This is a genomic window from Paraburkholderia gardini, assembly GCF_907164545.1.
GTDB classification, from domain to species: Bacteria; Pseudomonadota; Gammaproteobacteria; order Burkholderiales; family Burkholderiaceae; genus Paraburkholderia; species Paraburkholderia gardini.
This window is the reverse complement of sequence record NZ_CAJQZB010000003.1, coordinates 55,535-107,849: the sequence shown is the minus strand read 5'-3', so window position 1 is coordinate 107,849 and position 52,315 is coordinate 55,535. Positions and strand designations below refer to the sequence as shown.

Annotated in this window: 79 protein-coding genes and 1 tRNA gene (1 of these 80 only partly in view); 43 read left to right on the top strand and 37 right to left on the bottom strand. The window is 59.0% G+C overall.

Translation table 11 applies throughout. The annotated features are described in order from the left end of the window. The 3 genes from LPA37_RS04005 to LPA37_RS03995 form a co-directional block, all read left to right on the top strand. On the top strand, positions 1-1,004 hold the 3' portion of the coding sequence (locus tag LPA37_RS04005; RefSeq protein WP_407672480.1) for an MFS transporter. 241 nt of this gene lie to the left of the window's left edge; only the last 1,004 of its 1,245 coding nucleotides appear in the window; the start codon falls outside the window, past its left edge; the stop codon is at positions 1,002-1,004. Between the two features lie 78 nt (positions 1,005-1,082). Continuing rightward, entirely contained in the window at positions 1,083-2,438 is a 1,356-nt protein-coding gene (gene gudD, locus LPA37_RS04000) for a glucarate dehydratase (protein ID WP_229011650.1), read from the top strand. 647 nt (positions 2,439-3,085) lie between these two features. Then, complete coding sequence (locus tag LPA37_RS03995; RefSeq protein WP_229011648.1) at positions 3,086-3,559, top strand: hypothetical protein; 474 nt, start codon at positions 3,086-3,088, stop codon at positions 3,557-3,559. On the opposite strand, the gene LPA37_RS03990 is transcribed toward LPA37_RS03995, so the two are convergent. The 5 genes from LPA37_RS03990 to LPA37_RS03970 all read right to left on the bottom strand — a co-directional run bounded on the left by LPA37_RS03990 (position 3,551) and on the right by LPA37_RS03970 (position 9,882). Further along, complete coding sequence (locus tag LPA37_RS03990) at positions 3,551-4,963, bottom strand: MFS transporter (RefSeq protein WP_229011646.1); 1,413 nt, start codon at positions 4,961-4,963, stop codon at positions 3,551-3,553. The genes LPA37_RS03995 and LPA37_RS03990 overlap by 9 nt on opposite strands. 608 nt (positions 4,964-5,571) lie before the next feature. After that, on the bottom strand, positions 5,572-5,910 hold the full coding sequence (locus tag LPA37_RS03985; RefSeq protein ID WP_228981623.1) for a hypothetical protein: 339 nt from the start codon (positions 5,908-5,910) through the stop codon (positions 5,572-5,574). 155 nt (positions 5,911-6,065) lie between these two features. Beyond that, positions 6,066-6,548 (bottom strand): hypothetical protein, encoded by a 483-nt coding sequence (locus LPA37_RS03980; RefSeq protein ID WP_229011644.1) that lies wholly within the window; start codon positions 6,546-6,548, stop codon positions 6,066-6,068. Between the two features lie 172 nt (positions 6,549-6,720). Beyond that, the gene (locus LPA37_RS03975) at positions 6,721-9,654 is read right to left on the bottom strand and encodes an autotransporter family protein (RefSeq protein ID WP_229011642.1); all 2,934 of its coding nucleotides are present in this window, start codon (positions 9,652-9,654) and stop codon (positions 6,721-6,723) included. Between the two features lie 60 nt (positions 9,655-9,714). Beyond that, positions 9,715-9,882 (bottom strand): recombinase family protein, encoded by a 168-nt coding sequence (locus LPA37_RS03970; RefSeq protein WP_456093785.1) that lies wholly within the window; start codon positions 9,880-9,882, stop codon positions 9,715-9,717. A gap of 331 nt (positions 9,883-10,213) precedes the next feature. Between LPA37_RS03970 and LPA37_RS03965 the strand changes: the two genes are divergently transcribed. The 8 genes from LPA37_RS03965 (at position 10,214) to LPA37_RS03930 (ending at position 16,817) form a co-directional block, all read left to right on the top strand. Then, on the top strand, positions 10,214-10,615 hold the full coding sequence (locus tag LPA37_RS03965) for a DUF3224 domain-containing protein (protein ID WP_229011640.1): 402 nt from the start codon (positions 10,214-10,216) through the stop codon (positions 10,613-10,615). 364 nt (positions 10,616-10,979) lie between these two features. Continuing rightward, complete coding sequence (locus LPA37_RS03960; RefSeq protein WP_228981634.1) at positions 10,980-11,663, top strand: NADPH-dependent FMN reductase; 684 nt, start codon at positions 10,980-10,982, stop codon at positions 11,661-11,663. Positions 11,664-12,021: 358 nt separating this feature from the next. Then, on the top strand, positions 12,022-12,237 hold the full coding sequence (locus LPA37_RS03955) for a transcriptional regulator (protein ID WP_228981635.1): 216 nt from the start codon (positions 12,022-12,024) through the stop codon (positions 12,235-12,237). 105 nt (positions 12,238-12,342) lie between these two features. After that, a complete protein-coding gene (locus LPA37_RS03950) occupies positions 12,343-13,236 on the top strand; it encodes a ferritin-like domain-containing protein (protein ID WP_229011638.1) in 894 nt (297 codons plus the stop codon). A 64-nt stretch (positions 13,237-13,300) separates the two neighbouring features. Next, a complete protein-coding gene (iaaH, locus tag LPA37_RS03945; protein ID WP_229011636.1) occupies positions 13,301-14,755 on the top strand; it encodes an indoleacetamide hydrolase in 1,455 nt (484 codons plus the stop codon). Between the two features lie 130 nt (positions 14,756-14,885). After that, positions 14,886-15,641, top strand: coding sequence for a FadR/GntR family transcriptional regulator (locus LPA37_RS03940; RefSeq protein WP_229011746.1), 756 nt, complete (start codon positions 14,886-14,888; stop codon positions 15,639-15,641). Positions 15,642-15,656: 15 nt separating this feature from the next. Next, positions 15,657-16,406, top strand: a complete 750-nt coding sequence (locus tag LPA37_RS03935) for a CDP-diacylglycerol diphosphatase (RefSeq protein ID WP_229011635.1) — start codon at positions 15,657-15,659, stop codon at positions 16,404-16,406. A gap of 168 nt (positions 16,407-16,574) precedes the next feature. Further along, positions 16,575-16,817 (top strand): hypothetical protein, encoded by a 243-nt coding sequence (locus LPA37_RS03930; protein ID WP_407672475.1) that lies wholly within the window; start codon positions 16,575-16,577, stop codon positions 16,815-16,817. 49 nt (positions 16,818-16,866) lie between these two features. Here LPA37_RS03930 and LPA37_RS03925 read toward each other — a convergent pair whose 3' ends face one another. The 27 genes from LPA37_RS03925 to LPA37_RS03800 all read right to left on the bottom strand — a co-directional run bounded on the left by LPA37_RS03925 (position 16,867) and on the right by LPA37_RS03800 (position 31,584). Next, positions 16,867-17,946: a tyrosine-type recombinase/integrase gene (locus tag LPA37_RS03925; protein WP_267478087.1), complete on the bottom strand. Its 1,080-nt coding sequence runs from the start codon at positions 17,944-17,946 to the stop codon at positions 16,867-16,869. 1 nt (position 17,947) lies between these two features. Then, positions 17,948-18,145, bottom strand: a complete 198-nt coding sequence (locus LPA37_RS03920) for an excisionase (protein ID WP_229011631.1) — start codon at positions 18,143-18,145, stop codon at positions 17,948-17,950. Next, the gene (locus tag LPA37_RS03915; RefSeq protein WP_229011629.1) at positions 18,126-18,428 is read right to left on the bottom strand and encodes a hypothetical protein; all 303 of its coding nucleotides are present in this window, start codon (positions 18,426-18,428) and stop codon (positions 18,126-18,128) included. Before LPA37_RS03915 ends, LPA37_RS03920 begins: the two co-directional genes overlap by 20 nt. Before the next feature lies 1 nt (position 18,429). After that, positions 18,430-18,624, bottom strand: a complete 195-nt coding sequence (locus LPA37_RS03910; protein ID WP_229011627.1) for a DUF551 domain-containing protein — start codon at positions 18,622-18,624, stop codon at positions 18,430-18,432. After that, positions 18,621-18,884, bottom strand: coding sequence for a hypothetical protein (locus LPA37_RS03905; protein WP_229011625.1), 264 nt, complete (start codon positions 18,882-18,884; stop codon positions 18,621-18,623). The genes LPA37_RS03910 and LPA37_RS03905 overlap by 4 nt, the downstream gene beginning before the upstream one ends. Further along, a complete protein-coding gene (locus LPA37_RS03900; RefSeq protein WP_229011624.1) occupies positions 18,881-19,165 on the bottom strand; it encodes a hypothetical protein in 285 nt (94 codons plus the stop codon). Before LPA37_RS03900 ends, LPA37_RS03905 begins: the two co-directional genes overlap by 4 nt. A gap of 154 nt (positions 19,166-19,319) precedes the next feature. Beyond that, positions 19,320-19,805 carry a hypothetical protein gene (locus tag LPA37_RS03895; protein WP_229011622.1) on the bottom strand — a complete coding sequence of 162 codons (486 nt, stop codon included), beginning with the start codon at positions 19,803-19,805 and terminating at the stop codon, positions 19,320-19,322. Beyond that, on the bottom strand, positions 19,802-20,062 hold the full coding sequence (locus tag LPA37_RS03890; protein WP_229011620.1) for a hypothetical protein: 261 nt from the start codon (positions 20,060-20,062) through the stop codon (positions 19,802-19,804). The genes LPA37_RS03895 and LPA37_RS03890 overlap by 4 nt, the downstream gene beginning before the upstream one ends. Continuing rightward, positions 20,062-20,328 (bottom strand): hypothetical protein, encoded by a 267-nt coding sequence (locus tag LPA37_RS03885; protein WP_229011619.1) that lies wholly within the window; start codon positions 20,326-20,328, stop codon positions 20,062-20,064. The genes LPA37_RS03890 and LPA37_RS03885 overlap by 1 nt, the downstream gene beginning before the upstream one ends. Beyond that, entirely contained in the window at positions 20,321-20,653 is a 333-nt protein-coding gene (locus LPA37_RS03880) for a hypothetical protein (protein ID WP_229011617.1), read from the bottom strand. The genes LPA37_RS03885 and LPA37_RS03880 overlap by 8 nt, the downstream gene beginning before the upstream one ends. Continuing rightward, the gene (locus LPA37_RS03875; RefSeq protein ID WP_229011615.1) at positions 20,646-21,752 is read right to left on the bottom strand and encodes a hypothetical protein; all 1,107 of its coding nucleotides are present in this window, start codon (positions 21,750-21,752) and stop codon (positions 20,646-20,648) included. The genes LPA37_RS03880 and LPA37_RS03875 overlap by 8 nt, the downstream gene beginning before the upstream one ends. A gap of 31 nt (positions 21,753-21,783) precedes the next feature. Then, positions 21,784-22,014 carry a hypothetical protein gene (locus tag LPA37_RS03870; protein ID WP_229011613.1) on the bottom strand — a complete coding sequence of 77 codons (231 nt, stop codon included), beginning with the start codon at positions 22,012-22,014 and terminating at the stop codon, positions 21,784-21,786. Further along, positions 22,011-22,619, bottom strand: a complete 609-nt coding sequence (locus LPA37_RS03865) for a hypothetical protein (protein ID WP_229011611.1) — start codon at positions 22,617-22,619, stop codon at positions 22,011-22,013. Before LPA37_RS03865 ends, LPA37_RS03870 begins: the two co-directional genes overlap by 4 nt. A 50-nt stretch (positions 22,620-22,669) precedes the next feature. Then, a complete protein-coding gene (locus tag LPA37_RS03860) occupies positions 22,670-23,419 on the bottom strand; it encodes a hypothetical protein (RefSeq protein ID WP_229011609.1) in 750 nt (249 codons plus the stop codon). A gap of 57 nt (positions 23,420-23,476) precedes the next feature. Then, positions 23,477-24,184 (bottom strand): lambda exonuclease family protein, encoded by a 708-nt coding sequence (locus LPA37_RS03855; RefSeq protein ID WP_229011607.1) that lies wholly within the window; start codon positions 24,182-24,184, stop codon positions 23,477-23,479. Beyond that, the gene (bet, locus tag LPA37_RS27790; RefSeq protein ID WP_456093784.1) at positions 24,177-24,989 is read right to left on the bottom strand and encodes a recombinase family protein; all 813 of its coding nucleotides are present in this window, start codon (positions 24,987-24,989) and stop codon (positions 24,177-24,179) included. The genes LPA37_RS03855 and bet overlap by 8 nt, the downstream gene beginning before the upstream one ends. A gap of 42 nt (positions 24,990-25,031) precedes the next feature. Next, entirely contained in the window at positions 25,032-26,267 is a 1,236-nt protein-coding gene (locus LPA37_RS03845) for a coiled-coil domain-containing protein (RefSeq protein WP_229011605.1), read from the bottom strand. Beyond that, positions 26,264-26,557: a hypothetical protein gene (locus LPA37_RS03840; RefSeq protein ID WP_229011603.1), complete on the bottom strand. Its 294-nt coding sequence runs from the start codon at positions 26,555-26,557 to the stop codon at positions 26,264-26,266. Before LPA37_RS03840 ends, LPA37_RS03845 begins: the two co-directional genes overlap by 4 nt. 184 nt (positions 26,558-26,741) lie before the next feature. After that, positions 26,742-26,960 carry a hypothetical protein gene (locus tag LPA37_RS03835; protein ID WP_229011601.1) on the bottom strand — a complete coding sequence of 73 codons (219 nt, stop codon included), beginning with the start codon at positions 26,958-26,960 and terminating at the stop codon, positions 26,742-26,744. Beyond that, on the bottom strand, positions 26,957-27,175 hold the full coding sequence (locus LPA37_RS03830) for a hypothetical protein (protein WP_229011599.1): 219 nt from the start codon (positions 27,173-27,175) through the stop codon (positions 26,957-26,959). The genes LPA37_RS03835 and LPA37_RS03830 overlap by 4 nt, the downstream gene beginning before the upstream one ends. After that, positions 27,172-27,438, bottom strand: coding sequence for a hypothetical protein (locus tag LPA37_RS03825; protein WP_229011597.1), 267 nt, complete (start codon positions 27,436-27,438; stop codon positions 27,172-27,174). Before LPA37_RS03825 ends, LPA37_RS03830 begins: the two co-directional genes overlap by 4 nt. 253 nt (positions 27,439-27,691) lie before the next feature. Further along, complete coding sequence (acpP, locus tag LPA37_RS03820) at positions 27,692-27,934, bottom strand: acyl carrier protein (RefSeq protein WP_229011596.1); 243 nt, start codon at positions 27,932-27,934, stop codon at positions 27,692-27,694. 114 nt (positions 27,935-28,048) lie between these two features. After that, on the bottom strand, positions 28,049-28,387 hold the full coding sequence (locus LPA37_RS03815) for a hypothetical protein (protein ID WP_229011595.1): 339 nt from the start codon (positions 28,385-28,387) through the stop codon (positions 28,049-28,051). A 9-nt stretch (positions 28,388-28,396) separates the two neighbouring features. Beyond that, complete coding sequence (locus LPA37_RS03810; RefSeq protein ID WP_229011594.1) at positions 28,397-28,612, bottom strand: hypothetical protein; 216 nt, start codon at positions 28,610-28,612, stop codon at positions 28,397-28,399. Positions 28,613-28,617: 5 nt separating this feature from the next. Beyond that, positions 28,618-28,752, bottom strand: a complete 135-nt coding sequence (locus tag LPA37_RS27685; RefSeq protein ID WP_267478086.1) for a hypothetical protein — start codon at positions 28,750-28,752, stop codon at positions 28,618-28,620. A gap of 63 nt (positions 28,753-28,815) precedes the next feature. Continuing rightward, entirely contained in the window at positions 28,816-29,394 is a 579-nt protein-coding gene (locus LPA37_RS03805) for a pentapeptide repeat-containing protein (RefSeq protein WP_229011592.1), read from the bottom strand. 1,953 nt (positions 29,395-31,347) lie between these two features. Continuing rightward, the gene (locus LPA37_RS03800) at positions 31,348-31,584 is read right to left on the bottom strand and encodes a hypothetical protein (RefSeq protein ID WP_229011591.1); all 237 of its coding nucleotides are present in this window, start codon (positions 31,582-31,584) and stop codon (positions 31,348-31,350) included. Between the two features lie 210 nt (positions 31,585-31,794). On the opposite strand from LPA37_RS03800, the gene LPA37_RS03795 reads away from it, so the two are divergent. Continuing rightward, positions 31,795-31,992: a hypothetical protein gene (locus LPA37_RS03795; protein WP_229011589.1), complete on the top strand. Its 198-nt coding sequence runs from the start codon at positions 31,795-31,797 to the stop codon at positions 31,990-31,992. A 100-nt stretch (positions 31,993-32,092) separates the two neighbouring features. Here the strand turns inward: LPA37_RS03795 and LPA37_RS03790 are convergent, their stop codons facing one another. From LPA37_RS03790 to LPA37_RS03775, 4 genes are read right to left on the bottom strand one after another with little or no spacing between them, the layout of a single operon-like run. Then, positions 32,093-32,485, bottom strand: coding sequence for a hypothetical protein (locus LPA37_RS03790; protein WP_229011587.1), 393 nt, complete (start codon positions 32,483-32,485; stop codon positions 32,093-32,095). Next, a complete protein-coding gene (locus LPA37_RS03785) occupies positions 32,478-32,723 on the bottom strand; it encodes a hypothetical protein (RefSeq protein ID WP_229011586.1) in 246 nt (81 codons plus the stop codon). Before LPA37_RS03785 ends, LPA37_RS03790 begins: the two co-directional genes overlap by 8 nt. Positions 32,724-32,751: 28 nt before the next feature. Next, on the bottom strand, positions 32,752-33,084 hold the full coding sequence (locus LPA37_RS03780) for a hypothetical protein (RefSeq protein ID WP_229011584.1): 333 nt from the start codon (positions 33,082-33,084) through the stop codon (positions 32,752-32,754). Further along, on the bottom strand, positions 33,084-33,911 hold the full coding sequence (locus LPA37_RS03775) for a S24 family peptidase (RefSeq protein WP_229011583.1): 828 nt from the start codon (positions 33,909-33,911) through the stop codon (positions 33,084-33,086). The genes LPA37_RS03780 and LPA37_RS03775 overlap by 1 nt, the downstream gene beginning before the upstream one ends. Before the next feature lie 95 nt (positions 33,912-34,006). Here LPA37_RS03775 and LPA37_RS03770 point away from each other — a divergent pair, with 95 nt between their 5' ends. From LPA37_RS03770 to LPA37_RS03635, 28 genes are all read left to right on the top strand, one after another. Beyond that, on the top strand, positions 34,007-34,351 hold the full coding sequence (locus LPA37_RS03770; protein WP_229011581.1) for a transcriptional regulator: 345 nt from the start codon (positions 34,007-34,009) through the stop codon (positions 34,349-34,351). Positions 34,352-34,436: 85 nt separating this feature from the next. Next, positions 34,437-34,946, top strand: a complete 510-nt coding sequence (locus LPA37_RS03765) for an AP2/ERF family transcription factor (protein ID WP_229011579.1) — start codon at positions 34,437-34,439, stop codon at positions 34,944-34,946. Further along, on the top strand, positions 34,913-35,332 hold the full coding sequence (locus LPA37_RS03760; protein ID WP_229011577.1) for a hypothetical protein: 420 nt from the start codon (positions 34,913-34,915) through the stop codon (positions 35,330-35,332). The genes LPA37_RS03765 and LPA37_RS03760 overlap by 34 nt, the downstream gene beginning before the upstream one ends. After that, positions 35,329-35,514 (top strand): hypothetical protein, encoded by a 186-nt coding sequence (locus LPA37_RS03755; protein WP_229011575.1) that lies wholly within the window; start codon positions 35,329-35,331, stop codon positions 35,512-35,514. The genes LPA37_RS03760 and LPA37_RS03755 overlap by 4 nt, the downstream gene beginning before the upstream one ends. 1 nt (position 35,515) lies before the next feature. Next, complete coding sequence (locus tag LPA37_RS03750) at positions 35,516-35,734, top strand: hypothetical protein (RefSeq protein WP_229011574.1); 219 nt, start codon at positions 35,516-35,518, stop codon at positions 35,732-35,734. Then, on the top strand, positions 35,731-35,913 hold the full coding sequence (locus LPA37_RS03745) for a hypothetical protein (protein ID WP_229011572.1): 183 nt from the start codon (positions 35,731-35,733) through the stop codon (positions 35,911-35,913). The genes LPA37_RS03750 and LPA37_RS03745 overlap by 4 nt, the downstream gene beginning before the upstream one ends. A 21-nt stretch (positions 35,914-35,934) precedes the next feature. After that, positions 35,935-36,456, top strand: a complete 522-nt coding sequence (locus LPA37_RS03740; protein WP_229011571.1) for an HNH endonuclease — start codon at positions 35,935-35,937, stop codon at positions 36,454-36,456. Beyond that, positions 36,453-37,280, top strand: coding sequence for an HNH endonuclease (locus LPA37_RS03735; protein WP_229011569.1), 828 nt, complete (start codon positions 36,453-36,455; stop codon positions 37,278-37,280). The genes LPA37_RS03740 and LPA37_RS03735 overlap by 4 nt, the downstream gene beginning before the upstream one ends. Before the next feature lie 9 nt (positions 37,281-37,289). Next, positions 37,290-38,858 (top strand): DEAD/DEAH box helicase, encoded by a 1,569-nt coding sequence (locus tag LPA37_RS03730; protein WP_229011567.1) that lies wholly within the window; start codon positions 37,290-37,292, stop codon positions 38,856-38,858. Further along, entirely contained in the window at positions 38,848-39,744 is an 897-nt protein-coding gene (locus LPA37_RS03725; protein WP_229011565.1) for a DUF7146 domain-containing protein, read from the top strand. The genes LPA37_RS03730 and LPA37_RS03725 overlap by 11 nt, the downstream gene beginning before the upstream one ends. Beyond that, positions 39,741-39,902 (top strand): DUF7696 family protein, encoded by a 162-nt coding sequence (locus LPA37_RS03720; protein WP_229011563.1) that lies wholly within the window; start codon positions 39,741-39,743, stop codon positions 39,900-39,902. The genes LPA37_RS03725 and LPA37_RS03720 overlap by 4 nt, the downstream gene beginning before the upstream one ends. Continuing rightward, entirely contained in the window at positions 39,899-40,255 is a 357-nt protein-coding gene (locus tag LPA37_RS03715; RefSeq protein WP_229011561.1) for a hypothetical protein, read from the top strand. Before LPA37_RS03720 ends, LPA37_RS03715 begins: the two co-directional genes overlap by 4 nt. A 50-nt stretch (positions 40,256-40,305) precedes the next feature. After that, positions 40,306-41,541: a DNA cytosine methyltransferase gene (locus LPA37_RS03710; protein WP_229011560.1), complete on the top strand. Its 1,236-nt coding sequence runs from the start codon at positions 40,306-40,308 to the stop codon at positions 41,539-41,541. Next, a complete protein-coding gene (locus LPA37_RS03705) occupies positions 41,542-41,742 on the top strand; it encodes a hypothetical protein (RefSeq protein WP_229011557.1) in 201 nt (66 codons plus the stop codon). Between the two features lie 289 nt (positions 41,743-42,031). Beyond that, positions 42,032-42,217 (top strand): hypothetical protein, encoded by a 186-nt coding sequence (locus tag LPA37_RS03700; protein ID WP_229011556.1) that lies wholly within the window; start codon positions 42,032-42,034, stop codon positions 42,215-42,217. Continuing rightward, the gene (locus LPA37_RS03695; protein WP_229011553.1) at positions 42,214-42,687 is read left to right on the top strand and encodes a DUF1367 family protein; all 474 of its coding nucleotides are present in this window, start codon (positions 42,214-42,216) and stop codon (positions 42,685-42,687) included. The genes LPA37_RS03700 and LPA37_RS03695 overlap by 4 nt, the downstream gene beginning before the upstream one ends. Next, positions 42,684-43,280, top strand: coding sequence for a recombination protein NinG (locus LPA37_RS03690; RefSeq protein ID WP_229011551.1), 597 nt, complete (start codon positions 42,684-42,686; stop codon positions 43,278-43,280). Before LPA37_RS03695 ends, LPA37_RS03690 begins: the two co-directional genes overlap by 4 nt. After that, positions 43,277-43,525, top strand: a complete 249-nt coding sequence (locus tag LPA37_RS03685) for a hypothetical protein (RefSeq protein ID WP_229011549.1) — start codon at positions 43,277-43,279, stop codon at positions 43,523-43,525. The genes LPA37_RS03690 and LPA37_RS03685 overlap by 4 nt, the downstream gene beginning before the upstream one ends. Beyond that, the gene (locus tag LPA37_RS03680; RefSeq protein ID WP_229011547.1) at positions 43,522-43,803 is read left to right on the top strand and encodes a hypothetical protein; all 282 of its coding nucleotides are present in this window, start codon (positions 43,522-43,524) and stop codon (positions 43,801-43,803) included. Before LPA37_RS03685 ends, LPA37_RS03680 begins: the two co-directional genes overlap by 4 nt. Before the next feature lie 180 nt (positions 43,804-43,983). Then, positions 43,984-44,205: a hypothetical protein gene (locus LPA37_RS03675; protein ID WP_229011545.1), complete on the top strand. Its 222-nt coding sequence runs from the start codon at positions 43,984-43,986 to the stop codon at positions 44,203-44,205. Positions 44,206-44,387: 182 nt separating this feature from the next. Further along, a complete protein-coding gene (locus tag LPA37_RS03670; RefSeq protein ID WP_229011544.1) occupies positions 44,388-44,702 on the top strand; it encodes a hypothetical protein in 315 nt (104 codons plus the stop codon). Positions 44,703-44,925: 223 nt separating this feature from the next. Continuing rightward, positions 44,926-45,123, top strand: a complete 198-nt coding sequence (locus LPA37_RS03665; RefSeq protein ID WP_229011542.1) for a hypothetical protein — start codon at positions 44,926-44,928, stop codon at positions 45,121-45,123. After that, the gene (locus tag LPA37_RS03660) at positions 45,123-45,260 is read left to right on the top strand and encodes a hypothetical protein (protein WP_229011540.1); all 138 of its coding nucleotides are present in this window, start codon (positions 45,123-45,125) and stop codon (positions 45,258-45,260) included. Before LPA37_RS03665 ends, LPA37_RS03660 begins: the two co-directional genes overlap by 1 nt. Positions 45,261-45,787: 527 nt before the next feature. Continuing rightward, positions 45,788-45,863, top strand: a tRNA-Gly gene (locus LPA37_RS03655). A gap of 115 nt (positions 45,864-45,978) precedes the next feature. Continuing rightward, positions 45,979-46,641, top strand: coding sequence for a putative metallopeptidase (locus tag LPA37_RS03650; RefSeq protein ID WP_229011538.1), 663 nt, complete (start codon positions 45,979-45,981; stop codon positions 46,639-46,641). Between the two features lie 30 nt (positions 46,642-46,671). After that, complete coding sequence (locus tag LPA37_RS03645; RefSeq protein ID WP_229011535.1) at positions 46,672-47,178, top strand: DUF2280 domain-containing protein; 507 nt, start codon at positions 46,672-46,674, stop codon at positions 47,176-47,178. Continuing rightward, on the top strand, positions 47,120-48,700 hold the full coding sequence (gene terL, locus LPA37_RS03640) for a phage terminase large subunit (protein WP_229011533.1): 1,581 nt from the start codon (positions 47,120-47,122) through the stop codon (positions 48,698-48,700). The genes LPA37_RS03645 and terL overlap by 59 nt, the downstream gene beginning before the upstream one ends. Then, entirely contained in the window at positions 48,697-50,265 is a 1,569-nt protein-coding gene (locus LPA37_RS03635) for a DUF1073 domain-containing protein (RefSeq protein ID WP_229011532.1), read from the top strand. The genes terL and LPA37_RS03635 overlap by 4 nt, the downstream gene beginning before the upstream one ends. Here LPA37_RS03635 and LPA37_RS03630 read toward each other — a convergent pair. Continuing rightward, a complete protein-coding gene (locus tag LPA37_RS03630; protein WP_229011530.1) occupies positions 50,262-50,510 on the bottom strand; it encodes a hypothetical protein in 249 nt (82 codons plus the stop codon). The genes LPA37_RS03635 and LPA37_RS03630 overlap by 4 nt on opposite strands. A gap of 11 nt (positions 50,511-50,521) precedes the next feature. Between LPA37_RS03630 and LPA37_RS03625 the strand changes: the two genes are divergently transcribed. The 3 genes from LPA37_RS03625 to LPA37_RS03615 are packed head-to-tail and all read left to right on the top strand — an operon-like array spanning position 50,522 to position 52,264. After that, a complete protein-coding gene (locus LPA37_RS03625) occupies positions 50,522-51,367 on the top strand; it encodes a phage head morphogenesis protein (RefSeq protein ID WP_229011528.1) in 846 nt (281 codons plus the stop codon). Then, the gene (locus LPA37_RS03620; protein ID WP_229011527.1) at positions 51,367-51,666 is read left to right on the top strand and encodes a hypothetical protein; all 300 of its coding nucleotides are present in this window, start codon (positions 51,367-51,369) and stop codon (positions 51,664-51,666) included. Before LPA37_RS03625 ends, LPA37_RS03620 begins: the two co-directional genes overlap by 1 nt. 34 nt (positions 51,667-51,700) lie before the next feature. Further along, on the top strand, positions 51,701-52,264 hold the full coding sequence (locus tag LPA37_RS03615; RefSeq protein WP_229011526.1) for an NUDIX hydrolase: 564 nt from the start codon (positions 51,701-51,703) through the stop codon (positions 52,262-52,264). Positions 52,265-52,315 lie beyond the last annotated feature (51 nt).

The window sequence follows — 52,315 nt, the reverse complement described above, 5'->3', positions numbered from 1 at the left end:
ATACGTCGTTCTATGTGCTGCGATTCCTGCTGGGCATCGCCGAGGCCGGGTTCTTCCCCGGCGTCGTTTTCTACTTCACGCAATGGCTGCCGCAAAAAGAGCGCGGCAAGGCCATCGCGGTTTTCCTTTCGGGGTCGGCGATCGCATCCGTGCTTTCCGGCCCGATCACCGGCGCCCTGCTTTCGATCCAGGGTGCCGGGCTTCACGGCTGGCAGTGGATGTTTCTCATCGAAGGCGGCTTTTCGGTCTTGCTGTGCGGCGTGAGCTGGATGCTGCTGAAGTCCCGCATCGGCGACGCCACGTGGCTCACGGCTGACGAACGGAAGATTCTCGCGTCGTCCATCGCCGCCGAGCAGGCCGAGCGCGACGCCCACGGCACCGCCCGTGTGCCGACGATGAAGCTGCTGAAAGATCCGCAGATCCTGCTGTTCTGCTTCCTGTACTTCGCGATTCAACTGACGATCTACGCCGCCACCTTCTGGCTTCCGACGATCATCAGAAAGATGGGCAGCCTCTCGGATTTCCAGGTGGGGCTCTTCAACACCATCCCCTGGCTGATCGCGATGGTCGCGATGTACTGTTTTGCGGTACTTTCTGCAAAATGGCGCTTTCAGCAGGCCTGGCTCGCCACGGCGCTCGTGATTGCCGCATGCGGGCTGTTCGCTTCGACGTCGGGCAATCCGGTCCTGTCGTTTGTCGCCATCTGCTTTTCCGCCATCGGATTCAAGGCCGCTTCGTCGCTTTTCTGGCCGATTCCCCAGGGCTACCTCGATGCCCGTGTGGCGGCTGCCGTGATTGCACTCATCAACTCTGTCGGAAATCTGGGAGGGTTCTTCGCACCTGCCGCGTTTGGTTACCTCCAGCAGCACACCGGCTCGATTTCCGGTGGCCTGTACGGGTTGGGCGTGGCGTCGCTCATCGCGGCGGCAGCCGGCTTTTTTACCCGCAACCGTCTCGCGAATCGCGACGCGCCGGTAGAGGCCGTCCACAGCAAGGCTCACTGACCGCCCGGGGCGGATGTTCAACCCACAGCAACCCGACTCCCGCCAGCCGGCTTCTCAAACATACAAGGTTCAATGCTCATGTCCACTCCTACCCTGCAATCGAACGCCACGCCGAAGGTCACCGAACTGCGCGTCGTGCCCGTCGCCGGCCGCGACAGCATGTTGCTGAACCTGAGCGGCGCGCACGGCCCGTTCTTCACGCGTAACGTGGTCATCCTGCGCGACAGCGCCGGCAATACCGGCGTGGGTGAGGTGCCCGGCGGCGAGAGCATCCGCAAGACCATCGACGATGCACGCGGGCTGGTCGTCGGCCAGTCGATCGGCAATCTTCAGGCCGTGCTCAACAAGGTGCGCACGCAGTTCGCCGATCGCGACGCGGGCGGACGCGGGCTGCAGACGTTCGACCTGCGCACGACCATTCACGCGGTAACGGCGCTCGAAGCCGCGCTGCTCGATCTGCTCGGGCAACATCTGGGCGTGCCCGTCGCCGCACTGCTGGGCGAAGGCCAGCAACGCGACGAAGTCGAAATGCTCGGATATCTGTTCTATATCGGCGACCGCAACAAAACCGACCTGCCGTATGCAGGCGGCGCGGAAGGCCGCGACGACTGGGAGCGCGCGCGCACCGAGGAAGCCATGACGCCCGAAGCCGTGGTGCGTCTGGCCGAAGCCGCGCAGGCGCGCTATGGCTTTAACGACTTCAAGCTGAAAGGCGGCGTGCTTGCCGGCGACGCCGAAATCGAAGCGGTGACCGCTCTGGCGGAGCGCTTTCCGAACGCCCGCGTGACGCTCGATCCGAATGGCGCGTGGTCGCTGGCGGAAGCGATCCGTCTTTGCCGCGACCAGCACGACGTGCTCGCGTATGCAGAAGATCCGTGCGGCGCGGAGAACGGCTACTCGGGCCGCGAAGTGATGGCTGAATTCCGTCGCGCAACCGGTCTGCCGACCGCCACCAACATGATTGCCACGGACTGGCGCCAGATGGGTCACGCGATCCAGCTGCAATCCGTCGACATTCCGCTCGCCGATCCGCACTTCTGGACCATGCAGGGCTCGGTACGTGTCGCGCAGATGTGCAACGAATGGGGCCTGACCTGGGGTTCGCATTCGAACAATCACTTCGACATTTCGCTCGCGATGTTCACCCAGGTCGCGGCTGCCGCGCCCGGCAAGATCACCGCCATCGACACGCACTGGATCTGGCAGGACGGGCAGTTTCTGACACGCGAGCCGCTACAGATCGTCGGCGGCAAGGTGAAGGTGCCGGAAAAGGCGGGCCTCGGTGTCGAACTCGATATGGACGCACTCGGGAAAGCCCACGCGCTGTATCAAGAGCATGGCCTCGGCGCCCGCGATGACGGTGTCGCCATGCAATATCTGATTCCGAACTGGAAGTTCGACAACAAACGGCCGTGCCTCGTGCGCGGGGGCTGACGGTCCTGGCAGCGGGTCCCGCCAACGGTTCGGATCACCCGCCGCCAGAAGCCGGTACGCACGGAAGAACTGCCGGGCCACGCCTCGCGCGATGTCCGGCAATTCATCAAATTGCCCGCGAAATCCGCTTCGTTTCGCCGGATTGAATGGATGTCCGCGCACCTACACTTGTTTTCATGGAGCGAATCACCGCGCCATCGACGCGGTCCCCTCCGCGTTGCGTTGAACCGTACCGTTGACCGTTTTTTCACGTAGTGGTTGCAGACGTAGCAGCACTTGCAGTTCGTGGATGAAGCACATTCAAAAAAGTATCTGGGGTTTGCTGCAGACAACAAAAGAAGGACCGGATGCCGGTAACAGGCAGTCAAGGTAGTAACAACCACGTTGTATGCGATGGCGATACGTCGGCGGGCTTCCACGAGTTCGCGAGACTTTCCATCCTGTCATGCCCCGTTCCCGTGTGGGACGGGGCTTTTTTTCGTCTTCGGGCGGCATGCACAGTGGACGCATCCGCGCGCTATATGCTTTAAGCCTGCCTTAATTGTCGGCGATCATCATGCCTGCACGGACTCTGGTCCGAGGCCCCCGGTTCCATTTTCAACGCGTACGGCCGGGGCCCTGCATTACCGAAGAAGGTTCAAACCATCATGTCTGGAAAATCGCACATCCGCAAATACACCCAGCCGGCCATGTCGCCGCTGCTGCGCGCGCTCACGTTTAGCCGGGCCGCACACGAGCCTGTGACACAGGCCATGCTGCTGCAGTGCTACGCCGGTCTCGACGCATTCCGCCGTGGTCATGGCTCGCGTGAACTGTTCACGACGCTCGGCCGGCAGTTGCTGGTCGCTGAGGAGCTTTGCCGCCTCGGTTACGAAAGCGACGACCGCATGGCGATCCAGGAAGCGCACGCTGCGATGATGCAGATCGATACCGCGGCGCACGAAAACGGCATCTGGGCGATGAGCGATATCGACTACGCGTGGCTGTGTTTCGCGCTGGACGTCTTTGCGCGCCAGCTGGCGGCCGCGTCGCTCGAAAGCATTGCGATGGCGGAAGCGAAGATGATCGAAGGGTTGCTCACGGCCGGACGTCTCCCCGCGCTCGCGGAAACGTCATCGTAACGACGTGCTCCGCCCTCTGCGCGCTCTCCGGCCTGGTTGCGCCTGGTGGCCGGGCGTGCCGGCTTCCAGCGGTGCCGGCACGGCCAGCTCGGGGCGTGACGTCTGCTTGATCAGCAACGCGACGCATGCAATCACGCCAGCCAGCGCGATCATGGCGAAAATGCCCGCGAACGAGAAATGCCGACGGGCCAGCTCCGCAACGAGGAAGGACCCTGCGATGCCGCCAAAGCGGCCTATGCCAAGCATCCACGCGACGCCGGTGCCGCGACCCTCAGTCGGATAAAACGCGGCAGCCAGCGCGGGCATCGACGATTGCGCGGTGTTCATCAATACGCCCGCCATGAACACCGTCAGCACCAGCAAACCGACGTTGCCCACCGCCTGCCCGATACAGTAGACGCTCACCGCCGTCAGTGCGTAGCACACGGCGATGATCCGGTTCGCGTTGAAACGATCCATCAACACGCCGCACACCACCGCGCCCACGCCACCGAGCGGGAACAGTGCGGAAATCAGCGTCGCGCGCTGCGGGTCCAGGCCGGCTTCTTTCAACAGGATCGGCATCCAGTTGATCGACGCGTAGAAAATCACGAGGCCCATGAAATACGTAAGCCACAGCATCACCGTGCCGACGATATAGGAACGCGACAGCACGAGCCCCGCGCCGCTCTTCCCCGCCACCTGCGGTGCCTGCTCGGTCATCACAAACGATCCGGCCTGTGCCGCCGCACTGGAAATACGCGCCAGCACCGCGCGGATCTTTTCGGCGGGATGGTTCTTCGCGACCATGTAACGCACGGACTCCGGCAATTTGAGCAGCAACGCCAGCACGAGCAGCAAAGGCGTGATGCCGCCGAGCATCAGCACGGCGCGCCATCCGAAATGCGGAATCAGCCACGCAGCAAGAAAGCCGCCACATGCCGCGCCTAGCGGAAAGCCGCAGAACATCAGGTTGATGACCGTCGCACGCCGGCGGTCCGGGCAGAATTCGCCCATCATCGTGACGGCGTTGGGCATCGCGGCGCCAAGACCGATCCCGGTCACGAAGCGCAGGGCAGTCAGGTGTTCGATGGTCGTCGAGAAAGCCGAACCGAGGCACGCCACGCCAAAGAGCATGACCGAGCCGATCAACAACAGACGCCGCCCCAGCCGGTCGGAAAGCGGCCCTGATACGAGCGCGCCGCATGCGAGGCCGAACAGCGCGGCGCTCAATACCGGTGCGAGCGCAGGCTTGCTGACGTTCCACTCCGTGATCAGCGAAGGCGCGATAAAACCGATCGCCGCGGTATCGAAACCGTCCAGCAGCACGATCACAAAACACATGAAGAAAATGAGCCACTGAAACCCCGAGAACGGGTGCTCATTGATAAACGTCTGCACGTTGACGGCAGTGTTTCGATTCACGTCTCATCCCCTGACGGTCGACGGCGCAGTGGCACCATCCACGTTACGATCCTGCGCGGCCGCAAGCGTCGACCATACCCGCACCGGCCGCGAACCGGCTATTCAGACCTTCACCGGCTTTCCCGGCAGATGCGCTGGAAACAGCACTTTCAACCGGTCGCATTTACGAGTTTGTTCGCCTTACGAACGCGAATTCTTTTATTGAACAAAATGGGATTGTAAGCAGGCGGTTCGCTGACGATCAACGCGGGATAACCCGATTGCCCGTCTCGTTATGAGCGTTGGGATTCGCGCTGGCTGGACAGACCACGCAGGCGACGCTGCGGCGCGCGCCGGGCGATTGCATCCGCGCATGACACATATGCGCTCGCGACTCGCACGGCGGTTGCGCAATCGCTCTGCGGGATCGGACTGACCAGGGCTGGACCAGCAGCGGCGATTCTGGCGATGGGACGCGCTTTGGTGCGTTACGCCGGTCCCATGCAAGATGGTTGCTGAACGGTTAGCGGTACAGCGAGCGGGCGCACGAGACGCTCTTCAAGCAACGTACATGGTCGCGCTCACGCAGCGCTGCATGTCCAGGTGCTGTCTACCCCGGCCGTACACCCTTAAGCCAGGCCGTCGATACCTGCGGTTTTTTTAGCTTGCTGCGTTTCCTTGAGCGCCGCCAGTTCCCGCTTGACCATCTCGCGCACCTGTTCCATTACCTTGGCGCGCTGTTCCGGCGTCATTGCCTTCAGGTCTTTTTCCGTGATCCCGAGCTTCGCCAGAATCTGCTTTTCCATTTGTTGGGACGGCGTGCCCTTCACGTAATCGGTCAGCTCGGCAAGCAGTTCCTGGAAAGAAGGCTTGTTCGCAGATGCACCTGCCTGCGAAGTGCCCGATTGATTGCCTTGAATGGTCCCCGCGATGGCACCGGCCCCGTTCACCGTGTTCGAATATTGCATGGTCCTAAACCCCCGTTTTTTGTTCAAGTCTCAGGATGGATTCAAACGGCACATTATTACAATGTCGTTACGCCGTCATGTTTTTCTTAAGGCCCTGCAATCGTGGTGGCTTGAGTACGAACTTAAGCCTGCGCCATGAACGGCACAGTCCGCGCTTACTGGCAAAGCGAGAACGCCTCGCGCGCCGCGATATCGCCGTTACCGTAAATGCCCGCGACGGTGCAATCGCCGGCTACGCATTCGAACGTCGAATCGCCAAACGTCAGCACGAAGTGCCGCAAGCCACCTTCAAGCGAATACGCAGGTCCCCATGAATCCGCGACCAGCGATGAGCGCACGACCTCATGCGCGCTATATCCGCGCAAGCCTTTTGAAGCAAGAAAGTGAGCGGGCAGATCCGCATCGCGCGGCGGTCCGAACTGGTGAAACGCGGCCGACATGAATGCGATCACGCAAAACGGATCATCGTCGCTAAACGGACCGAAGCGCTCGAAGTCCGTCTTTGCGATGCGATAGACAATGGCGACCAGCCTTTCATTGGCCAGCACGAACGGCGCGCTGGTATCGTGATCGGGATGGGGAATGTCGTCCATCAGGACGACCTGGTCCTGCTCGCTGGATTGCGGTGCGTGGCTCATCGGTGGGTTCGGCGCTCCGTGACGGGGTCATGCAGTCCATCGCCAGGGCACGGACAACGCCACCGGAAAACGCTGCGCCGTAGAGTGTAATTGAATCCCGGCACGTAGCATCCGCACGCAACGATGCGCGCATCGCGGCGGACTGCCACTGGAAACGCACTTCACGTACCGCTCACCAGTACCAGCGCACGCCCACGTCGCCGGCGACGATACTGCGATGTTCGCCGTTGACGTTCGTCGTATAGCCCGCATTCGCAAAGACGCTGCCGCGCACACTCACCTTCGCGACGATGCCGAGCTGAAACTGCGCGGACGTCGCCGATACGCTCACCGGAATGACCGTGGCGCCGGCGAACGTCGCGTTATCCGTGCCACCGAAGTCATGCCACAGGTTCACACGCAGATACGGTTGCCACGCAGTGCCTGCCGCATCGAAACGGCCGGCAAGCCGCACGCCAAGCCTGCCCGTGAGTCCGCTTGCGGCATGAAACGACACGCCTGAAATACCGTCATTGAGATCGCTGATCGATGTGTGCTGCCAGATCAGTTGCATCTGCGGCTCGATGCTCAGGATCGTCGACAGCGCAATGGGCAAGCCGCCTTCGAGCGATGCGCCGACCGTATGACCGTGCGTCGTCGCGCCGATGCCCTGATTCGACGACGGATCGATCGTGAGCGTGCTGCCCATCAGGATGGCGTCCGTGTACCAGCCGCCAGGACCGATGTGCGTCCAGTAGCCGCCGATGCTGTACGCGTTGATCGCAAGATGCCCGGCGGCCAGATCGGGAAACCCGAGCGCGAGGCCGCTTACATCGCCTTCGGCGCGCGCCGCGCCCACGAAAAAGCCGTAGTGGTTGCGATGGCCACTCGCAGTGCGATCGGCATACACGTCGTGTCCGACCTGCACGCCGCCCATCGCGCCGCTGAACTCCGGGTCGACCCCGCCGCCATTTCGCTGCGTCGCGTGTTCACCCCATACGCGCGCCCACGCGGCCGGCAGCGCACCGGTTTCGCCCAGCAACGACTGCTCGCCCTGCCGGTCGTGGAACGTGCCGATCTGCGCCACGCCGAGTTCGCGCGTCAATGCCGGCACCTCGGCGTAGACGGGTACCTCCATCCGGTAAAGCGGCGTCGGCGCGGACCCGGCCGGCGGCGGCGCCGGCAACGGTGGCGTGCCCTCGCTGGCCTGAGGCGCTGACATTGACGTCGACGTAGGCGACGTAACGGGCGCCGGGGGGAGACTCGAACGCAGATACCAGTTGTCCGCAGTCCCGGCGCTCACGCCGCCCTTGAACAGGTAGTACACGTATGCGCCCGCGACCAGCGGCTTTGGTAACGTGAACGCATTTGCGGTCGTCGTCGCGCCGTTCGTCGTCTGAACCACCATGATGCCGTCCGTGACGGTCAGGCCTCCCGCGCCGCCGGAATTCGTCACACCGAGCGCCGTATTGCCCGAGCCGGTGCCCTGTGCGATCACGAGCCGGTCGGCAGGCGAACCGTCCGCGCCCAGCACCACCTGCAGTAACAAACGGCCGTTGCTGCCGGTGTAGTTGCCGTTCACCACTAGCGCGTCGGTCGTACTCGTGCCGCCGTTCGTGAGATCGATCGTGCCCGCGTTGTTGACGTTGACAAGGCGTCCCGCGACCGCCGGCATGATCGAAGGATCGCCCAGACCACCGGCGTACAGCGTGCTCGTCGCATCGATGTTGAGCGTGCCTGTCTGGGTACCGCTGTCGCCGAGCGTCAGCCCGCTGCTGTCGAGCGTGAGCTGGCTGCCGTTCGTGACGTTGACCGTCTCCCAGTTGATAAAGCGGCTCAAGCCACCCGCCTGCGTGTGGTCGAACGTCACGACGTCGTTGCCGGGACCGCCATCGAATGAAGGCACGCCGGCCAGGTTGGTATCGGTTAGCGACGTCAGTGTCGCCACGTCGTCGCCGGCATCCATCCGCACAAAGCCCTGGATCGTGCCCGCGCTCCAGTTGAACGTATCGTTACCGACATCCGTGAAGATAGCCCGACCGCCGCCGCCCACGATGTTGCCGGTATTGTTGATCACGAGATTGATCGGCCCGTTCGACGCGATCGCTTCGGTCGTGGCGGACGTCAGCGTGCCGCTGTTGTTGACCGTCGCATCGACGTCGGCGAACGAAAGCGTGACGTTTCGCGCGGAGATCGTACCGGCGTTGTTATACGTGCCGCCGCCGTTTCCGTCGACGCCGTTGGCCTGCTCGCTCACGATGCTCGCGCCCCCGACGTTATTGAACGTCACCTTGCCCGCGATGAACGCGCCAAGCGCGCCCGGCCCTTGCGCGGTGATCGAACCGGTGTTCGTGATGGCGCCAGGGGTCGGGTCCTGCGAAATGATGCCGTGCGCGTCCGTGCCGGTCGTCGTGATCGTGCCGTTGTTCGTGATCACGTTGTTGCCCGGCGCGGTACCGGCTCGGGCAAGCATGCCGTACGCGCTGTCGCCGGCGGTCGTGATGGCGCCGTTGTTGATGAGCGTGTCGTTGATCGCGAACGTCGCCATGCCGGCGGCACCCGCGCCGGTGGTGACAAGCTTGCCGTCGTTCGTCAGCGCACTGCCGCCCGCACTCGCGACATCGGACATCGCGTAGGCATTCGTGCCGCCTGTCTGGATGACGCCGGCCGTGTCGTTGAGCATCGTGGCCGCCGGAGCGCTGTTGAAGAGTCCGGAAGCACTGTTCCCGCCCACGACGATCAGTCCGCGATTGATCAGCGTGTTCTGGCCGGCGCCGCTTCCCTGAGACGCCATGCCATTGAAAGTATCGCCTGTTATGCGCAGCGTGCCGAGATTCGTCACGCTGCTCTGGTCGGATACGGCAATGCCCGTGGCGCCTGACACGTCGAGTTCAGCGTCGGGCAACACGTTCACGGTGACGTTCGTGCTGCCAGGCAGCGCGGAAACAGGCGTGTTCGCGGGATTCGGCGCGCTCGTGTCGCAGGTCGCCGTCTGTCCGCTGGCCGGCGATGTCATGTTGCAGGCTGCCAGCGCGGGCGTAAAAGGGACGAGCGCGGATGTCACGAATGCGAGCGTGACGGCGTTCAGCAGCCGGGTCGGTACAAACGTCGGACGTGTACGATACATGCGCTCCTCCCTCCAGGGCATGCAAACCAGTCCTGCTGTGTGCACTGCTTCAGCCAGCGGCTACCCGCGACCTGAAATCGAAATCGCATGAACCTGCAATCGACGCGGTGTCGATGCTCCGCTCGCCGTGTCCTCGAACACACGCTCGCACCCGGCGTTTGCCAACGAGTCGCGTTGCAGACCGGGATGCTGGTCGTCGGTCGAGATACGGGCGTACCCAGTCAGCATACGAGCCCCCGTTTCTCCGGGGCAAATCCAGTATAGTCGGACATTGAAAGATGGAAGCTGTTGCTGGATGCATTTTGCACATTTTGCAATGCGCCCCGTGATATCGGGTTCCCGGTTGATCTGGCATCCATCAAACGACCGCTTCATGGATGAACTATTGGCCGGCAGTTCTGGATGTAAAGCCTGCTGGCGTGGCCTGATCGATTACTCGCGCTACCCCCGGTCCGGATTCGAATAGCAAAGCCGTTTTGCCACTGTCCGCTTCATCGACAATCGCTTTCACCTTCGTCTTTCCATTCGCCACTGTTGGCTCTTCAGCACTGGAATTCTTATGACCCAATTCGCAAAAGGCGCATTCGTCGTTTCACTCCAACCCATGTCGTTCGAAAATGGGGACTCCGATCAGCAGCTTGGGCGCATGTCTATCGACAAGCAGATCTCCGGTGATCTCGTAGCCACGACGAAGGGACAAATGCTGAGCGCGATGACAAGCGTTAAAGGTTCGGCCGGATACGTTGCCGTAGAGAAAGTCACAGGGGTACTGGCAGGAAAACACGGCTCGTTCATGCTGCAGCACACTGGCACCATGAAGCGCGGCGCGCCCTCTCTGTCCGTGACTGTCGTTCCAGACTCCGGAACCGGAGAACTGAACGGCATCGAGGGCGAGTTCAAGATCAATATCGTAGAGGGCGCGCACTTCTATGAGTTTGCTTATCGCCTGCCCGGCAACTGAAAACAGTCCGTCCGCTCGCTTCCTGCTTCCAGTTGCTGTCCCGTGGCCTGGCCAAAAAAATACCCCGGCATCGCAGGCGGTGCCGGGGCAAATCTCATGTCAAAGGAGATGTCATAGAGGAGACGAAATCATCGTACCTTCGCGTGGAAGACTCGCCAACGAACGGTTTCATATAACCATATCGCGCGGCACCATACAGCATGACTGCAGAAAACACCCCTCGCTTGCGCGTATATCGTTAGAACAAAAAGCACGTTCGCGATAGCGCTTCGAGTCGCTAACATGGCGGATCAGTCCGGCTTGCCCGGCCTGCACACGCAGCCCGCCGTGCAGCGCCCGTGGCCGCAACGCAAGGAGCATCGCATTGCCCCGTTTCAATCACATCCGCCCGCCGCTCGTCGTGGGTATCGGCGGCACGACGCGCGACGGCTCGTCGACCGAACGCGCGCTGCGCATCGCGCTGAATGGCGCTGAAAGCGCCGGCGCACGCACGCATCTGTTCGGCGGTGCGTTTTTGCACAGCCTGCCGCATTACGCGCCTGAAAGCGCGTCGCTCACCGAAGCGCAGCGCGAACTGATCGAAGCCGTGCGCGAAGCCGACGCCGTCATCATCGCGACGCCGGGCTATCACGGCGGCGTCTCCGGGCTCGTCAAGAATGCACTCGATACGCTCGAAGCGCTGCGCGCCGACGAGCGTCCCTACCTCGACGGCCGCGCGGTCGGCTGCATCGTCACGGCTTACGGCTGGCAGGCGACGGGCTCGGTGCTGGGTTCGCTGCGCTCGATCGTCCACGCGTTGCGCGGCTGGCCGACGCCGCTCGGTGCCGGCATCAATACGCTCGAAACCCGCTTCGAGACGGAAGACACATGCTCCGATCCGAAGGCTGCCGGGCAGCTCGCGACCGTGGGGCAGCAAGCTGCCACGTTCGCGCTGGCGTTCGGCGCGGGACGATCGACGGCGCCAGCGTCGCTCGCCGCACTCGCGGAACAGGAGAGCGCCGCACCCCGGCCATCGCGCGCGGCGAACGTGCTGTCGCTGGCGAGCTGACCGGCGCAGGCTTTTGCGCAGGGGTGGGCCGGTATCGGCGCGTCCATCCACATCGCTCAATTCCGCCACCTCACGCAGCGTGCGCCACCGCACACAGCGCGCACGGCCGGGCAGACCGTGCGTATGCCACGCAACATACGGGAAGCGCGTGAACGCCGGATAGTGTGACCACGCGCATACGACACCGCCACATCCGGATCACCGATGACCGTTCGAGGCCACCCCTGATTTGCTTGCGACGAAAGATTGGTTCATTCGCTACGCGGCACGGCCTACGCTTGTCCCTGCCCGCTCATTGACCGATCGTCGCACTTCGCGTGAACCGAAAACGCAAGCGGGCGCGATCATCGGCACGACCATGAACCGACTTATTCACTACAAGGGCTACGAGGTCGCCACGGCAGCACAGCGCCTGCCCAACGGCCTCTTCGCCGCCAATCTCACCATCGAGAAAGCCACCGCGACGCAGAGCCACGCGTATTCGTTCGATGCCCTCGATTACTTTTTCGACGAAGAACATGCACTGGCCTACGCGTTCCGGTGGGGACGACTGTGGATCGACAGTCACCGGTAGAGGTTGCCCGGGATGAGCGAGCCAGCCGGCGTCGGCCGCTTCGACGCCGTGTTTTCAAGGGTTGTGACAGAATAAGCGACATCTCCGCCTGCCTGTCTCGCTGCCATGTCCGATACTCTGACGCATGCTCCCGAAGATCGCGCCCTGCGCCACTGGACCTTCCTTGACCCGACGCGCGTCAAGATCGGCTCCGATGCACACAAACAGATGTTCTGCCGCATGCTGCTGGAGACACACAATCCCTACCGGCCCGCGGTTCTCGACTGGCCGCCACTTCCGCCCGACGCGCTGCAGCGCCTGACCTCGCTTCCCATCTGGAATATCGCCGTACAGACCGAAGGCCGTGCGTCGATCCGCGTCGCCACGTACGCCGCGCAGCTGGGCGATCCGCTGCTGCGCGAGGCGATCGAAATGGACGCCGCCGAGGAAGCCCGTCACAAGGTCGTGCTGTCGAAGCTGGTCGAGGCCTATGGCATCGAACTCGCGCCCGAACCCGACTACCCCGCTCCGCGCGACGCCGAATGGGCATGGATGTTCACCGGCTACAGCGAGTGCATCGACAGCTTCTTCGCATTTGGCCTGTTCCGCTCGGCGCAGCAATCCGGCTATTTCCCCGAGGCGCTCGTCGAAACGTTCGAACCGGTGATTCAGGAAGAAGCCCGGCATATTCTCTTCTTCATGAACTGGGTGACGTGGTACCGGCGTAGGATGCCGTGGTGGCGCAGGCCATGGCATTCGCTGCGCGTGGGGGCGATCTGGTTCAGGCTCGTGTGGGATCGCGTCGCGATTGCGAAGGGTATCGACGCGAACGGCGTGGCGCACGATTCGAATTTCCTCGCGTCTAACGGTGGCACGCTTGGTAAAAAACTGACCGCGCGCGAACTCGTCGAGCTGTGTCTCGCCGAAAACGAACGTCGCATGGCCGGCTACGACGCGCGACTTGTCCGGCCAGCCGTCGTGCCGCGCCTCGCGCGCTTCGCGTTGCGCTTCCTGAAGTAGCGATGCAGGATGGCCGCCGCCTGTCGCGGCAAGCGGCGAACGCCGCCACAACTCTGGAGACAGCATGACATGGACGGTCGATGAACAACTCGCGCTGACAGCCACGCAGGCCGTCGTCGCCATCCAGCAGGGGCGCCTCGCCGCCACCGATTATGTCGCGACGTTGCTGGCGCGCGCGGCTGCACTGTCGACGTTGAACGCGCTCACGGCGCTCAACATGGAAGGCGCGCTCGACGCGGCAAAACGCATCGACGCGCTGTCCACCGCGGAAAAAACGCGGCTGCCGCTTGCCGGCCTGCCGGTCGTCGTCAAGGACAACATCAACACGGTGGGACTGCAGACATCGGCGGCGACGCCGGCGCTCGAGAATTTCGTTCCGTCTTCCAACGCGCCCTCCGTGCAGCGGCTTGTCGATGCCGGCGCGATCGTGCTCGGCAAGGCCAACATGCACGAACTGGCGTTCGGCATCACCAGCACGAATCTGGCTTCGCACGCCGGACCGGTGCGCAATCCGTACGATCCATCGCTGATTCCCGGCGGCTCTTCGGGCGGCACCGCAGCCGCTATCGCTGCCCGCATCGCGCCCGCCGGTCTCGGTACCGACACCGGCGGCTCAACGCGTATTCCCGCCGCGCTGACCGGCACCGCGGGCTTTCGTCCTTCGGTGGGTAACGGCGGCCGCGCGCGCCGCTATCACGACCCGCACGCCGTCGTGCCGATCAGCCGCACGCGCGACACGGTCGGTCCGATGGCGCGCACCGTCGCCGATATTGCGCTGCTCGACGGCGTCATCGCGGGCGATACCACGCTGCCCGCCGTTTCGCTTGCGGGCCTGCGCATCGGCTTGCCCGCGCCGCTCTGGGAAGGCCTGGAACGCGCGCTCGAAAGCGTCGCGCGCGCTGCCGTGGCGCGCCTCGCGGCAGCGGGCGTGGTCTTCGTCGAGCTCGACATGCCCGGGCTGATCGAGTTGAACGACAAGGTCAGCTCGCCCGTGGCGCTGCACGAACCCGTCGACGATGTCCCTGCGTGGCTCGTCGCCAACAATGCGCCCGTGAAAACCGTGGTGGATATCGCCGCGCGCATTGCGTGCCCGGACGTGCGCAGCGCGTACGACGCGATCATCGCCGACGTGTTCGCCAGTCAATACGACGCGGCGATGCACACGTGGCGCCCGCAGCTTCAGCAGCTATATGACGCAACTTTCAACACGCACCGGATCGACGCGCTGCTTTTCCCCACCACGATCCTCGCCGCCGTGCCCATTGACGAGATGAACGGCTCGTCCACGGTGACGATCGACGACGGCGAGACGCTCGATGAAATGGCAGCGTTCCTGCGCAATACCGACCCGGCCAGCAATGCGGGCATTCCGGGCCTTTCGTTGCCCGCGGGCATGACGCAGGACGGGCGCCCTGTTGGCATCGAACTGGACGGCCCGACTGGCAGCGACCGGCGCCTGCTTGCGATCGGCATCGCGTTCGAACAGATATTGGGTTCGCTCGCGGCTCCAGCCCTGTAACCGCCCTGCGTGTGCCGGAGCGCGCGCATGCGGACGCTATAATCGCTGCGTTCCGGCGACTGTGGTCCTGCCTCGCGTCAACCTCGCGAAGCGGGTCGCGTCGCCGCCTGCCGCCATGTCCACCGAAACCATGCAATTTCGCCCGATCCCGACGTTCACCCGCAAGCGCCTTTCCGATGTCGTGTCGGAGCAGATCAAGGCGTTGATCGCGGAAGGCGCGCTGCGCCCGGGCGACCGTCTGCCTGCCGAACGCGAGCTCGCGACGCAGCTCGGCGTATCGCGCCCTTCGCTGCGCGAAGCGCTGATCCGGCTCGAAGCCGACGGCTACATCGAAATGACCGGTCGCGGCGGCTTCCTGGTGGTCGATATGACAGCCACGGTCATTTCAAAGCCCCTCGCCGAACTGTTATTGCAAAACACGCGTACGCGCTCCGATATCCTGGAGCTCAGGCAAGGCCTTGAATCGATCGCAACGGTCTACGCAACCGAGCGCGCGACGCCCGATGATCTCGCTGCGATCCGCACCGCGTTTGAGGCATTAAAGACCTGCGCATTGTCATCCGACCGCACGCATCTTGCGGATCTCGACGCTGCGTTTCACCTCGCGATTGCCGATTCGACGCACAACGTCGCGCTGGCGCACGTGATGCACGGCATCCACACGCTGATCCGCGAATCGATGCGTCAGTCGCACCGGCTCATCGATTACGACGACGCGATGGAACGGCAGCTCCTCGAGCAGCACCAGGCCATCTACGATGCGATCGTGGCACGCGACGCGCACAAGGCGCGCAGCGCGGCCGAGCAGCATCTGACGTACGTGCGGGCACTTTACGAACGACACGCGGCGCAGCCACGTCAGCTCACGCGAGATCACCCAACATAACGGAACCGACGCCCCATGCGTTTCGCGCTCTGCACTTTCATCAGCGTCGTGCTAGCCGCCACCGGCAGTGGCTGCGCGACGCTCGCCGCGGCTGATTCGAACGCGCTGTGGCGCATCGTCGACGGCCAGTGCGTGATGTCGATGCAATCATCCGGAACACCCGGTTTCTGCACTCGCGTCGACCTGCAGGCGCATTACGCTATTCTCAAGGACATCAACGGTTCATCGCAGTACCTGCTGATTCCAACCGATCGCGTGACTGGCATCGAAAGCCCGCAAGTCATCGCTGACGATGCGAGGCCGTACTGGTCCGACGCGTGGAACGCCCGCACGTACGTTCAAAAGGCCGTCAAACAGGAACTCGGCGACGAGCAACTCGGGCTGGAAATCAACTCCCCGTATCGCCGTACGCAGTCGCAACTGCACATCCATATCGACTGCCTGCGCAAAGACGTGATCGATGTGCTCGCGCGATATCGTCGCAACGCGCCGGGCAAATGGCATTGGGAGACGATCGACGGAAACCGCTACCGCATCATGCGCGTCGCCTCGATTGCCGGGACCGACGATCCGTTCAGGGTCGTCGCGCGTAATCTTCCGGACGATACGACGATGGCGTCGCAGACGATCCTCGTGACCGGCGCGGGCCCTTCCGCGGCAAGCGACGGATGGCTGATCGTCAACAGCAGCCTGGATCTCGGCGACGGCAGCGGCTCGGCGGAACCGCTGATGGACCACGCGTGCAAACTCGCACGGAAGAGCTGACACGCGCTTCATTCCGTTGAAACAGGCTTTTCCGTTTTTCAGCACATGCTTTCCGCGAGAAATTGGTTCTGTCATTCGACATGGGCCTTTACGATCGGCTTCAATGGGCGTGCCGTCTAACCGCGTCGCGCAGTATCAGCAGCCTTTCGTAACGATGCGGACCAGCCTGTGGCGAACTATCTCGACGACACCCAGCGCCGTACCCTGGCCCACCTCGCCACCACGCTGACGTGGCGCACCGAATGGCCGACGTGGGTGGTGATCGCGACGATTTACGCATCCTGGTTCGGTGTCGCGGTTCACGTTCGCGCACTCGGTGTGCCGGTTGCCGCGGTTCTTCTCGCCTTCCTCAGCGCGTGGTACATGTCCCTTCAACACGGCCCGTTGCCCGCAAAGCCAGTCGTGGCGTAGCGCGTGGAAAATTTGTTCAAAGCTTGTGACAAAACGAACACGTTCCATGCTACGTTATTTTGACCTTCACGGGCTCCAGTCCGCGCGAGTTTGCGTACAGATTTGCGGTCTGATCGCTCAGGTGTCCTAGCAACGCCTTCGTGTCCACATTGCCCTGATCGACGTACAGCCTCTTGGCAAGGCTACGGATTTCGTGGAAGGTCGGCGCATTGGCTCCGATGATCCCGGCCAACTCGCGCGCATCTGCGAACGCCTGCGATACGCTGCCGATCTTCACGTGCTGGCCCTTGAACGAATTGGCGAACTTCTGGTGGTGGTGAATCAGATACTTGCTCTCCACGCCCGTTCCATTGCATCGACCGATCACGTCGGCCAATGACAATCCGATTACATCCATCCGAAGCGCCAACGGAATCGCAATCCGGATCTCGGTCTTCGAGCGGCGCACAATCGCTACGCCATCCACAACAGCCGCCTTCTCCCATCGGGCGATGGTCGACCTGTCCTGACCCGATACCAGCGCGAGCAACATGGCGTTCGGCAACCATTCAGCCACTTGCGGCGCCTTTTCCAGAATGAGATTGAACTCGTCCAGCGAAAGCCGTTGGCGCGTGACCTTCACCTTCATGCGCTCAGTGATCTCGGCAACGTTTTTTTCCATCCAGCCAAGCGCAACACCTTTTGCGCATATTTGTACGAGTCGGCTTCGAATTGCCTGAGCCCAGCGCAACTTCCCACGATCCTTGATCGGCTCGATCAGGTCAGAAATATCTTTGACGGTCAGCGCTTTGCATTCCTTCGTGCCGAATGCCTTTGTGATCGCTTCGTCATAGTATTTTCTCGCTGACGTCGTGGATGCCTTAAATCCTTCAGTCGGCATCTTGCCAATCAGGTCGGAAACGGTCTTATGCTCGCCCGCCAGACGTTCGGCAAGCGAGCGGGTCACCTTCGATTCGCTGACGACTACATTGGCTTCTTGCGCCTCGTAAATGGCTTGCGCGAGTGGGATGCGGCCCAGAATGTAAACCTTCCCGTCGCGCGGATCGCGCCATGTGTAGTAAGCAGGACGCGGCTCATGCATATTTGCGGGCCAGTTAGCCCGCCTTCTTATTCTCGGTCGAGCTGCCATATCACTGTGGAATTCGATTGGCGAGGCGTTGGCGAGGCGTTCCGTCGTTAAAAACTGCGTTTTGCTCGACGTAGTAGGCGCGCCCGACTTTCTGCGGTGGCGGATAAATCTTGCCTGCCTTGATCCACAAGCGTGCGGTCCGGATCGCCGGAGCCGGGTCGAACTGGGATTTGAGCCAGTCATTCAGTCTGATTTTCAAGTTCCTTCTCCCAATGCCGACAAGCCGGCGACCGAAACAAAATGTCGGAGCCGGGTCCGGCCGTCCAGTTCGGTTTCATGAGCAGGCACTTTCTGTAGGTGCCTGCCGTGTTACCGCTCACCCGCGCCGCGTGTTCGCATGTGCCACATCGTTCGCCCGCTGGCCCCGTTCCCGGTGGTGCCGCATACCCATTCGGCCTCGTCGGCTTGCGCGCAGATTTCGACTCGCTGATCTCAAGCACGACCGTTTCGCCGAACAGGTCGATGACTTCGCGTCGTTCCATGTCAGGTCCCTGTCGGTGGTTCGGGCAACGGCATCCAATGCGTCGGCGGCGGCAAATCAAATGCAAAGGCGCCGCCTATAATCTTCACATTCGGATGCCACCTGGCGACCTGAATAGGTTGCCGCTTCTCATCGGGCATATAGACGAGAAATTGGCCTTCAGCAGGCGCAGTCTCGATTGGTTGCCAGTCGCTCACGATTCCACCTCCGCACGTTTCCCTACCTTCACAGCCACCATCGGCAACGTATGCCATTCGTATTGACAGCAGCGGCAGTGATGGACGATATGATCCTTCGTGGCGTAGGCGTTCCAGCAACTGACGGTAACGTAGTTGCTCATCAGCTGGTTGTATTCCTTCGCCTGTCGGCGATCGCCCTTGGCCCAGAAACTACGCATGATGTCTGCGCTGCCACATTTGGGGCATGGGAGGTCGCAGGGTTTGGTGGGTAGGGTCATGAATTCACCCCATCCAGCCAATCCCGATAGCGCGAGATCATTCGTTGCAGGCGTTCGCGTGCGTTCTTCCGGCGTTTGGCTGCCACCGAATACTGTTGCTTCGCCTCGGGCGGCAAATCTTCTTCGTGACCATTTTCGATGTTCCACTCTTTGCGAGCATCGCGAACAGCTTTAAGCTCTACGTAGGCTGAACGTCTGGCTACCTCATACTCCATCGCGGCGATTCCGAGCGACGCAAGCTTGCTCACGTTCTCGTGCGCGACATTGGTTTTCTTGCTCACGTCTGCCCCTCAGTTGTCTGTTCCATTTCTTCGATCAGCCGGCGACTTTCGTCTACTAGCGGTCCCCAGTGCCGAACCGCCTCTTTTGCAGAGACGAGGGCGCACTGCGGGCAGTCGGCGTGCCAGGGAATGCCATGACTGCATGTTTCTGGAATCATTTCGCTTCCTTGACCAGATTCGACTCGACCCACTGGCGCATGCGTTGCCAGCGTTGCGGGCCAAGCACTTCCTCCGGAATGGCGATGCGCACCGATCTAATGTGACGCTCGTAAGGACGAACGGGGCCGTAAATCTCGACATCGACCCATTTGTAATCGTCCAGCACCTCATCGTTCTCGTAGACGATTTCGCGCACCATGGCGGGTGCCATGTTGAATGCCTTCGCAACTGCATCCCAGTCTTCGGGGTCTAGCGGTTTCATGTTGAGACCACGTGCCTGACCCAGCACACCCAAAGTGCAGAACTCGCCGTCCTCGGTCACAAGAGATTCTGCGGCGAGTGTTTTTTCTGTCATCGCGTCCAGTGCCGCAGCCAGTTCCTGCAACGCCGTTTGACCGCGCTTGCCACGAATGGAGCGCTCGACGGCGCCGCGCCACAGGTTCAGCCAGTCGTAATCGTCGCTATATCCGCTTCTGCTCATAATCCCTCCTTCGGCGTCGGCACAAACTCAATCGCATTCAACCGCTCAGCAATGCACTGCATCTGGCTTGGCGGCTGGGTTTCGTAGTAACCGTGGCACATCACATCGCGGCCGGCTATAGTGTGCTTGTGGCACTGGAAGTACGTATCGTTGCGCCGGCAGTCACGGACGATCTGCGCCATGCGCGTCTTGCTGACGATACGGTTCTCGCTGAACAGGCACTGATTGCAGCGCTCTTCGCAGATTTCGAGTCCCATTACTTCTCCTTATCTATCCGCGCCAACGTATGCCGCGCCCGACTCTTGGCCCATGCCTCGAATTGGCTCGGGTCGTCCCACGCAACGGTATCGGCGTTAGCGATGTTGCGAAGCTCTTGTTCGAGTACGGCGATGCGGGCGGCCTGCTGCTCGATCAGATCGGCAGCCTCGCGCTGTGTCTTGCCGACAGATCGCGCCTCTTCGATCGTCGCGCCGTAAGAGATCTTCGCGATACGGCGAAGGGCATTAATCAGGTCTTCAACCATTATTTGTCTCCGTGGCGAGTTTGCGGATAGCAACGGCGCATTTGTCTGCACCGTCGGACTCGCCCTGCACTCCGGGATCAGCGCGCCCCGGTTCCCTGCCCGTGTAGGGTGCTCGGCCCTTGTAGAGACTCCAGCAATCGCTAGCTATCTCGTCGCAGGCCTTTGCGGATTCCTCCAGCGCCACGCGGCGGGATGCTTGCCAGCCATCAAACGCAGCAGCGGTTTTCTTGTCCACATACCACTGACGACTGCTGTTGTCGGTGAACTTGTCCAACTTGTAGCCGCATGTTTTCGCCCAAGTCTCGAACTGTTCGCGCTCAGTCATGGTCGCCTCCGCTTGCTGGCTGCGCGGCGGCGGGAAAAGCCGGGTGCTTTGTCCAGTGCGTGTGATAGCCGGGCCAATCGCTATCGCTAGGCGCGCCTATCCATGCCGGCTCGCCAAGCCACTCTCCGTCTTGCCAGGCCCACCAGACCACGAAGCCATAGTCCTCGTGATACTCATCGAGAGTCATCGCCCGCTCCGTCTGTGCTGGCAACAACCCATGCTGTACAGCCAAGCGCTTCACCATCGCCTTGTCGATGACGCGGCCGTCAGGGGATTGTGTTGACTGCGGGGCGGCGGCATGACGAACAATTTCTTGCAAGTCAGAAAGCAGAACGGTGCGCCAGATATCGCCAGCCAGGCGGTCTGCATTCCCAACGCTCCTTTTCGATGGCGGCTCTTTTGCTGCCTCTTGAAGGCGGCTCATCACGAACTCCTTGGTGCGCCACGCTACCGGCTCCGCTTGCGCCACCTTTTCGGCGGGTAGTGCGGCGCGGGCGACAGTAAGGCCGAACTGGAAGCCGTCCCATGCGCCAACCAACTTGTCCGTCGCGCGGTTGTCGCGCAGACATTCGTCAACACTTTCCTTCCACTTCTCGCGCATGTATTCGGGCACATCTTCGCACCACCATGTCAGGAACGCTTCCCGCTCCCCTATCGCCCCATTGGCCCCTGCGATGAGGTCTCTCAAAGTATCTTCGACCCAATGGAATCCGTTCGCTCCCATTACGTCCGCAGCTTGGGACAGAGCTGATTTTTGTTCGGCCGTCAATAACATCGCCACATTGGCGGCGTCCTCACCGCAGGGTTGCGCGGGAGCGGCGGGGGTTGCGGCGTTCTGTGCCGCGAATATGCGCAAGGCGAACGCGTGGGCCATCGACCCTTCCAGCAAGTCACGATTGTCGCTACCGTTCTTCCACAGCGCTTTGAGTGTCTCGAACGGCAGGGCGGCAGGGTTGCTTGCGGATAGCAGGGCGCGGAGCGAGTCCAACTCGTCGGCCATACGATTGACGCTGGCCTTCGGCAACAAGCAGTCATCTCCCCAGCCCTTCCCTGCGTGCTCGCGCAATGCAGTTGTGTCGATCTGTTCATCTGTCATCATTGCTCCTGCGCCGAGTTTGTCAGTGGAACGGTCATGACCACACCCTCTTGAAATCGTCAGCGCGCCGGTAGCACTTCGAATGCTTGTCGTAGGCGAGGTTCAAGGGTGCCAACTCCATGTATTGCCTGATGTCCAGACTTGCCTGGGGCGTCGAGATGCCGAAGTAGTCAACGATGACCTCGCGGCGAAGCGTGCCGTAATGCGCGACTAAAAAATCGATCAAACGCAGACGCTGTTCGACGGCGTATTTGATTTCGCTCATGCCCGGTCCCCGGTGGATGAAGCGGCACGGTAAATGCGAGCGCGGCGGACTGCCTCACTGAGTCGGCGAGTGTGTTCTTTCTTGCGCGCCTGCTCGGCGGCATACCAATCCCGACCAAACATCGCGTAAGGGCCATCTTCGGTGTCGTAGATTTCAAGCAGCACCCAGCCATCACCAGTGGGCGGTGTCGGCGACCATTCGGAGCAATCGGATAGTCCTTCTTCATGCCAGCGATCGGCAAAGTCGGGGTAATCCGATTCCATCGCCACGAATGCCGGCTCAATGCCGAACGCCTCAAGCAATTTGTCAGCACGCGTGCCTTCGTCGCATGTCGGGTAGTCGGGGTGGTAGAGCCAGCCATCCGACGTACGCTCAACCACGCGCGGCGTCAGCAACTTGTCGCGCAGGCCTTCGAGGTTGGGCCCGACATCCACCCGCACTGCGTCTGCCTGCTCGGCGGTGGGGGCGACAACTGATGCCTTGCGTGACGCGATCAACACATCTCGGATCACATCGCGCAGAACGCCGCTTGCTCGCGTATAGGCGGTGCACGCTGCGGTGATTTCTTCTTCGGTCACCTCTACGTCTTCAGTCTTCTGTGTCATACATCCTCACTTGTTCGATTGCTTCGCGCGCTGCTCGGATGGGGTTAGGTTTATTGGTCGATCCGCTTTAGTTCTCCGCTCACCATCCACCGATAGGCGACTGCATATGAAACCCCTAGCAATTCTGCGGCACTCGCTAGGGGGATGATGGATTCATTAAATTGAATTTTTACCGTATCGCGTCGATTTCGCGTTTGCTGTTTAGCGGTCGCCCAAACACAATTTTCAGGCTCGTAGTTTTTGTTATTGTCGAGTCGTTCAAGAGAAGTACCTGGCGGCCTCTTTCCCATATCAGCCAAGAACGAAAGAAATGATTCCTTCCATTTTTCACACATTTTTATGCCGCGCCCTCCGTATCGAGCGTAGGATGCGCACTTTTGGCTGTAGCAACGGCGGATGGCAGATTTATAAGATTCATACTCTGCTGCGTTCCGTCTGGTTGATCCTTGAAATTTATCTCTCAGTCCATGCGTCGAAGACCTTGGTCGGCATCCGCACGATGGATTTATAGATTCCTTGACTGATTTTGATGCTTTTTCAATTTCGTTTCCGCAATCGCATCGAAATAACCAAAAGCCGCGTTCGTTCCTTTTTCCTAAACTCTGAATAGCCGTAAGAATGCCAAATCTCTGCCCTTTTTCTATTGGATGATATTTACCCTTTATCTTTCTTGAATTGGAATCAGTCCCGTGATCGCGAGCTATGCGATCATCACGCCTCTTCATGCGGGAATAATGCACTGGACACATTCCTTTTGCAGAATGCGGCCCGGCACATCCTTCAATTGAACAGATTTTCATTTCTCTTCCGATGCCTGCTAAGCGCCAAACGGTATGCCGTGGGTGGGCGTGATGGGTTCAGGCGGCGTGTTGCCGAAGCACGGTTTCGCCCGAAGCCCGTCTTTCGAGCGTGGCAATCATGGCCTCGACTTCGGCGTTGAACTGATGCAGGCCGACGAGCAGCTTGCGGATGTACTCTTCATCGCGATAGATGCGCTGCACGTAGAGGCGAAGACTTTCCTTCTGGCGCGGATCGTACGAAACAAAATCCCACCACTCGCGGCCCGTACAAAGCATTCCGCCCTGAACCTGCGGAAGGTGCTCTTTCGGCATCCCCTCCAGAATCGTCTTGATATGCACCTGTTCGTCAAGCGGGCACTTCATTTCGATACCGCCTGGCTTGCCTACAAGTCCGTCTGGACTACAGCCGATAAAATCGAACTGCGGATGCACGATAAAGCCGCTTTCAACGACGATATTTCCCGTCTCGACCTGGTACGCTTCGCGTGCGAACGATTCGATATCTTTGCCCCAGTTCAGGGACTTGGCGCCGATTTCATGCTTCGGAACGCCGGAGGTGCGCTCGAATGCCACGACGCGCATATAGGTGTTACGCGCCGCTGACGATTCCGGCAACTTCGGTTGACCCTTGCGCGGCCCTGATTTGTAGACTGCACCGGGTTCGGCCTCGGCTATGTCGATAGCGTCACCAAAGCATGACGCAGTAATTTTGCCGGCGCGCTGTTCTCGCCATGCATCAGTGCCTTGCTCAATCACGTCACTCATTTTCGATTACCTCCGTTGCCGAAACATCCTCCGCGCCAGCAATGGCCTTGAGGCGGTTTAGTTCGTCAATTCCGATTGCCTTGCGGTCGATGGCCTCCAACTTGTCGCCGTTCGGCAGAACACCGCCGGCCCACGCCTTCGCTAGCGCCTCCTGGCCGCCCTCCTTGGCAATGAACTCCAGTTCGCCAATCAGAACGCCGTGGCGCTCCGTGCGCTCCGCAGTAGGTCGCGCCGCTTCGGCTGTCTGCGTCGGCGTTTTCTTGACCTCGCTGACCGGCCCCATGTCGACAATCCGCTCCGCTTCATCCTGGTCGTAGATGCCGACATAGCCGAACGCCAGGCGGGCGCACTGGATCATTGCCTTGTGGCGCAACATGCGCTTCGGATGCGATGTCCATGGCTGGGTGCCGCGCTTACACTCTTCCAGATACTCAGTGACCTTGATCGGGTGCGAGCGATCCTTTCGATAGATGATGCAGGTGCATTCCTTGTCGTCCTGCACAAAGTCCATGCCGTCGAACTGGGCGTTCTCGTTGATGATCCGAGCCCATCCATCGACGCCCACCACCGGGATAATCCCGTTGTTCTTGTCAGGGAAGGCGTAGATTTCCTTGGTGAAGGGATTTAGGCCGTACTGGTTGGCGACCACCAGAAGGGCACACATCTGGGCGTCGCTTACCTGCCCCTTGAAACAGGTACTCTTCAGGATGTCCAGCACTTCCGGGTTGGCATCCATGCCGAAACGCTGCGCCAGTTTCGACGCGAGCGAGGTTGTCATACTGCTTGCTACGATGTTGTTAGCCATGATTTCTCCGTGCCTGAGACTCTGCCAGGCGTTGAGGGTTGGTTATGCTGCTCGCTTGACATTCGCGGCGGCAAAATGCTCATCTGCTGCAACGTAGTCGAATTTTTTGAACCATTCCATCGCGTCGCCAAGCTCGACGTCGTAATGCTCGGCAATGACCTTGACAAGTTCGGCATCGCCCGGGCCGTTGATGATGAAATTGGTGTGTTCGCGACGCGCCTGCTCCGCCAATGCCGCACGCCTCTCGCCCTCAACACGCGCCGCTTCCGCCGCCTGCTCTGCCGCAACGCGCTCCTGTTCGGCAAAAATCCGGTCTGCTTCGGCCTGGGCGATGCGCGCGGCTTCGGCTTCAGCGGCCTCCTGTGCCTCTCGCGCAATGCGTTCCTGCTCTGCTTTGGCTGCGTCAATGGCCGCCTGTTGGCGGTCCATCTCGGCTTGTCGCTCAGCCAACTTTGCTGCTGCAATGCGGTCGGCCTCTTCTCGCGCGGTCTGTGCCTCACGGTCGGCGGCTTCCCGTTGTTCCCGCGCGAGTCGATCGGCTTCGGCCTGTTTGTCGCGGGCCTCTTTAGCCTGGCGCTCCAACTCGGCGGCAAGATCGGCAAGCCGTTTCGCTTCGACTCTGTTCGCTTCGGCCACTCGTTCGCGTTCAATGCGATCTGCCTCAGCGTGACGGGCGGCTTCGGCGACGGCCTGTTCGACGGCTTGCTGGGTCGCCTGCATCTCGCGGAGCTTCTTGACGGCGTGATCGCGCTCGACCTGGCACTCACCAGCGAATTCCATATAGGTCGCAAGGTCGATTACGGTTTCAGACAGGACATCGGCAATCTCTCCGATTTCGTCGGACGGCATGCCGACCATCTCTGCCGGCCGGTTGCGCATGGCGTCGATCTTCTGACGGATCGCGGCGACACGCTGTTGCTCGGCAGCGAGCTTGGCGGCTTTCTCCCGGGCGACTTCGGCGTCGTAATCGTCGCGGATCGAAAGCAACCGATCCTCTTCCGGTTTGACGATCGCAACACGCCGCGCCACTTCAGCAATCACCGCCTTCTGGAACGCGTTGGCATCCTCGCGGGCAGCTTTGCCGGTCTTGTCCACGTTGATGCGTGCGTTGCCCAGTTCCATCGCCGCCGCGTGGCATTGCGTGCGGCCAGCAGGATTCTTGATGTCCGTTATGTCTGTGTACTTCTGCGCCAGGGCGATCAACTGCTTTTCGCCCTCGTCGGCACCAAGCGCAATTGCAGCGCGCTCGACCACGGTTAGTTCTTTGGATTCGGTCATGCCGCCACCTTTTCTGGCTTGTCATACGTGAAAACAGATACAGTCGCACCAAGCGAACCATCTTTCTTGAGACGCTGTGCGACCAGCATGTAATTTCCGTAACGGGGAAAAACTCCAATCACAACACCCTGAATGCGTCCACGCCCATATCGGAATTCGATCTTTTCGCCGACAACGAACGGTGATTTGATTTCCGCGAGTTGTTTTTCAAGCGCCTCGATTTCCTTGTTAAGTTTTCCTTGATCGGTACGAAGGTTGCCTAATCGCATCTCGATTTCCTGCTGATTCACGCTGCTCCCCTTATTGAATCCATCTGAACAAACTGCCGTGCGACGCTAGGCGGAACGTATCCGCCGCCGATGTTGACCTTAAGCGTCAACCTGGCCCGTTGAGCAAGCCACGACCGACGTTGCTCCGGATTGAAATGCGCCCCGTACTCTCTGAGCGACTTGCGCAACGCGAAAAGCTGTCTCATTACAGACCCCTGAAAATGGCCCACACGAACGCCACGACGAGTCCACCGCACGCAGCACCAGCCAGAATCTCGTGCGCCCTGGCGGTCGCCTTGAGCAGCGCATTGTCGTTATCCGCGCGACGCAAGCCGTCTTCCGCGTAGCGTCTTCGTGCTTCGGCGCTAATGGATACCGTATAGTCGGCATCCGACGAATCAACGATTTCCCAATTGGCGCTCACGGCGTCCCTCCCGTATCGTCCGGATGCTTGACCAGTTCCGAAAACTGATCGCCCATCAACAGCCATCCTTCTGTCCACCCGTCGACAAAACCGTCCGCAGTCTTGCGAGGCGGTACGGCCCATCTCCATTTGAAAGTCATATTGGCATCGGTCAATGCGTACAGGCTTTCTTCGCCCTGATCGTTCAGGGCTACGGCGAGTTGGATAATTTTCATCTCACGCCTACGTGCGAAAACACAGAACGAATGGGCGCCTCATCCCACAGCGAAACACGGCACACAGGTCTCGCATACCCCCTCCGCGCCTCAGCCAGTTCGTCGGCGGTCGCGTCGAGTCGGGTCCAGTAGGCTTCGCTGCCTAGTTGCGCAAGCTCGTCGTCATCAAGAATGACTGGCGGCTCTGGCTCTTCGTAATACTCGGGAGCGTTCGCCAGTGGCTTGAACTGCTCCCAGTTGGATTGATTCGCAAATTTGCCCACAACGTTCTCCTGTAGGAGTGCTATTTGTATTAGGTATTGCCCTGAGCGGATCGCTCTGCAACTGAGGATTCTCACCGGAGTGTCGTTGTCCGCTACGCCAGTACTGGGCGCGCAGTGCATATGCGCGAATGCGTCCCCAGATACCAACTCGGCGCTTCATAGCTCGAAGCTCCACGCCGTACAGAACGATCCGCTCAGGGCGCCAGGCTTCCCACCTGACTTGACGCTCTTTAGCCGCGCTGGCTTCGGGGAATCAGGCCTTCACATTCGCCATCACGTAATCAATCGCCTGCTGTACCGTAGCGATTTTCGCGGCGTCTTCGTCGCTGATTTCGATGCCGAACTCATCTTCGATTGCCATGATGAATTCGACAGCATCCAGGGAGTCGAACCCGAAATCATTGAGGAAACTGTCTGTGTTCTTGATGGCGTCCGGCTCGCATGACGCCCAGAAGGAAACTTCCTTTTTCACCCGTTCTTCGATATCCGTTTGCATCACTTCACTCCCGCTCGTTTATCTGCTTCATCACTCTGTTTGCCGCAAGTCCATGCGATCGCGGCCGCAAGAATTAGCGATACCGCAGCGATCCAGTAGAGTTTGGTGTCCATGTCAGTCCTCGATTTCGATAGGGAAAGTGCCGAGGCAGTTGCTCGAGTTGCCAGCCCTCGTGCTTGCCTCTGACGCGTCGTAAAATGCAAATGCGTGGAGAATGCCGTTGCGTTGCCGGTGCAAGGTGACGTAAACCGTGCGCTTGAGGGGCGCCATGCACAGATGGTCGCGGTTCGTCACAACAACCGGATATCCAAGTCGGGACTTAGGCTCTACAACCGGATGGCCGTCTAGCGACACGCCAATAAAGTGGCACGGCTGCCATTCCGACGAACCGTAGCCAGGTGCAATGCGGATCAGATCGCCAGCAAGTGCGCGTTCAAGGTCAAACGGTTTCATTTCCTCTCCTCATGGCAGACAGAATTGAGAGCCGCCACAGACGCCGTGATAAGTCTCGTCGGCCTCTACTTCTTCCCCGACATACCAGCCGGTATCGCCGTTTTCGTAAGCTTTCAGGCCCACGGTTTCGCTCTTCCCGCAACGGCGGCATTCAAACCACGCGCTGCCGTCAACCTCTTTCGGCTCGCTACCCTGCTCGCCGAACCATGATCCGAAGTCGCGCATAGCATCTATGCCCAGACAACATCTTTAAGCGGCACAAATCTGCGGCCATACATCAGGCCGTAACTCTGCGCAACGTAGTACCCTCCGGAGCCGAGAAGGCCACGGAAGACGATTTTGGTGATGTAGTGGGATGTGGTCATGATGGGTCTCCTAATCTGCTTCGGTGATCTCGCCGGTAGAATTCAGCGCGTAAAAAACAGTGGTCAGGCCGCGCCTTCCTCTTCCGCCATGCGTTTCATGTCCTTAAGCGCTTCGTTATTTCCGCAATAGAAATCCGGAAGACGTTCGTTATTCCATCGAGCCGGATCACTTGCGAGATAAATCAGGGTTGCGGCGGTTGGCGTTCCCATTGCCCGTTCGAGGGCTTTGCCACCATCGCCTGCCAATGCGACGACCCAGCCAGCGCGACAGTGGGTGGTTCCGCACGCGCTATCGCCATGCCACGTTGACATGTCCAGTGCTTGCGGCTGGGATGCAGCGGCGTAGATCGTTTGATGGATATTTGGGATTTTTGGGACACCACTCAGGTCGCTGCCACTCAGGTTGCTGCCACGCAGGTCGCTGCCACTCAGGTTGCTGCCACGCAGGTCGCTGCCACTCAGGTCGCTGCCACGCAGGTTGCTGCCACGCAGGTCGCTGCCACTCAGGTTGCTGTCACTCAGGTCGCTGTCACTCAGACTAACGCCCTGCTTGCAAGCCAGTTCGACTGCGGCCTTCATCGAATCAGCCTCGCATTCAAAGATGACGCGCAGTGTCCAGCGGTTCAGAATCTGGATGTTCATTCTTCTCTCCTGTTTGTAGTCCTAACAGCGTCGCAAAAGGCAACGCCCCAAGTTATTCAATGAAAGGGTCTAGCGGACCCCATCCCATATCGCTATGCCTTACGGCTGGATTGCCCGGCTATCCGCTGGGCGAGGAATTCAGCAGTTTGGGAAGGTGGCAGTGTGCGACCTCTACCCGCGTGGATAGTGCTCTCTCGAAGCGATTACGGGATTACCGGGGTCATCCACGCTAGCTAGGCGCGATCATTCCCTTTCGTCCCTGCATCCCCTCGCCTACACGGGCCGCCTCGTCAGGCAACCCCATTCGGTATCTGAGCTACACCTTCCCAAACTGCTGTTCAGCATTCAAGCGAGAGCACTGGCGCTATGCAGGGGGCCTTGAGCCGTAGTTACTGCGCGAGAACGTGGTCTCGCGGATCGCCACGGCGATGGTCGGCCATGCAGGGAGTTCAGTACTCTCGCTTCAATACTGCAGTCCGTTACGCGAACCACTCGACACGCTATGGGTGTGCATCCGGATCGTCAGGCCCGGCAGTGTGCTGCGACCTCGTGTTCTCTATGGCGCCGTCATCTGGTTAGCGAGGGAGGGATGCTCCTCAACCATCGGGCAAGTGTGTTCCCATGCGAATTTCGTTTCGCTTCTACGGGCTAACTTCGCCTTAGGTCACTGCGTTGGTCACTTCTTCATGGCAACCTCTCTCAGCAATTTCCCCGAACGTTCGGCGGGTCGGGATTCGCCCTCTAAGCCGGATCACGCCGGTACGTACCGCAAAAAGCAACTCTCAGGTCGTGGCGACTGGTGGCACGTGTGCGCGACACGCTTCGCTTCTTAGCCGGACTCTTACCGGGCCAATCGCCACGCCTGAAAGTCCCCGTCTTTCCGGGGTGTCAGCGCTTAGAGCCCGCATGGCATGCATTCAGCGGTTCGGGTACATGGTCGGGGTTCGGGTTCTTCTCGGTTCGGCGTACGGGGCGCCTACTGTGATTCACCGTACTTGCGTTCGTCTCCGTACTTCGCGTCAGCATTCTTTGAATTGCAGCATTCAGGTGTGGCGACTGTTGGCAGCAGGAACTGGTTTGGGTTATGAGCCCGTCAATTCCTCGCGGCATTACCCGCCAATCGCCACGCCTGAAAGTCCCGGTTACTCTCGTCCGGGGACGCGCTCATCATTGGCGTCAGGTGGACCGTCCTTTTCCGGCCTGTCATCGCATAACCCAGCGAGGGCCTCACCAAGAAACCGCCCGCGCACTTTCGGGTGAGGACTTCCGTGCGCAAGCCGCCCTTACTTCAGGCGCTCAGGGGTTGAGGAGCGCCTTACGGGCGCAAGTCGGACGGAGCTAAGTGCGTGCTAGACGTACGTCGTTCGCCTCTATTTCTGGTCGCACCTTCAGTTCCTGCCTTACCCGATTAGCAGGACGTCCACGCGCTTTCGCGCTCGGGGAGGACAATTCTTAGGAGAAGGCACAGCACTATCAGGGAGTGTGTTTCGTCAGCTAGCGTCACCGCCTCCGCCGTCGCATATGCAGAACGACCGGTGCAGTGGTTTCGCGCAATTGCACTTTGTTGGGAGTGCATGCCCTCTCGTAAAAACTGCCTTCGGACCCATCCGGCTACACCCAGCGATGCTGGCTCCGGCCAGGGTCCGTCCTACTCCGCAACAGCCACCCGAATCCTGTTCCGATGACTGCCTCGGTTGCCCCGATTATTTCGCGATCGGTAGCCTTTCCTTGGTTCGCGCCCCTTGCGGGGGATGGTTCGTTGTTCTGTATCTCGTGTCGACCATGACGACAACGGCTCGACAGATATCTCCGATGTTCCGGCCTTACGTGTCGTGCGCTATAACAGTGACCAAAGAACTTGCCCTACCAGGACGCGCCGTGCGCCTGTGCTTGCTGCCTGACGATCTCGTCAGTACGGGCCTAACCCGTAGACCGCCGAAGCGGTTTCGACCTTTAGGCGGCGAGCTTCAGCGCTACCTTTTGCAACTTGGCTTGCTGCTTGGCGCCGAAGTGCGGCATGTATTTCGAAGCATCGAATGCGGCACGCAGCTTCTCGCTCGATGTCGACTGCGGAACCAGAAGCGGACCTTGCGGCGTGCGAATCTCGCGATGAACGCGAACTTCCTGAATCGGCTGCTGACGTTTGGCAAGGATTTCGGCGCGGGTACGTTTCTCGTGCTTCTTGCTCATCTCGGTCTCCAGTAGTGGGGTGTGGGGTTGGGTGGTTGCCTGAGTGAAATAGTAGCCGTCGCTACTGAATATTGCAAGTAGCGTTCGCTACTGACGTCGATTGCATTTTCCTACTGAGAGGATGGGCCGATAGGTGCTATCGCTACGAGCGCAAATGACCGCCTGCAGTCGATAGATCATCTAAACTGACAACATCACCAGGAGGCCGCCATGACGCGAGAAGAGGTATTGCTGAAGATGACCGAGGCGAGCTCGCAAGGAACGTGGGCACCGATCGAGAGATATGCGGATTTGCTGGCCGAGTTGGAGCGGATGCTCAGTGACCGGGAGATGGAAGTGCTGGTGAATGCCGGCGCGCGGCTGGTGAGACTGAGCTACCCAGACGTGTTCAGGGTGCGCCAGATGTGAAAAAGCCCAGCGCGGGACTGGGCTTAGTTCGACGCCCCTAGTGGGGCCGCTGCCGCACCTTAGTGCGCCAGACTCAAGCCGGCTCGCGCCGGAGACATTATTATTTGGTCGACTTGGCCGCCGGGCTGCCGATTGCAGGGGCTGTGGCTTGAGGAACGGCGGGCACCTGAATAATTATTGGCGCAGGAGTTGGGGCAACTGCGGGAGTGTTAGCCGGGAAAATGAACTTACCTGCTAGGCCCGTCGCAATGACGGCACCCACAACCCAGACGATGATCTTCGTTTCCGTTTTTGACAGGCGCGCATCGACCCCATCATTCGTCGCAAGATCGGGTAATTTCGCTTCGATGACGGCCACAGTATGCTCCAAGGCTTTTAGGCGCTCTTCCATGCCGCCATCATCACCATTGCTGCTGTTCCTGTCAATTACAGGTGGCCTCGGCGGCGGCGGTGTTTTGGCGATCCGGTCTAACAGTTCTTGTGCTTCAGTCATGTTTGGCAGCTTTTTCGATACCTGCTCGAGCTGTCATAAGAAGATCAATCAGGTTTCTCGCGATATTGATGAGTTCCTTCTCATGTTCGGTTAGGTCTTCATCCCGGCGATTCCTGAGTCGCAGCGCGATATCCTCTGCGATCTTCTTCACACCATCATGCATTACGCCATATGCAGCAAACATGTTTTCAATGTCTTCCCGCATCTTGTTGATTTCGTTTTCAATGTCTTTTTTCATCAATGGTTGTACTTCCGGTGCTCGATCATTACTCCAATGGTTGCAATGCTGGAGGAGGGCCGTTCAGACAGTAATCCAGCATCTGTTTCTGTAGCGCAAAGCCGCCAGCATTCGCAAAACGGTCGTCGAAATAGACTGTGTTGATCACATTCTTGAAGTCGTCGGCAGAAATGTACTTACCTTTGTACGCGCCAAGAAACTTGGCCGCATCTTGCGGTGTTTGGTTCTCGTCACGCATTTTTGCCGCAGACGCATAGAGTTCCGCCTTGAGCGAACATGTTGTCATCTGGTCCGGCGTCGTTGCAAAGGCGGGAGATGCGATGCTGCACGCTAGAAGCAAGATGATCGGCTTGATATTCATTAATTTCCCCCAGCGAGGCCCGATCCCGACCGATATACGACTTCGCCCGCGACCTGCAATCCCTCGAGCTGATCTGCGGCGATGATCTTATCCGGAAACTCTGGATTGTAGGAATGTAGACGGAGAGCCCCTTCCGGTTCCTTGAAAATCTGTTTAACCAAGGGTTCATCTTCGAACGTCACGGCATAAATCAGGCCATCCTTAACCCGATTATTTGCCGTGCAAATCATCATCATGTCGCGATTGAACAAATAGGGCTCCATGCTGCGGCCATGAACCTGCGCCAACTTGCAATCTTGGGGCCTCACGCCGAGCGCCTTGAAAAAGCCGATATCAAACGGCAGCGCTTTTTTCTGTCTAACTTCCCATTGAATCACGCCGTTCCCCGCTGAGTAACGATAGTCATAGCGGTCGATCCATACCCGATCGCTGTCGGGATCAAGGTCTTCCGGGTTGTCCCATGTGACTAAGTTACCGCTTCCGTCGGGCAGCAATCGTGCAAGGACTGCGGACCTTTCGCTCCTAATCGAAGTATCGTTTGCACCTTTTTTGTGCTCAGTAGCGAACGGCGCTCCGGCGCTCGCCAATGCCGCGTGTCCAGTGAACCATCCGGCCATGTCAGGCAATGCTTCTATCTTTCGTATCGTTTTTTCAGTAACGGGCTTTGTACCGGAAATCATCTGACGAACAAAGGCGCCGTCCTTGTATTTCAAGAGACGGCCAAATTCCGTCTGGTTTCCCTCTGGCTTCTCGGGAGTGCCAGTGACCTTACTGATGGCAGCCTGCAAAAGGTCAACGCGCAGGCGCGCTAATTCTATTTCATTCATGGTATGAGCGTAGCATGCGCTACGCGTAGCGATTGATGCTTGCATAGCGTAGCGATGGCTTCTATACTAAGACCGTTCGCTACTGATATGAAGCCATGACACTCGACCAATACCTTGCTTTGCCTGACGCACTCAGTGTTACCGAGCTTCGTCTCCGTATGCGCTCTCTCGGTTATGCCATTAAGAGTAATGCGCAATTGCGTCAATGGCAGCACGCCTATGGCGACCGTGCTCCGAGCCCGGAAAACTGTGTCGCGCTCGAACTGGCGACAGATGGCGCGATCACCAGAAAGGATCTCCGTCCTGATGACTGGTGGCTGCTTTGGCCGGAATTGGATGGCGCTGAGGTCGAACGCATGAAAGGCATGGACGACGCCCAGCCATCGACAGGCGGTTACAGCGATCGCGGGCTCAAGGAAAACAAAGCAGTAGCTGCATAACGGTTCAGGTTTCAAGGTTTTCTCATGGGGTCTTAGTACCCCTAAATTTGACCCTAAATTGGACCGTCAAAGGAAGTCTTAAAAAATGCAACTCGTTGACTACCCTCTTGAAAACGGCTTCACAGTGACTGTTGACGCGGCAGATGTTCCGTTGCTCGATCAGTACAGATGGCGCGCATATCGCTTTAAGAATACACATTACGCCGTATGTGATCGATCGGTCGAGGGCCGCACAAAACGCCTGTACATGCATCGCCTAATTTTAGGGTTGCATGAAAGTTCGACTCCTATCGTGGATCACGAGGACGGTAATGGCCTGAATAATTCACGCAGGAACATCGCCGCTGCCACATACGCACAGAACGCACATAACCGAGACTTCAAAAGCGGGAAAAAGTATCGGGGCGTCTTTAAACAGGGAAATGGTTTTATCGCGCGCGTTGGTGATCACTATGGCGGCTTTTTCGTAAGCGAAATCGCAGCAGCTCTAGCTCACGACAAATTGGCAGTAAATGTCTACGGCAATCTTGCGCGACTCAATTTCAATCTGGATTTCAAATCGTGGCCACTAAACAGATTCCTCTTGACCTTGTAAGGCCCCCGCAAGATATCGACGGGCGCTTGATCACGCAACAACCATCGTTTCTGGCTGCGATCAAGTTGTGCATTTCACTCGGGGGCTTCGAAGCGGACAAGGAAATTTATTCAGCGCTCGACATTGACGCCGGCCACTGGAGTCGCATGCATCGCGGAGAGGCTCACTTTCCTGTCGATAAGCTTTGCGCATTGATGGACTTGGCTGGAAATGAGGCCCCGATGCTTTGGCTGGTTCAGAGCCGAGGCTATGACCTCTACAGTCTTCGTCGCCAGGAAACTGAACTTGAGCGCGAGAACAGGCTGCTCAAGGAAGAACTTGAACGCGAACGCTCAGAACGCGCCGTAGAACGCCGTCTATTTCGCGATATCAGGAGCGCAGCATGACCCTCCCCGACACCGGCGTCACAACCGAAATGCAACGTCTTCGCCACGCCCACGAAGTATCCCTCCCTGCACGCTCCATGGTGGATCAGGTCATCACGCATCCGGTGTTTGTGGGGATGTGTCTGATCGGTCTTTGCGCAATGCCGATCCTCGCTTTGCTCGTCGTTTTTTCGGGGCACTGAAATGACCGAACTCTTCGGCACCGCCGAATCCTACATGCTCTGTCGCCGTCAGCTCGACGCTGCCGGTAATTCCATGGCGTCCGGTCCCACTGAAGCCACGCTCGCTCTCCTGCGCTCTCTGGTCGACAACGTCCGTTACCTGCTCGCCCAGGCTGAAAGCGAGGTCGCGGAGAGTGCGGCGAGGGAAGCACGGCGGGTTGCGGTCAGGGAGGGGGTATGAATGCGCGCGAATCCGTTGCACTCGACGTCTCGCTGCTCCAGATCAACGAACTGATCGCGCGCATCACGGTGTCGACGGCTATCGAAGTACGCATGCAGTTGGGCAAAGAACTGAAGGCCGAAATCGCCGCGTATCTGCGCGATGTTACGGCTACGGCTTGTGTTGGCAAGGGGAAGTAATTGGCAACAAAGCGCAAACCGATGAGCAAGACGACGCGCTTCGAAGTTTTTAAGCGCGATGGTTTCACATGCCAGTACTGCGGCGCTCACCCGCCGGAAGTAAAGCTCGAGGTCGATCATATCGTTGCGCTCGCCGAGGGTGGCGCCGAGGAATTCGATAATTACATCACCGCCTGCTTTCCGTGCAATCGCGGTAAGGGCGCGCGCTCGCTGGATGCCATTCCTCAGTCGTTGGCCGATAAGGCGGTGGAGATTGCGGAGCGCGAAGAGCAGTTGCGTGGCTATCACGCCGTCATCCAAGCCAAGCGCAGCCGGATCGAGGCCGAGATCGAGCGCGTCAATGAAGTGTACGAGCGGTTCGTGCCTGGCTACGAACTTTCCGAGTCTTCACGCATCAGCGTGCGGAATTTTATCGAGAAACTGGATGTATTCGAAGTGATAGAGGCGATGGAAATTGCGGGTAATCGGTGGATTCATAGCAATTCGAAGGTGTTCCGCTATTTCTGCGGCATCTGTTGGAACCGGATCAGGGAGCAGGTATGAGGCGCCCTTCCTTTCAGTTCTATCCGGGCGACTGGACTTCGAACAGCAACCTGCGCCGGTGCACGCACGCCGAGAAGGGCCTGTGGGTCGATGTCATGTGTTTGATGCACGACCAGGAGGAGTACGGGATTCTCCGCTGGCCGTTGAAGGAAATCGCGCAAGCAGTAAATAGCACCGTGGCATCGCTGCGGTCGCTGGTGGATAAGGGAATCCTGAAGGGTGCCGACAAAGACGATCCGGTCAAGGCGTTCGTCTATGTGCCGCGATCAGGTCGAAAGGACGGAGAACCCGTAACTTTGGTGTGTCAGCAGCTTGGCCCAATTTGGTACTCCTCACGGATGGTAAAGGATGAATATGTGCGGCAAAACGCCGGTGCCGCGACCCGTTTTGGTGTGGATGGAAAGGGGGATCAGCCCAAGACCGCACCGCGCCGCACCAAAGACGGTTCCGAGCGCGCAAAGCTGCGTGCCAAGGTCCTGGCGAAGACATCCGGCGCTTGTCATCACTGCGGCGAAGTGTTGGGCGATGTTTGGGAAATCGATCACTTGCATCCTAGAGCGAAGGGTGGTCGCCATACGTTCGACAACATGGTCCCGTCTTGTGTCGATTGCAATCAAGACAAATCGGACACCCTGCCGGACGATTGGACATCACCTAAGTCTTCACCAACCCGTCGGGATGGTGAACGGAAAGGTGATTCACCAAGCAATCGGCAAGGTGAGTACCAAGGTGACGGCTCTTCTACTGCTTCTCCTTCTTCACCTTCGGGTATTAAAACCACCCAGCCAGAGGAAGACTCTACTAACCCCTTTGATAAGCCATAGGGAGAGATCGTGAATTTCGCCGACACCGAATTTGCCGCCGCCGTTTCGGAAACCCCTCCCCTTGGCTCGGGGCCTTTGGTTGCTGAACTCGACTTGCGTCCGTACCAGGCCGCTGCGATTCAAGCCCTTCGCACTGGCTTGGGTGAGGGTTATCTTCGCCAGATGCTTTACGGTCCGACCGGTTGCGGCAAAACCGCGTTGTCCGTTGGCCTGGTCAAAGGTGCGCGCCTCAAGGGCAAGCGCGTTGCATTCCTCGCGAACCGGATTCAGCTCGTCGAACAGGCCTCGAAGACGTTCCGCAAGTACGGCATCGATCACGGAATCATCCAAGGCCAGAACAGCCGCCGCGAGTATGAGCACGTGCTGGTTTGCTCGATCCAGACCGTCGCCAAGCGCGGAATCCCGGACGTCGATTTCATCATCATCGACGAAGCGCACGGCGTGGCGGGCTCGAAAGACTACCGCGGCATCATCGAAACATTCGCAGGGAAGCCCGTAATCGGCCTCTCAGCGTCTCCGTTCGCTAAGGGGCTGGGCAAGGTGTACGACAAGCTCGGCGGCCCGCTGTTCGAGCGCATGGTGGTTGCATCGAGCATCCGCGAACTGATCGATGAGGGGTTCCTGGTCGACTGCGACATCTATGCCCCGTCTGAGCCGGACATGACCGGATTCAAGCAGGTTCGGAACAAGTTCGGCGAGATGGATTTTTCGGACATGGATGTTGGCAATGCGACCGACAAGCCGGAATTGATCGGCGATATCGTTTCGCACTGGATGCGCCTGGCGAAAGGTACGCCTACGGTTGTGTTCGCTTCGAACATCGCACACAGCAAACACATCGTTGAGCAGTTTCTGGCGGCCGGCGTGAAGGCTGAACACATCGATTGCTACGACGACACCGACAGCCGGCGTGAAGCCCTCAAGCGCTTCGAAAACGGTCAGACGACGATCATCAGCAATGCATCGCTGCTCGCCGAGGGCTGGGATGCGCCCTTCTGCCAAACCCTGATTCTCGCCCGTCCGACAAAGAGCCTGATTCGCTACGTGCAGATGGCGGGCCGCGTCCTGCGTCCGTCCGAAGGCAAGACGCGCGCCCTGATTCTCGACCATTCCGGCACCGTTCAACACCTGGGCTTTCCGACCGACGATCTGCCGCTCGATCTGGACGATGGCAAGCCGAAGAAGCAATCGGCATCCAAACCGAAAGAGGCAAAGTTGCCGAGCGCGTGTGCCAAGTGCAAGTTCATGAAGGTTTCGCACAAGTGCCCGCAATGCGGCTTCGCACCGGAAAAACAGAACACGGTTCATGCGGCTGACGGCGAGCTCGTCAAGCAGGAGCGTGGCGCGAAGAAGGTCAAGGCGACGCGAGCCGAGAAGCAGCAGTTTTTCTCTGAACTGCTTGGGTATCAGGCGATGAAAGGCTGGTCTGATGGGCGCGTGGCGCACTGCTTCAGGGAACGTCACGGCGTCTGGCCGAACGCGATGAAGAAAGTTGCTTGTGAGCCGTCCATCGAGACGAAAAAGTATATCCAGTCGCGAAACATCGCTTACGCCAAGGGGAAACAGAATGCAGCGTGAGCGCATCGGTGATCTCTGCGTAGACCGCTGGGAGTCGATCCTGACATCCCTAGGCGTGGCCTCCGAATTCCTTTCGAAGAAACATGGCCCCTGTCCCATGTGCAAAGGAACCGACCGATACCGCTTCGATAACAAGGATGGCCGCGGGTCGTGGTTCTGTTCGAAATGTGGAGCAGGGGATGGATTTTCGCTCCTGCGCAAGTTGAATGGCTGGTCGTTCGCCGAGGCGGCACGAGAAGTTGAGCGCGTGTTGGGAATCTCGAAACAGGACGCCCCGCGCCAGGAATTCACCGACGAGCAAAAGCAGCAGGCATTGCGCCGTGTCTATTCGCAATCGCGCGCCGTGGTGCATGGCGATCTCGTCTGGACGTATCTGAACGGTCGCACCGGCATCGTCGACATACCCAACACGATCCGCATGCACCCATCCCTACGCTATGACGCAGGCCAGGCATACCCGGCGATGCTGGCCCTCGTGACGATGCCCGATGGCAAGCCGTCGACCATGCACCGTACATGGCTGGATGGGAATGGCGGCAAGGCACCGGTCGACGAACCGAAAAAGGTAATGGCCGGAACGATCAAGACCGGCGCTATCCGCCTCGCGCCGATGGCGGAATGCCTTGGTCTAGCCGAAGGAATCGAAACCGCCCTGCGCGCCTCCGTGCTATTCGCGATGCCGGTGTGGGCTGCGATCTCCGCTGGCGGTATGCGCGACTGGGAAGCGCCCGAAGGTCTACGGCACTTGATTGTGTTCGGCGATAACGATGAGAACTTTACTGGCCAGACGGCAGCGTACTCGCTGGCTAACCGCCTATCGCTGAAGGGCATCAAGACCGAGGTTCGCATTCCCGCCAAAACCGGAACGGACTGGTGCGATGAATGATCGCCGACCCCACCCGCCTCCGCGAAGTAATCGAAGAAATCGCCAGGTGGTCGCTACAGGCAAGACGATCATACATCGGCGAGATTCAAAAAGCATTTGGCGAAGCAGCAGCGGAACAGATCAAACAGGGCCTTGCGGCTCTTTGGAGTGAGAGATGAGCAAACCCAAAACCAAAATCTACGAGATCGTCGCGCTGATCCGCGAGCACGGTCCTGTATCGCCTAACCGTCTGACGGAGTTGACTGGTGACTTCCGGCAATCGGTGGACAAATACATCCGGCAGGCCCACGACATGGGCCTAATTCATATCGCTGATTTCGGCCCGAGCCCCCTTGGTGGAAACCGGACAGTGAAATTGTATGCGTACGGAAAAGGCATTGATGCAAAACGCGTCTATGCAATTGATCGCGCACGTCAGAAAACTATCGAGAAGATCCGGGCAAAGCGTACGGCTCTGAATCGCCCTCATCGCGATACATATGTCGAGGCACTTTTCGGGGCTGTCGCATGAACCCCCTCTCCCATCAGGCAATGGATGTAATTGAAGCGGAGGGGGTGTGAATGGCGGCCTACTACAACGAAATCAATGGTTACGCGGCAGAGCACCTCAGAAATTTAATCAAGTCTGGACAAATAGCACAGGGTGAAGTGGATGAACGAGACATCAGAGATGTACACCCAGATGACGTCAGAGGGTTCACGCAATGCCACTGGTTTGCCGGGATCGGTGGATGGTCCCACGCTCTCCGATTGGCTGGTTGGCCTGACGACCGACCTGTTTGGACGGGAAGTTGCCCTTGCCAACCTTTCTCCCAGGCAGGCGCAGGCGCTGGGTTTGCTGACGAGCGGCACCTCTGGCCCTTCTGGGACTGGCTCATCACGCAGCGTCGCCCTTCAATCATCTTTGGCGAGCAGGTTGCAAGCAAGGACGTCGAACCTTGGATCGACCTTGTTTTCACTGACCTGGAAGCCGCTGGTTACGCCTGCGGGACGAATCCTTTCCCGTCTGCGAGCATCGGTGCGCCGCACATCAGAGACCGCGCTTACTTCGTGGCCGACGCCGACTACGCGCGATCACAAGGACGGAAGCGAGTGCGCGAACGTGCCGCTAAACGCTCTACTCGGCCGGGTGGCGTGGCTGGCATCGTGGCCCACGACCACGACCACGGACGCGTTGCGTCATCCGGCGGCCAATTTCTCGACGTCGAACATCACGCTCAACCACGCAGCGATTCTCGCGACGTGGCCCACGCCAACATCAGCACTCGCCGACAAGGGCGTCCGATCGACGGAAGGCGGCATTCGCGAGGCGATGCGGTCGCACGGCCCGGATCTGGCGGCGATGGCGTGCTTAGCGAGCTGGCCGACACCAACGGCAGCAGACGACAACAATTCGAGGGTATCTCAGAACACTCACGAATACAGCTTGCGGCGGATGAATCGTCAGAATGCATCGGTCAATTTGGCGACGAGTGCGCAAGCTTTGAGCATATTGAACCAGCCGGCCCGACTAACGGCTTCTGGCGAGCTGCTGACTGGCTTCTCTGCCGGGACGAAAAGTGGCGGCCAGTTGAACCCGGAACATTCCCGCTGGTTGATGGGCTACCCGCAGGAATGGGCAAGCTCAGCGCCGAACAGCGCCGACTGGCTGACCTGGCAGGCCTTGATGCTGCAAGCCTCAAACGAGCAAAGGCCTATCGAGTCGGGAGTCTGCGCGGATATGGAAACGCAATAAATCCTCATCAGGCAGCCGAATTCATTTGCTCTGCCGATGAGGCGTTAAAGGACGCCGCCTAAATGTCCCTAACCCATCGCGAAAAGTGCAACCTCATCGAGTTATTCGGCCCGCATTGCAGCCTCAAACAGTTTGACGAGCTTGCCGAGATTATCGGGAAGCGGGCAGTAGCGGAACGGGCTTTGGAAGTAATGGCGGAAAACGCTGCGGAGTTGGGGCTGGATTACGCGGTTGAAATGAGAATTATCGGGGAGGAAAAGTGATGCAGCCCAAATATATCGGACCCGTCTGCAAGGGATCGTATTCACTTGGTTCCGCTTGCGGTAATTGCGAGCGGTGCGTGTGGGAACGCGATAACCATCCGGAGCGCGTACAGGCTGGCATTACAAGTCGCCAAGAAGCTCAGGCGTCTGCGCGTCGCGCGGCCCTGAACAAAATCCTGACGTCGCTCGAATGCACTGCCATGTGGCTCGAAGGTGGGTGCAGCCCGATCCATGCAGCTGAAGAAATTCGGCTGAACATCGCGAGCGTGAAAAAGCTGAGGGACGAATCGTGACCGTTTCCGAACTCATCGAAGAACTCCAGAAGTTCCCCGGCCATCACCGGGTGTTTATCGAATTCCCGGATTTCGGCGAGCCCAACTCATGCGGCTTTGCTTCCAGCATCGCAAGCGTCGCGGATCTTTCGGCCCAAGGCGATTGCTGTGTCGTGATTGATGCAACGGGAGGCGTGCGGTGAGCAAAGTCATTCTCCACATCGACGATCGCGGCAAGTTGACTGGCATCGACGAAAAGAACGAGCGCGCTTACGGGCGATTCCGCGCGAAGTTGGAAAAACTTCGTCCCGGCGACACGCTGTCATTCGACTTCAGGATTCCCCGCAGCCCGAAATTCCACCGTCTGCACTTCGCCATGATGGGCGCATTCTTCGCCACGCAGGAAGTATTTGACGACCGCGAGCGCATGCGCAAGTGGATCGAGGTCGGCGCTGGTCACGTGGAATTCATGCCGGGTCCGGATGGCTCGCTGGTAGCCCTACCGAAGTCAATCGCATACGAGGCTTTGGATGACGTCGAGTTTCACGATATCCATGAGGGCGTGAAGGCGTTCATCCGGTCGCCGCAGGCTTATCGATATCTGTGGCCGCATCTGAATGATGAAGGTCGGGAACAGATGGTTGAGGCTGTTCTGGTGGAGTTCGAGCAATGATCCGCGCCTCAATCAAGCCCCGCAAGTGCAGGCAATGTGGCTGCGTTTATACGCCCATGAGCAGCATGGCCAAGGTGTGCAGCGTTCCGTGCGCAATCGCGCTCACAGCGAAAGAAAAAGCGGCGAAGCAAGCAAGGGCAGCGAAGGTCGAGCGCAAATCTCTCCGCGAGGCACTGGAGAAAGCGAAGACGCGAGGCGCGCATCTGAAGGAGTTGCAGGCGGCGTTCAATCAGTGGATCAGGCTCAGGGATGCAGCGCTGCCGTGTATTTCGTGCGGGCGGCCGGCGTCGTGGAAAGGGCAATGGGACGCGGGGCATTACCTGTCTCGCGGTTCGAGCCCGGCTATCCGGTTTGACCCGGCCAACGTCCATAAGCAGTGTCTACCGTGCAACCGTCATCAATCCGGCTTTTTGGTGGCATATCGGGTGAACTTGGTGAAGAAGATCGGTCTCGCAGAAGTCGAGCGCCTTGAGGGTCCGCACGAACCTCTGAAGCTCACCATCCCCGAAATCGTTGAGTTGAAGGCGCATTACCGAGCGAAGGTGCGGGAGATGAAGAAGGAAGTAGCCAATCAACTGGAGTGTGTGGAATGAAGATCAAGGGAATCGAAGTTCCAGAGAAAGCGATTTTCGCTGCTGAGTGCCGCATGGAACAAGCGGAATTCGACGCGCAGGCGATTCGCGCTGCTCTCATGGACCCAATCATGCAAGCCAACGTAGCCGCGCGCCGCGAAAGCTATGACATTGTGGATTTTGCGGCCACGCGCCTGATTACGCTGTGGGCCAAGCAAGGGCGCATTAAGAAGGTTGCCGGCACTCGTCGATGGAAGGCAGCATGACCAAACCCCAGCGCTACGGCGTTTCATCGATGCCCTGCGAAAGCGGACTCTACGTCCTGCATAAGGACTATCTAGCCCTTGAGGCGGAAGTGCAGGGGTTGCGGGAGGATGCAGGCCGATATCAATGGCTCCGACAGCAACCGAACGATACGACTGCACCGCGTATCGATGTTGTGCAATGGCAGGAGCTGGACGAGTCTGCCAACGAAGGGCACGGGCTGCGCCTGGAAGAACTCGATGCAACGATCGATGCCGCCCGAGCCAAGGATCAATCATGAATTATTTCCCGCCCAGCCCTATCCCGGAATGGCCCGCCAAACAGCCAGACGAAATTCGGATAATCACGAAACACGTCACCACCGAAGACGGCTCTGTCGAGATCGTCTTTATTCCAGCGACGTGCCTGTCCTGTGGCGCGCATGCATGGACTCGCGATTCCCTCCCCTGTGGTCACTGACATGGCAAACGTCCTTCTATTACTCGCCGGCTACCTTCTGGGTATTGGATCGGTTGTGATCTTTGGCGCGCTGATGGTACTGCACCGCCCAAAGTATGAAGCCCCTACCTTGCACCGCCGACGATATCGGGATCGGCCTGTTCCGGAAGTGAAGGTGGAAGTGCAGACGCCAGAAGAGCGACCGATTTATATGTATGGAATCACTGGATTGGAAGAGGAATAACGTAGCGAATTCAATAATTTGCAGCGATAAGTAGTACTGAATTCGTAGTATAATTTTGCGTGTTGGATAATCTGAGCCGGGGTGAGAGCATGACAGATCAGGAACTCGGAGCGTATTGCCACGAATGGGCATACTGGGCGCGAACTCGACGCTATCTGGCCCCTCCCGTCCCGCCAAGCATCATGGCAAAGCTGCAAGTCGCGGATCGCAGCGATTGGGAGCCTGATGGTCCGATGGATTCAGACATATCATTCTTCAATATGTCGCTTCAGAAAGTCGCTGAAGATGATCCGGAAGGCGGAATGTGCTTTGCCCTCTTCTATTTTCATCACGCACGGAATATCAAGGCTCTCGCCTATGACATGGGAATCGGGCGCCGTACGTTCTACGATCGGATGCACCGTTTTGCTCGACTCGCGCTGAAGTGGACGCCGACGATCAAAAAAGTGCATCTGGCCGCAGTATCGAAAGTAGAGGACATGGCAATGGCAGATTAGTGTGCGGATTTTCCCGCACATCTTAATTCCGCACACTTTATGTTTCTTCTGCTATCCTTTTTGCTAAGGTGGCTTAGGCTGCCAAAGCCTCAATCGGTTAGCACCGGTCGAGGCTTTTTTGCTTTCTGGATTCCGCCATGCCCCTCAAAATCGTAATCGCCATTGCAGTCTGCCTGGTGATTATCGGCATCGCTGCGCTTCGCGATATCTCGGGGCAAGACTGATGGATGACTTGAGCGAGCGCGAGCAGGCGATTTTGTTCGAGTGGACCCGGAGCGTTCTCGACGCAGCGGTCTATGCCGGCCTGATCGTTCCGCCATGGCGGCCGACAGAACACGCTTACTCCCTGCTTCACGGCTATTTTGGCCTCGGATTCACGCCAGAAGAAGGCGCTGAAGCCCTTTTTGCACGGCGGCATTGATGGAATCCGAAGCACAGACAATCCTCGAAAGCCTTGAGGGAGATATTGACCGGATGCGGATCGATGAAGCGCTGAAGGCTTCGATGCTGGCTAGACTGGATCGATTGCTGGTGATCGTCGGAGAGAAGCATGCGTGAAGGCTGGGACGGCTGATGAAATGCTACGCGCTGATGTGCAAGGTTTTGCAGTCCCCCGGCGACCATGAAGACGAATGCTGGATCGAGCGCGTGTATGAAGACGAATCAGCCGCTCACCATGCATTTTCAGTGATGAATGAAAAGAAAGAGATTTTTTGCTGGATCGAGGAATGCGAGATTGAGCTTCGGTCCGGGAAATGACCCCCTCCCGCCGCCAGCGTAGGTCGGCTACGCAGTATCACACGGGCGACGGGACCCTTTCCCTCCGGCCTGCGGTCGCGGGCTGCATCCGCTTCTGGCGCAACGCCAGTGCTCGCGGGTAAGCCGCCAATATACCGGTTGCCTCACGAAACGAGGCTCCTCACGCATGGTAGATGGGAATGGCCCATGCCTCAGTTGTTAGAGGCTCAAGCCCCAATTCTAACGAGGCTAAACATCTGCCAGCCGTGAGGGTGAAACGAAAAGGCCGCGCAGTGCGATTGCACCCTGCGGGTTCGCGGGCCGCACGCGGTAACTCTCTTAAACATGCGGTCTTAGCTCAATTGGCAGAGTCGGTGCCTTCCAAGCACTCGGTTGTCGGTTCGAATCCGACAGATCGCTCCAGCGTCTCCTCTCAGACCCTTCGGTCGAGATTCGCCCAAGGCATCGGGCACTTTGTATTGCAGATTGCACGATTGAAAGGGAATTCCTCCAATCGACAACGAGCCAAGAGCAACAGATGCCTCGCAAGAAGCCAGAAATCATCAGGAACCTTGCGCCGCTTCGCCCAATGCCGCCTGATCTGCTCTTCGACGAGAGCAACTGGACCAAGCATTTCGTGCCGGCCGATGGCCTCGCCGAGTGGGTAGCCAAGACCCTGATGGACGAATCCTCACCGCTCTATAACGAGGATCACAAACATCTCCACTACGCCGACATCGAATACCTGTGGGCAGCCGTCGAGAACAAACGCCAGATGCGCCGCGTAGTCGGCCAGTGCGAAGAAGTCACCTTTCGTTGTGGAGCATGGCAGAAAGGCCGGCAGGAACAGCAGATGAAGGAATGGTTCGGGAGAGTCCCCGCCTACCTCATTACGCTGGATGCCCATTACGCGCGGGAATGCTCGGACATCGAATTCTGCGCGCTCGTTGAACATGAACTCTTTCATATCGCACAAGAGCGGGATGCGTTCGACGCTCCTGCTTTCACCCGCGACGGTCTTCCGAAGATCGGCATCCAAGGCCACGATTGCGAAGAGTTTGTTGGCATCGTCCGCAGGTATGGAGTCGGTGCTGCGGCGGGCAAGACAGCCGCTCTGGTTGAGGCTGCAAAGCGTGCTCCCGAAGTCGGACAGGTCGATATTGCGCGGATGTGCGGGACTTGCTTATTGAAAGCCGCCTAGCATTGAAGGTGCATTGAAGGAAACACTGAAATGGCAGCGCTGGCCGAAAACGTCAAACTGCGCATCGTGCAGGCTTTGGCGTGCTTCGATACGCCCTCGCAGGTAGCCAAAGATATCAAGGCCGAGTTTGGGCTTGTCGTTTCGCCCCAGCAATGCGAACTCTATGACCCGAACAAGCGCGCCGGCCAGAAGCTGAGCGAGCGCTATCGCCAGATATTCATAGAGACGCGCAAGACGTTCCTGGAAGACACGAGCCTGATTGGTGTGTCACACCGCGCCGTCAGGCTGCGCACGTTGCAGCGCCTGATAGACAGGGCCGAGACGCAGGGCAATATCAACATGGTCGCCCAGTTGCTCGAGCAGGTCGCCAAGGAAACGGGCGACGCCTACACCAACAGACACAAGCTGGAGCACACCGGCAAAGACGGCGGTCCGATCAAGACGCAACCCGTTCCGGTCGATCTGAGTGATTTGACCGATGAAGAACTTGCCGTCCTCGAACGCCTCGCTGCCAAGTCTGACGCAGATCAAGGCTGAGAAGCTTAGGCGGCTCCGCATCAAGCTGGAGGCCGATCACCTTGAGTTCACGAAGCACTTCTTCAGGATCCGCCAGGGCATAGATTTCCGGGTCAACTGGCACCACGTCTATATCGCGGACACGCTTGAGAAGGTGATTCGCGGCGAGATCAAGAACGTCGTGTTCAACGTTTCGCCGGGTTCGTCCAAGACTGAAGAGGTGGTGATCAATCTGATCGCCCGCGGACTGGCTCTGAATGCCCGCGCCCGCTTCCTGCATATCTCATATTCGGACGACCTTGCGGTACTGAATTCCGAGACAGCGCGCGAGGTTGTGCGCTCCGAGGAGTACCAGGCGCTCTGGCCACGCAAGATCGCAACCGATGCGGATTCAAAGAAGCGCTGGAACGTCGAGGACAGCGGAAAGAAGGCCGGCGGGGTCTATGCCACATCGCTGGGCGGGCAGATCACAGGCTTTCGCGCCGGTCACATGGCTGAGGGCTGGATGGGCGCCATCCTGATCGATGACCCACTAAAAGTAGAAGACGCCTACAGCAAGACCAATCGCGACAAGGCGAACCGAAAACTCATCTCAACGGTCAAGAGCCGGCGGGCCAATCCGGACACGCCGATTGTCCTGATCATGCAACGCCTGGCCGAGGAAGATCCAACTGGCTTCATCAAGTCGGGGGGTGTTCCCGGCGAATGGACATTCATCGAGATTCCCGCGCTCATCACGGATGAGTACGTTGCCAATCTACCCGAGCATATCCAGCCGCTCGTGGACAGTTCCGAGCGCGACTCTGATGGACGGTTCAGCTACTGGCCGTATAAGGAGCCGTTGCAGGATTTGCTGGCCTCTGAAAAGGCCGACCGCTATGTCTTCAGCGGTCAGTACATGCAGCGCCCTACTCCCTTGGGCGGCGGGATTATCCAGTCGGGCAAGTTCGTTCGCTACAGCGCGTCGCCTCAACTGAAGTTCCGCAAGATCTACGCTGATACGGCGCAAAAGACCGCCGAGCGCAACGATTACAGCGTCTTCGAATGCTGGGGTTATGGCATAGACAACCGCGTCTATCTGCTGGACCTGATCCGCGGCAAGTGGGAAGCGCCCGAACTAAAACGCCGCGCCATCGACTTCTGGAATAAACACAAGGCGATTGGTTCGGGAAACCCGGATGCGCCGACCTTGCGCCAGATGCTGGTCGAGGACAAGGCCAGCGGGACAGGTCTTATTCAGGAAATCAAGGCTGACGGCGGAATCCCGGTTCAGGGCATTGAGCGCACGAAAGACAAGCTCACGCGCGTCATGGATATCGTGAGCCAGATCGATGTGGGAAATGTTTGCGTGCCGGTCGAAGCGCCATGGGTTAGCGACTTCATGACCGAGTGCGACTCTTTCACTGCCGACGATACTCACGCGCACGACGATCAGATTGACCCGATGGTTGACGCCATTACCGACATGCTGGGAGGCACGAAGCCCCTTGTCATCAGTCAGGACGCCCTAAAACTCTTCGCTCGCATGGGCGCCACACGATGAACCGCAAAAACCGCAAACAGGCCCAGATGGCAGCGCGCCGAATTGCGCCCATCGAGCCGGCGAAGTCTGCGGCAGTGAGGGTGACGACTGATGCAGTGCTGATGATGCGCAACAAGCCCGCGACCCGAACGGTAAAGAAGGACATTTTCAGGCCCTATGAGCCGATCAAGGGCGTATTGCCTGAAGGCGTCAAGGGCTCTAAACTCGCGATGGATGCGGGTTTCAGCGAGAATGCTGCCATCAATCTCGGGTTGCTGGACAACATCAACTCGGCGTTTGGTGAGGGCTACGCCTTCCCCGGGTTCACGGTACTTGCCAATTGGGCTCAGATTCCGGAGTTCCGCAAGCCCGCCGAGGTCTACGCGCGGGAAATGACCCGCAAATGGATTCGAATCAAGGCGGCGGGCGAGGAAGACAAGTCGGTTGAAATCCGGAAGATCGAAGCCGAATTCAAGCGCCTGAATGTCCAGGCGAAGTTCCGTGAGGCGATCGAGCAAGACGGTTTCTTCGGCCGTTCGCAGATATTTCTCGATGTTGGAATGGAGTCGGACCAACTCGATCCTAATGAACTGAAAACCGATCTGGTTGAATCATCGGCAAAGATCGGGATCGGAGCGCTCAAACGTCTCACGGTCATAGAGCCGATCTGGTCATACCCAAACCGGTACAACGCCAACGACCCGCTTGACCCGACGTTCTACAAGCCGACGAGCTGGTTCGTCATGGGCAAGGAGATTCACTCCAGCCGCTTGCTGACGATCATCTCGCGGGAAGTGCCTGACATCCTGAAGCCGGCTTATGCGTTCGCCGGTCTCTCGTTGTCGCAGATGGTAAAGCCGTATGTGGACAACTGGCTGCGCACGCGCCAGTCGGTCTCCGATCTGATCCACGCCTTCACGGTCTGGACGCTCAAGACGGACATGAGCCAGATCACGAATGCTGGTGGGCTAGTTGATTTCTACAATCGCCTCCAGATGTTCAATCTGGGGCGCGATAATCACGGCGTCAATGCGATCAACAGGGACACGGAGGAGTTCGAGAACATCTCCGCGCCCCTGGGTAGCCTGGACAAGTTGCAGGCGCAGTCACAGGAGCAGCAATGCGCGCCGACAGGGTTGCCGCTGGTCTACTTGACTGGCATCACGCCGAGTGGGCTGAACGCTACGTCTGAAGGCGAGATTGAAGTGTTCCAGGACACCATTTCCGCCAATCAGCAGATTTATACGCCCGCTCTCTCGAAGATTCTGAATGTCGTCCAGCTCTCGCTGTTTGGAGAAATTGATCCTGATATATCGTTCGAATGGGAACCGATGCGCACGATGGATGAAGAAAAGCGCGCGAACATTCGTAAGATCGAGGCTGATACGGATGCTGTGCTGATCGGTGCAGGCGTCGTGGCACCAGAGGAAAGCCGGAACCGCGTGGCGGGTGAAGTCGATTCGTCCTATGCTGGACTCGACATAAGCATGATGCCGGAGCCGCCCGAGCCTGAGATTGGCCCGGAGGTTCATGCCGAGAAGTTGACCGGCCATGAGCATCCGGAGGATGAAGGAGAAACGGTTTAGCCGTACCGGATCGCCCGAATCCGCCTGACCATTTCGGTTAGCTCAAGCTCCATCGCATCGAATCGCGGCTTGCCGGCACTGTCCGTCAGGCCGCTTTTTAGCTTGAACATGTCCAGCTCGGTATCCAGCAGATCGGACAGGTTAAAGCGCGCCGAGTATTCATCGTTCTCGCCAACGTAGACGACCACACGCTGCGGCTCTTCATGGTCGTAACCGACGTAATCGACTTCGATTCCTTCCTTCATTCTGGCTCCCGATGGTAAAGCTCGTTTCTCCGACTGGCAAGGATGTTGTCCTGCGGCCGGTGCGGGCAAACGCTGGTATTGAGGCGTCGTATAACCGCGCGCTACAGAAATGGGTGGACGCGCTTCACAAGTCACTCAGCTTCTGGATCACCGCTCAATACCGGGCAAACCCACCGCCTAGCCTAGCACAGGATGCGGGCTTCGAATCTTTCCGGGACGGCAGCCCCGCCAATGCCATGCGACGCGCAATTCACCGCATGTCGCGGCGCTGGCTGAAGGCATTCGACAAAGGGGCTGACGAACTGGCGGAGTATTTCGTCGACAAAGCTGCTGGCGCGACCGATGTGCAACTCAAGGACGTTCTGGCCAAAGCGGGCTTTACGGTCAAATTCAAGGCGACGGCGGAAGTAAATAACGCTATGCAGGCCGCCGTTGGCGAGAACGTCGGGCTCATCAAGAGCATCGCGCAGCAGCATCTGAGCGACGTCGAAGGTCTGGTTATGCAGTCGATGACCCAAGGCCGCAACCTCGGGGATCTGACCGAAGAACTGACCAAGCGCTACGGCGTCACGAAACGCCGGGCTGCCTTTATTGCACGCGACCAGGCCAACAAGATGACCGCAGTAATCAATCGCACGCGTCAGGCCGAACTGGGCATCACCGAAGCCCGCTGGCGTCACTCTCATGGCGGTAAGCATCCCCGTCAGTCTCATGTCGCAGCCAGCCAGGCTGACGGCGGCAAAGGAAAACTATACGACGTCGCCAAGGGTTGCTTGATAGACGGTGACTTGATATGGCCGGGCGAACTTCCGAACTGCCGATGTACGGCGCAAAGTGTAATTAAGGGTCTCGAATAATGGCAACCGCTCCAATCGCATCATTCGCGCCGACAGCGGCTGTCGAGATTGCAGTCACGAGCACTTCTGGGCGCGCCGTCATTCCGACCACGGGAACGCCCACCATTGCGCTCGTGACCAATCTCGGACCGTCGCCCGTCTTCGTCGCGCTCGGGAGCAGCAGCGTCACGGTAGCGATCGGCGGCGGCGTGGTCATTCTGCCCGGCGCGCAACTGGCGCTGACCATCGGCGCCAACACGAACATCGCAGCGATCACGCTTAGCGGGGTTGCGGGTCTGAATCTGGCGGTTGGGACTTGATATGCCTGCGGTATCCGAAAAGCAGAAGCGAGCGATGTTCGCCGCCGCCGAGGGGAAAAGCAATCTCGGCATCCCGAAGAAGGTCGGCAAAGAGTTCGTAGCGAGCGATTCGAAGATCAAAGGCGCCGGGATTATGCTGGTCACGCCCGATGATGAGGTGCTATTCCTGCTGCGCGCGCCAGATGCTAATCATCCGAATACCTGGGACTTGCCCGGTGGCCGCGCTGATGACGATGAAACGCCCGAAGAAACAGCGAAGCGGGAATGCGCGGAAGAAATTGGTGCCTATCCCTACGGCGAACTGTCGGAAATCGCCAGCACTTCGAGCAAAGACGATAGCGGCTCCGAGGTCGATTTCGTGACCTACCGGCAATTCATTCGATACAAATTCAAGCCGAAGATCGACAAGTCCGAGCACACGCAATACAAATGGGCATCGCTCGACAACCCGCCGGAACCTCTTCACCCTGGCGTGCGCGAAGTAGTGGATATGGCGCTGGGGAAGTCGACCGATGACAAGCCGGCAATGGATGGCGCAATACCCACCGTCAATGGCATGGCGTTCGATCGATATCCTATCGACATGTTTGGAGAATAGAATCACATTGTGGAGCTAGGCCGGCCAGCCGAAAAGAGGGATGACTACCCT

Coding starts and splice junctions, on each gene's coding strand:
- LPA37_RS27685 (WP_267478086.1), bottom strand. CDS start 28,752: ATGACCACATCCCACTACATCACCAAAATCGTCTTCCGTGGCCTTCTC.
- LPA37_RS03735 (WP_229011569.1), top strand. CDS start 36,453: ATGAGGCGCCCTTCCTTTCAGTTCTATCCGGGCGACTGGACTTCGAAC.
- LPA37_RS03785 (WP_229011586.1), bottom strand. CDS start 32,723: ATGAAAAAAGACATTGAAAACGAAATCAACAAGATGCGGGAAGACATT.
- LPA37_RS03780 (WP_229011584.1), bottom strand. CDS start 33,084: ATGAATATCAAGCCGATCATCTTGCTTCTAGCGTGCAGCATCGCATCT.
- LPA37_RS03690 (WP_229011551.1), top strand. CDS start 42,684: ATGATCCGCGCCTCAATCAAGCCCCGCAAGTGCAGGCAATGTGGCTGC.
- LPA37_RS03615 (WP_229011526.1), top strand. CDS start 51,701: ATGTTCGCCGCCGCCGAGGGGAAAAGCAATCTCGGCATCCCGAAGAAG.
- LPA37_RS03975 (WP_229011642.1), bottom strand. CDS start 9,654: ATGTATCGTACACGTCCGACGTTTGTACCGACCCGGCTGCTGAACGCC.
- LPA37_RS03650 (WP_229011538.1), top strand. CDS start 45,979: ATGCCTCGCAAGAAGCCAGAAATCATCAGGAACCTTGCGCCGCTTCGC.
- LPA37_RS03865 (WP_229011611.1), bottom strand. CDS start 22,619: ATGACACAGAAGACTGAAGACGTAGAGGTGACCGAAGAAGAAATCACC.
- LPA37_RS03790 (WP_229011587.1), bottom strand. CDS start 32,485: ATGACTGAAGCACAAGAACTGTTAGACCGGATCGCCAAAACACCGCCG.
- LPA37_RS03750 (WP_229011574.1), top strand. CDS start 35,516: ATGACCGAACTCTTCGGCACCGCCGAATCCTACATGCTCTGTCGCCGT.
- LPA37_RS03810 (WP_229011594.1), bottom strand. CDS start 28,612: ATGCGCGACTTCGGATCATGGTTCGGCGAGCAGGGTAGCGAGCCGAAA.
- LPA37_RS03950 (WP_229011638.1), top strand. CDS start 12,343: ATGTCCGATACTCTGACGCATGCTCCCGAAGATCGCGCCCTGCGCCAC.
- LPA37_RS03660 (WP_229011540.1), top strand. CDS start 45,123: ATGGAATCCGAAGCACAGACAATCCTCGAAAGCCTTGAGGGAGATATT.
- LPA37_RS03955 (WP_228981635.1), top strand. CDS start 12,022: ATGAACCGACTTATTCACTACAAGGGCTACGAGGTCGCCACGGCAGCA.
- LPA37_RS03925 (WP_267478087.1), bottom strand. CDS start 17,946: ATGGCAGCTCGACCGAGAATAAGAAGGCGGGCTAACTGGCCCGCAAAT.
- LPA37_RS03665 (WP_229011542.1), top strand. CDS start 44,926: ATGGATGACTTGAGCGAGCGCGAGCAGGCGATTTTGTTCGAGTGGACC.
- LPA37_RS03765 (WP_229011579.1), top strand. CDS start 34,437: ATGCAACTCGTTGACTACCCTCTTGAAAACGGCTTCACAGTGACTGTT.
- LPA37_RS03845 (WP_229011605.1), bottom strand. CDS start 26,267: ATGACCGAATCCAAAGAACTAACCGTGGTCGAGCGCGCTGCAATTGCG.
- LPA37_RS03630 (WP_229011530.1), bottom strand. CDS start 50,510: ATGAAGGAAGGAATCGAAGTCGATTACGTCGGTTACGACCATGAAGAG.
- LPA37_RS03970 (WP_456093785.1), bottom strand. CDS start 9,882: ATGCTGACTGGGTACGCCCGTATCTCGACCGACGACCAGCATCCCGGT.
- LPA37_RS03880 (WP_229011617.1), bottom strand. CDS start 20,653: ATGACTGAGCGCGAACAGTTCGAGACTTGGGCGAAAACATGCGGCTAC.
- LPA37_RS03915 (WP_229011629.1), bottom strand. CDS start 18,428: ATGGAACGACGCGAAGTCATCGACCTGTTCGGCGAAACGGTCGTGCTT.
- LPA37_RS03620 (WP_229011527.1), top strand. CDS start 51,367: ATGGCAACCGCTCCAATCGCATCATTCGCGCCGACAGCGGCTGTCGAG.
- LPA37_RS03745 (WP_229011572.1), top strand. CDS start 35,731: ATGAATGCGCGCGAATCCGTTGCACTCGACGTCTCGCTGCTCCAGATC.
- LPA37_RS03890 (WP_229011620.1), bottom strand. CDS start 20,062: ATGGGACTCGAAATCTGCGAAGAGCGCTGCAATCAGTGCCTGTTCAGC.
- LPA37_RS03685 (WP_229011549.1), top strand. CDS start 43,277: ATGAAGATCAAGGGAATCGAAGTTCCAGAGAAAGCGATTTTCGCTGCT.
- LPA37_RS03860 (WP_229011609.1), bottom strand. CDS start 23,419: ATGAAAATCTGTTCAATTGAAGGATGTGCCGGGCCGCATTCTGCAAAA.
- LPA37_RS03870 (WP_229011613.1), bottom strand. CDS start 22,014: ATGAGCGAAATCAAATACGCCGTCGAACAGCGTCTGCGTTTGATCGAT.
- LPA37_RS03720 (WP_229011563.1), top strand. CDS start 39,741: ATGATCGCCGACCCCACCCGCCTCCGCGAAGTAATCGAAGAAATCGCC.
- acpP (WP_229011596.1), bottom strand. CDS start 27,934: ATGCAAACGGATATCGAAGAACGGGTGAAAAAGGAAGTTTCCTTCTGG.
- LPA37_RS03815 (WP_229011595.1), bottom strand. CDS start 28,387: ATGAAACCGTTTGACCTTGAACGCGCACTTGCTGGCGATCTGATCCGC.
- LPA37_RS03775 (WP_229011583.1), bottom strand. CDS start 33,911: ATGAATGAAATAGAATTAGCGCGCCTGCGCGTTGACCTTTTGCAGGCT.
- LPA37_RS03935 (WP_229011635.1), top strand. CDS start 15,657: ATGCGTTTCGCGCTCTGCACTTTCATCAGCGTCGTGCTAGCCGCCACC.
- iaaH (WP_229011636.1), top strand. CDS start 13,301: ATGACATGGACGGTCGATGAACAACTCGCGCTGACAGCCACGCAGGCC.
- LPA37_RS03710 (WP_229011560.1), top strand. CDS start 40,306: ATGGCGGCCTACTACAACGAAATCAATGGTTACGCGGCAGAGCACCTC.
- LPA37_RS03855 (WP_229011607.1), bottom strand. CDS start 24,184: ATGAGTGACGTGATTGAGCAAGGCACTGATGCATGGCGAGAACAGCGC.
- LPA37_RS03635 (WP_229011532.1), top strand. CDS start 48,697: ATGAACCGCAAAAACCGCAAACAGGCCCAGATGGCAGCGCGCCGAATT.
- LPA37_RS03715 (WP_229011561.1), top strand. CDS start 39,899: ATGAGCAAACCCAAAACCAAAATCTACGAGATCGTCGCGCTGATCCGC.
- LPA37_RS03995 (WP_229011648.1), top strand. CDS start 3,086: ATGTCTGGAAAATCGCACATCCGCAAATACACCCAGCCGGCCATGTCG.
- LPA37_RS03965 (WP_229011640.1), top strand. CDS start 10,214: ATGACCCAATTCGCAAAAGGCGCATTCGTCGTTTCACTCCAACCCATG.
- LPA37_RS03725 (WP_229011565.1), top strand. CDS start 38,848: ATGCAGCGTGAGCGCATCGGTGATCTCTGCGTAGACCGCTGGGAGTCG.
- LPA37_RS03680 (WP_229011547.1), top strand. CDS start 43,522: ATGACCAAACCCCAGCGCTACGGCGTTTCATCGATGCCCTGCGAAAGC.
- LPA37_RS03980 (WP_229011644.1), bottom strand. CDS start 6,548: ATGAGCCACGCACCGCAATCCAGCGAGCAGGACCAGGTCGTCCTGATG.
- LPA37_RS03755 (WP_229011575.1), top strand. CDS start 35,329: ATGACCCTCCCCGACACCGGCGTCACAACCGAAATGCAACGTCTTCGC.
- LPA37_RS03625 (WP_229011528.1), top strand. CDS start 50,522: ATGGTAAAGCTCGTTTCTCCGACTGGCAAGGATGTTGTCCTGCGGCCG.
- LPA37_RS03940 (WP_229011746.1), top strand. CDS start 14,886: ATGCAATTTCGCCCGATCCCGACGTTCACCCGCAAGCGCCTTTCCGAT.
- LPA37_RS03800 (WP_229011591.1), bottom strand. CDS start 31,584: ATGAGCAAGAAGCACGAGAAACGTACCCGCGCCGAAATCCTTGCCAAA.
- LPA37_RS03740 (WP_229011571.1), top strand. CDS start 35,935: ATGAGCAAGACGACGCGCTTCGAAGTTTTTAAGCGCGATGGTTTCACA.
- terL (WP_229011533.1), top strand. CDS start 47,120: ATGAAGAACTTGCCGTCCTCGAACGCCTCGCTGCCAAGTCTGACGCAG.
- gudD (WP_229011650.1), top strand. CDS start 1,083: ATGTCCACTCCTACCCTGCAATCGAACGCCACGCCGAAGGTCACCGAA.
- bet (WP_456093784.1), bottom strand. CDS start 24,989: ATGGCTAACAACATCGTAGCAAGCAGTATGACAACCTCGCTCGCGTCG.
- LPA37_RS03885 (WP_229011619.1), bottom strand. CDS start 20,328: ATGGTTGAAGACCTGATTAATGCCCTTCGCCGTATCGCGAAGATCTCT.
- LPA37_RS03770 (WP_229011581.1), top strand. CDS start 34,007: ATGACACTCGACCAATACCTTGCTTTGCCTGACGCACTCAGTGTTACC.
- LPA37_RS03875 (WP_229011615.1), bottom strand. CDS start 21,752: ATGATGACAGATGAACAGATCGACACAACTGCATTGCGCGAGCACGCA.
- LPA37_RS03675 (WP_229011545.1), top strand. CDS start 43,984: ATGGCAAACGTCCTTCTATTACTCGCCGGCTACCTTCTGGGTATTGGA.
- LPA37_RS03905 (WP_229011625.1), bottom strand. CDS start 18,884: ATGACCCTACCCACCAAACCCTGCGACCTCCCATGCCCCAAATGTGGC.
- LPA37_RS03705 (WP_229011557.1), top strand. CDS start 41,542: ATGTCCCTAACCCATCGCGAAAAGTGCAACCTCATCGAGTTATTCGGC.
- LPA37_RS03805 (WP_229011592.1), bottom strand. CDS start 29,394: ATGAACATCCAGATTCTGAACCGCTGGACACTGCGCGTCATCTTTGAA.
- LPA37_RS03795 (WP_229011589.1), top strand. CDS start 31,795: ATGACGCGAGAAGAGGTATTGCTGAAGATGACCGAGGCGAGCTCGCAA.
- LPA37_RS03645 (WP_229011535.1), top strand. CDS start 46,672: ATGGCAGCGCTGGCCGAAAACGTCAAACTGCGCATCGTGCAGGCTTTG.
- LPA37_RS03985 (WP_228981623.1), bottom strand. CDS start 5,910: ATGCAATATTCGAACACGGTGAACGGGGCCGGTGCCATCGCGGGGACC.
- LPA37_RS03670 (WP_229011544.1), top strand. CDS start 44,388: ATGGCAAAGCTGCAAGTCGCGGATCGCAGCGATTGGGAGCCTGATGGT.
- LPA37_RS03830 (WP_229011599.1), bottom strand. CDS start 27,175: ATGAAAATTATCCAACTCGCCGTAGCCCTGAACGATCAGGGCGAAGAA.
- LPA37_RS03895 (WP_229011622.1), bottom strand. CDS start 19,805: ATGAGCAGAAGCGGATATAGCGACGATTACGACTGGCTGAACCTGTGG.